This window comes from Klebsiella sp. JB_Kp031 (genome assembly GCF_040064295.1).
GTDB lineage: Bacteria > Pseudomonadota > Gammaproteobacteria > Enterobacterales > Enterobacteriaceae > Klebsiella > Klebsiella quasipneumoniae.
The window spans coordinates 54348-108629 of sequence record NZ_JBEAJW010000030.1; the positions used below are offsets into that span (position 1 = coordinate 54348).

The window sequence follows — 54282 nt, forward strand, 5'->3', positions numbered from 1 at the left end:
CGGGCAGGAGATCGAAATGCCCGTGATAACCAGCGAGGTGGAACGGGTAACCGTCCAGTTATGGGAATGACTCTGGATCGTATTAACGAATATTTTGCGTTTGCAACATCCGCCCTGGTGACCGGCGTGGGCGTCATGACCGTCAGCGAAAAGCTGGCGCTGGCTGGCCTTCTTCTGGGGATTGTTTCCGCCGTCCGGCTGGTGATTCACCGCCGCCGCATTGAGCAGGCCAGCCAGCGCCGTAACGATTTGATAGAGCAGATTCTCCGCCAGGCGGAAACCCGCAACCTGTCGGACCGCGAACGGCAGTTGCTGGAGCAACTGCACGGGGATAACCCGACATGAAGAACATCATCAAAAAATGTTCGATTGCGGTCATTGTGGCCCTGGGCATTTCACTGGCACCCGGAAGCGTCAGAACGACGAAAGAAGGGCAGCAGAAAATTGCCGGTTGGGAAGACTGCCGCAGCACGCCTTATTACTGCACGGCGGGTGCTCTGACTATTGGTATCGGCTCCACGGGCGGCGTGGAAAACCGCGAATACAGCAACCAGGAAATAGCGCGGCGCTGGATCAACGATCTGCAACGGGCAGAAAACTGCATCAATAACAATTTCCACGGCGCCGACATGCCCCAGTACACCTTTGAGGCCATGACGGATGCCGCTCTGAATCTGGGCTGCACCGGGCTGATGTGGTTCACCGATAAAAACGGACGCAAGCAGAGGACCACGATCTGGAAGCATGCTCAGGCCAGGCAATGGCCGCAGATGTGCAACAGGCTGACTGATTTTGTCAATGCGGGCGGTAAGCGCTCCCCCGGCTTGGTTAACCGGCGCAACGATTTTAAGGCCTGGTGCCTGCTGGGCCTGAGTACGCCGTCATGAGGGCGGGCAGCGCGATTGTGATGCTTATCCTTCTGGCTGCTGTCTGGTGGCAGACCGACCAGCTGAGCGAGGCCCGGACCCGCAACAAGCTGCTGACCGAAACGGCGACCGGTTACGACCAGGTTATTCAGGAAGTGAAGGCGACCGCCATACAGACCCACAAATTACTGGCAGAGGTGAAAGTCCGTGAGCAACAGCGTAATGCAGAAGGGGAGCGCCGACGTGAAGCCATGCAGGCCGCGATCAATGGTGACACGTGCGCTGCTGCTCCTGTGCCTGACGTTATCAGCCGCAGCCTGCAAAAACGCACCGCCCGCGACGGTCATTCAGCTGAACCGTGAACCCGTCCCGGAGAGCCTGACCGAAGAGACGCCGCGCCCGGCGCTGGATGAGCCGGTGACCTGGGGCGCGGTGGCAATATTCAGCGACAGGCTGATGGATGCACTTGATGCCTGCAATGCTGACAAAGCGGTGATCCGCCAGTGGGACAGCCTGCGCCAGAACACCCGAAAGGAGCCATAAATGCTGAAGATAAACACACTCCGCGCCGCCATTGAGAAAGCAAACACCTGGTGCCGGGCGAACCCGGAGGCCTGGACGGTGTTTGTTGAAGAGGGTGGCATTGAAACCACCGGTGAAACGCCGTCATTCATGTACCGCTATTCTCTGGTGCTGTTCGTCATGAACTACGCCGGGAGTATTGACGACTTCACGCTGCCGCTGATGGCCTGGCTCTGGTTTAATCAGCCCGATCTGCTGCTGAACCCCGATAAAAACCAGCAGATTAAATTCACCACGCTGATTAACAACGATGACACCGCCGATCTGATGTTTGAGCTGCCGGTGCGTCAGCGGGTACTGGTGCAGCTGGATGAAAACGGCGTGCCGTATGCTGAGCATTTGCCGGAGCCGCGCCCGCGCGTGCTGGCCCCTCACGCCTCTGGCTGGGGGCTGGTATTTGAAGGCATGCTTCAGGAGGGCGGAGCGTGAGCGATCGCATGTTCAGCGAGCTGGATCAGGTCTTTCAGGACATTCTCGACGGCGTCAGCCCGGCGGGGCGCACCCGTACCGCGCGCAAAATTGGCCTGGCAGTGCGCCGCAGCCAGCAGCGTCGCATCGCGTCACAGAAAAACCCGGACGGTAGCGGCTATGCCGTGCGCCGCCGCAAAGTTTACCGCACCCAGCAGGGGATCAAGTTCGTCTGGAATAACGAGGTGCGGGCGCTGAAAAACTGGCGCGGCGGGCGCGGGAGATATGGCCGGACAATCAAGGGTTTTGACGAGAAGCGCCGGGATATCCGCACCTTCTACCGGGCCGATATCGAGCGGTATCTGGAAATCAAAACGCAATCTGCGACGCATTCAGAGACAAAAAAAGCGCCGATGTTTACCCGCCTGCGCACCCTGCGTTTTATGAAAGTCAGGCCGGACGCGGGCGGCGTCACCGTAGGATTTGACGGCATCGCTGCGCGCATTGCCCGTATTCACCAGTATGGCCTCAAAGACGAAGTTGGCCCGGGCGCTTACGCGCAGTACCCGGCGCGCGAGCTGCTGGGCATGACTCCGGCAGACCTTATCGCTACGGAAAACGCTGTTATCAGCAGTCTGGGCGGTGCGTCATGAATGCCGAGCTGATGCGCCTGCTGGAAAACATTCTGCGCCAGGGTGTGGTGGAACAAATCAGCGCCGACAAGAAAGCGGTGCGCGTTCGCTCCGGCAGACTGCTGACCACCTGGATCCGCTGGAACGTGACCCGCGCCGGGGCATTCAGCATCTGGCTGCCGCCCTCGATAGGGGAGCAGGTCTGGATCGGTTGTCCGGGTGGCAACCCTGAAAACGCGTTTGTGATTGGCTCTGCATACAGCGCAGATAACCCGCCAACGGGCAGCAGCCTGCTGGAAATAAGCATCACCGCACCGGATGGCGCGCGCCTGCATTACGACGCCGCCGCCGATGCCGGAGCGCTGGCCGTGACCGGCATTAAAACCGCGCATATCCAGGCCGAGACCCGCGTCACGCTGGACACGCCGGAGGTGGAATGCACAAACCACCTCAAAACGCGCACTTTCGAGCTGACCCACGGTGGCACGATGGCCGGTGATGTGATCCACTCCGGCGGCGTGTTGCAGTCAAACGGGATCACCGTACACGAACATAAACACGGTGGCGTGCAGTCTGGCGGGAGTACCACGGGAGGTCCGCAATGACAGCCAGTTATACCGGGATGAACCCGGAAGGCACCGGCGCGCTGACCGATCACGATCAGCTCTGGCAGTCCGTGACAAAAATCCTCACCACGCCAACAGGCTCCCGTGTGATGCGCCGGGACTTTGGCAGTGTGGTACCTGATCTACTCGATGCGCCACAGAACACCGTCACCCGCATGCAACTGATGGGCGCCACCGCTATTGCGCTGGCGCAGTGGGAGCCGCGGATCAGTCTGACCACCGTCAATGTGGTGTTTTCAGAAACAGGCGCGGTGACTGCTGAACTGACCGGCACTATCACGGAAACCATGACAGAAACCAGTAACACCATCAGGCTAAGGAGCTAGTGTGCAAACGTCCGTCGATTTATCTCAGATCCCACAGCCTGATATCGTCGAGGTGCCCGATTTTGAAACGGTGCTGGCTGATATCCGGGCGCTTATCGTGGCGGCCATGCCTGCGGAACTTCAGGCTTCAGTGTCTGCTGCGCTGCTGCTGGAATCTGAACCGATGGCTGCACTGGCTCAGGCCTTCACCTATCGCGAGATCCATCTGCTGCAACGTATCAATGAAGCCGTGCGCGCGGTGCTGCTTTCCAGCGCCCTGGGGGCGGATCTCGATCAGGTCGCTGGGAATTTTGACACTGAACGCCTGCTGATTACCGAAGCCACCGACGAGGCGGACGCAGTATATGAAAACGACGAAGAGCTGCGCGGCCGCACGCTGCTCTCATGGGCTCGCCTGAGCACGGCGGGCGCCAGAAATGCCTATCACTATTTTGCGCGAGGTGCGGATGCGGATGTGCTCGATGTGCGCGCCTATGGCCCTGAAACCCATAACCAGGAAGGACGCGTTTTTCTCTACGTGCTGTCACGTACCGGAGATGGGACTGCCCCGCAGGCGCTGCTTGATAAAGTCCTGTCAGCGGTAAACCCGGAAGACGTGCGTCCGATTACGGATTATGTGGCTGATTATGTCCGCTCCGCTGTGATTGTGAGTTATCAGGTGGTTGCTGATATTTACGTCCCTTATGGCGTGGACACCGCCACGGTGCTGGAAAAAGCCACCGCAGCACTGAACGAATACACTGCCTCTGTGCATCTTATCAACGCAACCGCTGCACGGTCAGGCATAGACGGGGCGCTGCATCAGGACGGCGTTGTCACCGTCGATTTGCATTCACCCGTCGCCGACGTCGTTGCGACGATGGGCGAAGCCCCGCATTGCACCTCCGTTAAAATCAATCTTGTGGTGATGGACCATGACCGCTAATTATCCCGCCAGCATTCTGCCCCCCAACGCCACCGCCGTGGAGCGGGCCATCGACAGAGCCAGCGCCGCAGCGCTGGAAAGGTTGCCTGTATATCTGATTCGTTGGGTTAAAGATCCGGACAGTTGCCCGCTGGCGCTGCTGCCGTGGCTGGCGTGGGAATATCAGGTTGATACCTGGAATATTAACTGGTCAGAACAAAAGAAACGCGATGCGATCAAGCGCGCCCACTACATCCACCGCCATCGTGGTACGGTCGCCGCCGTCCGTCATGCCCTGGTGGACAGTCCTTTCGGGACGGATATTGTTGAATGGTTCAATCAGAACCCGAAAGGGGATCCGTATACCTTTCGCCTGAACGTGTATCAGAACGATTTGCCGGTGACGGAATACGACCAGCAGGATCTAAAACTGGCGGTGCTGCGCGCCAGGAATCTGCGCAGCTGGTTTTCCGTTCATGTATTTGGCCGACTTCAGGGAACCTCGTATGCGGCCGGTTACATTTACGCCACGGAGAAAATCACGCCGCGCTTTGTCCCGTTGCAGGTGGTTTTATCCCGCTACGAGCTGAATCTGGCCCCCGGTGACGCGGAAACGGTCACGGTGACAATTCTCCCCGAATACGCGGAAGATAAAACCTTTACGGTAACTACATCGGATCAAACAATCGCGACCGCCCGGATAGTAAACGGCGATATTCTGGTTACGGGCATGAAGCGAGGTACCTGTTCGGTCACCGTTACGACGACTAATGGCGTCAGTGCGGTGATCAGTGTGAAAGTGGTCGCGGTGATGAAGTTCATCACCCGCATCGACAGTGCAACCAGGCCAATATTCTTTGCTCATATAGACGAGGGTTTCACGGTTGACTATGGCGACGGCATTGACAGCCGGGACTACCGTTTCGATCCCGCCAGTGAAGCTTCAGGTTGGGTTATTCCTACACGTGAATTAGTACAGGGAAAGGAATACACCATCACGGTTAAGAACACGGAAACCGCCTGTCTGCGCAGCCGTTTATCTAACTATTCTTCGAAACTGAACTCTGTTGTGGAATTGATTAGTGTTACAGGGGAAAGAGGTCATCTTTCAGGGTTCGCTTTGGATACCACCGGATTAATGGCTATTCGTCCCGGAGCATTTGACGATTTGCCAAACGTGAATAACTGCAAAAATATTTTTACCAACTGCTCGTCGCTTACAGGTATTCCGGCATCGTTGTTTTCTCGCATGAAGATAGAGGATTTTTCAGACGCATTCAGAGGGTGTACATCGCTTACTGAGGTTCCATCGGGGCTATTTGCAAACCAGCCCGATGCGATCGACTTCTCATCGGTATTTGCAGGCTGCACCGGCCTGATCAGTATCGGCAATAATCTGTTCCACCGCTGTGTATCTGCGGTGAATTTCAGTTACGCGTTTGATGGTTGCTCAATGCTTGCAAATATCGGCACGGGAATATTTACAGGATGCGGTTCAGCAGGGACATTCTCTTATAGCTTCAGGGCGTGTAAAAATCTTCTTGTCTTGCCTGCTGATATGTTTGCGGATGTTCCGGGCGGCGCGTTCACCGGCGTATTCCAGAATTGTACGGCACTGACGGCAATTCCCGCCAACCTGTTTAAAACATGTTCTGAAGCGAATCATTTTGGCGGTGCATTCACTGGCTGTTCGCAGCTTCTTTCTGTTCCTGCCGGTCTGTTTGCTGGTCTGTCGAAAGTGACCTATTTCGGCACGGTCTTTTCTGGTTGCAGTTCGCTGAAAACGGTCGGCGCGGGTTTATTTGCCGGGTGCAGCCAGGCGCAGACATTCGCCTCTGCATTTTACAGCTGCCGCTCTCTTGAAACTGTAGCGAAAGATATTTTCAGCGGCTGTGTAGAGGTGACGACCTTTGCCAGTACGTTTTATGGGTGCAGCAGCCTGACGGAGCTCCCGTCTTTTACTGACTGCGCGAAAGTCACCACTTTCTCATACGCTTTTGCTAACTGTGGATCGCTCACGAAAATTGATGCTGACGCTTTTGCTGAGAAAGCGCTGATAACGACATTCACATACGCTTTTGTAAACTGTACTTCGCTGGTTTCTGTGGGGAACGGCGCATTTCGGGGATGTACCGCGTTAACCAGCCTGGGCTATACGTTTTCAGGTTGCCGCGCTCTGGTTTCTCTCGCGGGAGATATGTTTGCCGGTTGCGCTAAAGTGACAGCCGTCGATTTCTTGTTCGACAAGTGCTCTGCGTTGGTTGGACTGCCAAAAGAACTGTTCAGTGACATGGTATCTCTGAAAGGTATGGGATCGACATTCCGTGATTGCAGCGCACTGATCGCGCTACCGTCCGGCCTGCTTGATGGTTGCATCAATCTCACTTCGTTAACACTGACATTCTCGGGTTGTACCTCACTGGCTGCATTGCCCGGCGATTTGCTGAAAAACAACATTCTGCTGTCCGGCGCCGGATCGACGTTCTACGGTTGCACCTCACTGGTAAATATTCCGCCGACGCTGTTCGCGTCCTGCTCGCTTATTACCTCGTTTGGCGCCACGTTCCAGAATACCGGCGTGGAGGAAATACCGGAAAACCTGTTCAGCGGCAACCCGCTGGTGACCTCTTATGGCCAGACTTTCAGGGGCTGTAAAAACCTGCGCTCAGTGCCAGCCGGTCTTTTTGCCGCCAGCATAAGTGCCACGGTATTCACGAATGTCTTTTCGGAATGTAGTGCGCTGGAAGTCGTCGGGGCGGGATTTCTCAACACCACGGCGGTAACGACGGTGGGTTATCTCTTTGACGGCTGCGCGTCATTACGCAGCGACGTTAACACGATATTCAATCTTGCGAGTTACCCCGAGATTGTCACCACAACGGCAATATTCAGGAGCTGCGCATTACTGGCCGGCAAAGGCCAGGTATTTATGGACAAGGTGCCGAACGTCACCGCGCACTATTACGCGTTTTATGCCTGCGTGGGCCTGGACGATTACGACGATTTACCCGGCAACTGGATAACGAATAAATTATGAAAACATTCAATCAATTAAAAAGCCTGATCGACTTTTGCCAGACCGATGCGTTTTTCCTTGAGCACCTGAACCGGCTTCAGTTCGCCGGCGTGATTTATCTTGATGAAGGCGATATCGATGCTGACCGCAAGACCGTAAGTGATGATTTTTATGATCGCCTTGCCAGTGTGTACGGCATTGAGCCAGAAACAAAAAATGAGGAGGCATAATGGCCACGGGACTGACACTAACCACGGCGGGCGCCGCCGAAATCGAGGCCGCGTATCAGGCGGGGGAGGTGGTGGATATTACCTCCGTGCTGATCGGCGATGGCGGAGGCGTGACATTGCCGACCGATCCCGATGACCTGACGGCGGTGACGGCGCTTTTTGGACAGTTTGGCCGTGAAACCTTTGACTCTGATTCAAGCTATGAGGGGTTTATCAGCGGTCAGATCGTTATCAACTGCCAGGATTATCCAGGTAAAACGCTCAGAGAAGCGGGGCTGGTCAGCGCTAAGGGTACGCTCATCGCTTACGGCACATATCCGGCGACATACCTCCCGGCACAATCTGATTCCATCATCAAAGAGATCATTCTGACGCTGGTGTTGACGCTGACGCACAGCTCAAGCGTGCAGCTTGTTATCGATCCGGCGCTTGCCGCACTCACGCAGGAGACAGGTGATAAACGCTATCTGCGGCGAGCACAAAATCTTTCTGATTTAAACGATACCAAAAAGGCCAGGGAGAATCTGGGGCTGGGGAACTCAGCGACACGGAATGTAGGCACCGATGCGGAGACGGTAGCTGCGGGGGATGACTCGCGCATTACCGGCGCACTTCAGAAAGAAAATAATCTTTCCGATCTGAGCGACACATCCGAAGCCCTGAAGGTGCTGGGGCTCAACAGCGACGGAGCGGCCTACAGGGCAATTGTTGACGCCATTTTTTATGTCGGAATTGTTGTCTCTGGCGAGCAAAGTCCAGCGGAGCGGTTCCCCTGGCAGACATGGACTGACTTAAGCGAAACCTTTGCTGATAGGGTTGTCAGAATTGGTTCTCAGTATGGCGTGACTGGCGGCAGTAATAAGGTAAAACTCGAAGCTGATAATCTGCCTCCCCACTGGCACCGTTCAGGTGATAGATCTCCCGGCGCCACTTGGGATCCAACAACAACGCATGGAACAGATAATCAGAAAAGTGGCCCGCTGGCGCTTACTGAGGGAACTTACATTGATGCGGCCGGTCAGAAAGAGTCTCTTAACATAGCCGTAGACGTCACTAATGAATATTTCACTCTATGTGTCTGGAAACGAACGGCTTGATAACTTTGAATTATATTGTTTTCTCAAATTTTTTAAGGTCTTATGAGTTAGGGAATTTTCGGTACATAAGCCAAGGATAGGTTTATCTGCTTATATAATAAAAAACATATTGACTAAGACCTCTCTAATTGAATGGGGGTTAAGTCAATAGCTTCAAATGTTGACATATAATGTCTTGTCTTGGAGGGGAATTGCTGGCATGTTATGGAGGATGTGACTAAGCATGCGATAGAAAATGCAGTATTTATCTTGTTTTTTAAACATGCTTATGGTTTCTAATTAAAACTAATGGCGTCGGAGGATTTATGTCAAAAGTTCAACTCGAATATGGTGCTATTTCCATTGATAGTAATATTATGCACTCTTTAGGATATAGATTTGACGCTGGGATGTTAGATCAATTAAAGCAGTTTAAAAATAAGCACGTTGTGATTATTCAACCGAGAATTATACATAATGAAATGATTAAACATGTATCGGAACCATTTGTTAAGTTACATGGGGAAATCGAAAAAGTTCAAAAAGATGCTATCAGGAAATTAAACATTGCCGAAGATATTGCTACGCAGGCTGCTAACAATTTAAAAGGTGAACTAAGTCCAAAAAAACTTGCAGAAAACATCATTGAAAAATTTTATGGTGAAGTGAATGGGAAGGTTCTTGATGCTGAAAATTATGTGACTATTGATGATTTAGTTGATTTGTATTTTATATGTGAGCCTCCATTTGAAAACAACAAAGATAAGAAAAATGAATTTCCTGATGCGATTGCACTATTAACCCTTGATTCTTGGGCCGCTGAGCAGAAGTTCAAAGTAGTTGCAGTTAGTGAGGATAGAGGATGGAAAAATTTCGCAAAAGGGTCAGCTAATCTTGAGGTGGTTGATGATCTTCAAACCGCCTTGGCGATTTTTCAACCTCACCAGCGAGCAATGGAAATAATTGAATCATTATTAGGGAATGATTTTTTAGATGAAGGGAAAAGTATCTATGCTGAGATCAAAGATAAGGTCTCTGAACAGGTCTCAGACATTTATTACTTAAATATAGATGCTTCCTCTGCGTTTATGTTCGATTATGACGACATATCTGTAGAGTTTCATGATATGAAAATACTGAAAAAAACAAGCAAAGCTGAACCAATTGATATTATAAGAATTGATGAGAATGAAATCACTTTATCTATAAATGTTGAGATTACCTGTTCTGTTGAGGCTAATTTCTCATTTTATGTGGAAGACAGTATCGACAGAGATATGGTATCGTTAGGTTATTCAAATGAAAAAACAGATGAGTCCTTTAACACTGTATTATTAGTTCAAATAACTGGTGACTTTTCTGGAACCCTAGATGACATTGAACTGTTAAACGTAGAAATGCAATCCAATCTTACCTCTGCATCTTTCGGGAGCATCGAACCTTATTATAGGCCAGAGGAAGAAGGTGAATATGATTATTACAATCCAAACGACACCAGTAAAACGGAGTAGTATCTTATTCAGTGTCTTATCTTAACATGACAATGCATAATTAATTGTTGGGCTGCGAAGCCCAGCTATTTTATAATTTCAGCATTTATAAAATGCGAGGGGATGCAACTATATTGGTGCCCAAATTATTGTTCGATCTGATGTGATTATAATAAAATAGACTCCTCCCAGTCTCGGTTTATTCAGCCTATTAGTAAGTTTGCCAAGAAAACAATTGCAATTCATTTCTTTAAGCTTGCTTTAACTACCAAAATCATACAGCTAATAACTTCCATTATAATATTTAAAGATAATATTATCGAAAACAATTCTAGAGCGGTGAATAATCTCATCTTTGATGGTATAAGGTAGTGGTTGGGATAATTTAATATTGGAATGTCATAGTTTCTGAAATAAGGTAAAAAGATAGACATGCCTAGACATGCAATTAGTATTTTTAAATCAAACTCAAGATTTATTAGATATTTACTAAAGTGTGCATTGTTGTTATCTTTATTTATGATGGCTAAGATTCCAAAGATGACAGCAATGCCAGCAGTAATACCCCCTAATATTGAGCCGATAACACCCGCGGCTGATTGCTCCAAAAGAGTATAGAGACGTTTATCTTCTGTAGCAAAAAGAAGACATGCTAAAAATAAAAGTAAAAATCTAATCCATATGTTTAGTTTGTTCATTTTTAAATGTGTACCTATTTTGATATATGGAAATAATATCTTTTACATCCTGTGCGGAGTAACCATTAAGCTCTACCTCAGTTATATCTCCTTCCACTAAAATTACCTTTGCAGTTTTATTACTACTAACTGTAGTGGTTTTAGATTTTAACGTTTTCCTGCCCTTAATAAACCATGAGCCTCCACCATCCTTTACCCAGTCAACAAGGGTGGATGCCCAACTAGAATTTGCAAGCTTTAAATTTCCATCTTTATTTTCAAATGACGTGGTTATTGAATTTGCATTTGTATCACGTTCAATATCTCGTAACTCAGCAGTTAAGGCTTCTTTACTATTTCCAAAGATATTAGGAGTTACTAGAGTAAATGTTACATTATCAATAAACTCTAGATTATGATATTCTGACCAAAAGTCATCGATTTCTAAGCAAGGTTCTATGAAAACCCTTAGTCCTAATTCAGATAAGTATTCATTGTTTCCCAAGTCCTCAAATGCTTTAGCAGTTTGTAAAGCATCCCTAAATACTGAAGTTTTTTTCTCTACTAAGAGTATTTGTTCATCTTTATCCCAAATCCATATAACCGGTGGATAGTTGTCCACATCAAATTCATGAAAATCCTTATCGTGGCCGCGAATTTTTTGTTGCTTTGAGATTACTCCCGCCATAATCCCTTCCGAAGACTCAATGCTAATCTTGAGTGTATAGCGCCATTGTTTATGCACTGATGGTGTTGTGGAAATTTTACTCAAATTTTTAGAGACTTGAACCATTGCCTGTTCAAAATGCTGAATATCTTTGTCAACCATACCCTTCGCAAAAAGGTCAGGATCCTTTGGTTTAAGTAAGACTCGAAGAGCAAAGAAAAGCATTGAAATCTCCTAGTGAAAGTTTTTAATTCATTATCCCATAAATTGCATCCCCTTCAATCAAAAAACGTTAGTAAATATCACTGTTTATACATACAGTATCATATGTGCTGATAGTATAAAACTAAAATTTTTCTTCAGACATTCATACTCGCAAGTTGATGGGGCAGCTCAAACTATTTTAAAGTTATTTGTATATTGAAAGTATCCTTTGTACGGAGATAGTTGTCTGAGGTGGTTTTTTATCCAAGCGAAAAAAGCAAGTTAACTTGTATTAATAGATACTTATCCCATTTACCTATCGACTTATGTAAACTTGGGGCTGAGGTCGTTGTGTGCCTCTTGGGCAGTTTTCAATGCATTATCAGCAACATTTTTCAATGTTGTTCCAAGCTCACTAATAGAGTCACTTTTCAGCCTCTCTCTGATATCCTCATCAACCCGTTGCAACGAGAGCGTGAACTCTATTTTCTTTGCTTTACCGTAACGATCGAACTCCTGGTGCGTCTCCTGCAAACCCGTGATGACATACATCCCGTAAATGGACCCGACGCCATCGATCAGAGGCCAGGCTAGTCCGGTGTAGGCCATTGTCGAGACAGCACCCAGCGACAAGTTGCCGCCGGTAATTTCGGGATACAGCGACCCACCTAGCGTCAGCTGGTTCTCGCCGGCGCCAACGTACTGCCATTTTGCGCTCCGGCCCACACGGTCATTCTTAACGTGCCGCCAGTTACGGGACAGCTGCAATTGCTGATAGGGCAGTGTCCTGAGTTCAAATACAAAAAGTCCGAATACCATCATCATAGCTATAATTCCTGTTAATCATGATCCCGGAACGAACCCCGGGCAGCGTGTTGCTGTTTGTCAATTTCTGAGCGGACAGCTTCGCCAACAAGTCGCGCCAGTTCGCGCGGATTGCTGCTCTGAATACCATGTAGATGGACGTGAATATCACCGGAAAAACTATAACCTGAAGCCGCAGCCGCCGTGTGGGTGCTTTGATTTCGGCGTACCGGTTGCCATGCCTGCGTCTGTTTTATCAATGGTTCGCCAGCGGCAATAACCGGGCGAGCGCTGACAGACTGGCGGACAAGCTTCGACTCCTGCCATTCACCACGTACTGCAAGGGCTGGAGGGAGATTTTTAAATACAATGTCACCCGGCCCGATACGTTTGCGCTTTTCCTCATCTAAAAGGCCTTTGGTGTTATCCGCGATTTGCCCCAGCCGCCGCTCTGTTCCAGAATTGCCCCCGAGCACATTGGGCGGCGGGGCGCTGCCTTTGCTCGCAGGCTTTTCAGATGACCATTGCCACTCCCTTTTGACCATGCGCCCGGATTTTTCATCCCATTCCCACATAACCGGAATTGCCCTGAGTCTGGCTGCTTCCAGCCTGGCTCTTTCAATGCCATCGGGGATGAGATCGAGCTTCTCCAGTAACCAGCCGACGCCTTCCATTAACTTCTGAAGCGGCCAAAGCAGAACGCTAAGTGCGGTCCCCAGGACTTCGCCAAAAGTCTGCCCGGCGCTGGCGCATTTGTTTAGCGCCTCGCGACTCTCCTCAACGGGCGTTAATACTTTTTTAAACCAGTTCCAGACGTTTTTGACGCCATCCCCAATGACCCCGAAAACGGGCGCCAGCCGGGAAAATGCGTTATAAACTGGCGCTAACCCCTGGATGACGCCTGTAAAAAAACCGCTAAAGAAGGCCTTAATTGGTCCCCAGTATTTCCAGATCACTACCCCAGCCGCTACAAACGCAGCACCCATTAAACCGATTGGGCTCAAGAGCATTGATAATCCGCCGCCCAGTGCCGCAATACCGCCTTTTACAATGCCGAAGAGAGCAGGGATCCCGGTTAGCCGCAATGCCAGCCCGCCAATCCTTTTTGACAGGGCGCTGATAGCAGTCCCCGGAGAGGTAAAGGCGCCAAGTAACGCACCGCGCAGGGGTACCATCATTCTGGTTAATACGCCGAGGCGTCCGACCAGGCCGCTGAGTAAAGCACGCCATCCGCTAATTTTTACCAGTGAGCTACCGCCCGCAGCACTCAACATGCGGAACGCTGATACCGTACCTCCGATTCCTCTCCCGCCGGACAGCAGCGCAAACCCCAGTTTGAGCTTCGCCAGCGGACCTATCAGCAGACCAGCAGCTAATGACATACCGCCAATTACTGCGGTCAGTGCCAGTACAGTCCCGCCGGCGAGTAACAACATTTGTGAAAGTCTGGGGTTTTCTTCTACCCAGCTTTGAACAGTGCCAATAACCCGGCTAAGCCCCTGTGTCAGCCTGCGCAATGGGCCGTCCACTGTCTCAGCTACAGAAATGCGGAACGCCTCCCACGCGCTGTCCAGCTCCTTCAAATCGCCGCCCAGGTTGTCTTTCTTCTTGTTGGCGACGGCGAAGGCCTCCTGATTTTTATGTGCTTCTGCAATTTGTTCATAGAGTGACTGGAGGTAGCCATCACCTGCACCGTTGACCAAAGACTGGAGGCTCGTAAAACCCTCTTCTCCGGCGATATCTTTGAAAAATGAAACCTGATCCACCTCGCCAAAGCGGGAAACGCGTTTTTGTAGATCGAGAAGAATATCGAACGGACGTCGCATTTTTCCGCTCGCGTCGGCAGTTTCCACTCCCAGCTCTTTGAGTGCCTTTTTGGCTGCCGTAGTAGGGGAGGCCAGGCGGGAGAGGGAGCGACGCATTGCCGTACCGGCCTCGCTACCGCGAATACCCACGCGCGCCAGCGTGCCTGTCATCGCTGCTGCTTCTTCCAGGCTAATCCCAAGCCCCGCCGCTACCGGCCCGACAACTTTCATTGTCTCGCCGAGGCTGCTAAGCGTGGTATTGGTACGGGTAAATGTACCTGTCAGCACATCGCTGACGCGGTCCATTTCTCCGGCGTCGAGGGCAAACTGTGAAAGAATATTTGAGCCGATGTCTGCCGTTTCACCCAGTTCCATGCTGCCTGCCAGCGCCATATTGAGCACGCCGGGCAGTGCTGCACGGATAGCATCTGGTGTGAAGCCCGCCATTGCCAGAAAGGCCTGGCCGCTGGCGGCGTCACGAGTGGTGAAGGCGGTTTCAGCACCGAGTTTTTTTGCCTGAGTGCGCAAGGCGGCCAGCTGCGAATCGCTTTTATCGAGCCGCGTCAGCGCCTGGACGTTTGACATTTCCTCATCAAAACCAACCGCAGGCGACAGGAAGCGTCCGGCGCCATACCCGGCAGCGGTTGCTGTACCTAATGCTATGGCACCGCCAGAGCGCAACTTCCCGGCTATCTGCTGTGCACCCTCGTAACGTTTACGAGCCTGAGTGACCGCAGCAAGTTGCCGTTTTTCCCGTTCAAGGGATTGGTTGTATTGTTCTGTGCGGCGTATCGCGTTACCGATGGTGGCGCTACTACCGGAAAGCATGACGCCATGCTGGCGCAGGGCTGATGCACTCTCACGGAGGCGGGCCACTTCCGTCACGCGTTTTGCGGTCAACCGATCAAGCCGCTCACCCAATCGGGACATCAGTATTTGCTGTTTTTCCGTCAGCGTTCCGTTTTTACGTTGTGCTTCTGACAAGCCATCAAAGCGGGCACGGGCACGTGAGATGGAACGGTCGGTTTTGCCGACGGCCGCGGTCATTCGCTGAAAAGTGGCACTGCTCTTATCGAGCCCTTTCAGGGTGGATTGTGTTTTTCTGAGGGAGTTGGATAGGCCGCCCGCACTCTGGCGGGCAGCATTAACGGGGCGGGTAAATCTGTCGATAGCGCTGAAAGCAACGCGGATATCAAGACTCTTCATCAGTGGCACCACTTCGAAGCGCCGCCCGCTTGCGCCAGGCTATCACCTCGCCAAGATCCATGCCGAAAACTTCAGAGGGCGGCCAGTTAAAAATAACGGCAATATCAGCAACCAGATCGTCTATCTGGTCAAACGCAACGGTGATTACTCGCTCTCCGTCTCCGCCACGTTCGACGCTCCAGGCTCCGGCGGATTCAAGAAAGGGACCAGAAGCTCTGCCAGGCCGATAAAGTCCAGAGTGTGCATTCCGTTGATTTCTTTTTGTGTCAGCGCAGGTGCGGTGACTCGCGTCAACAGCGTGGCAATTGAGTCTGCATCCATATTGGCAACGCGGATAAGATTCAGGCCGCGCAACGATCCGGCCTGACTGATGGCGCCGGTGATTTCCACCTGACCGATTTCACTGTCTTTACGAACTACCGGCTGCATCAGTGTGAACAGGTTTTTAGTTTTTTTAGCCATGTTTAAAATCTCCGGGCGGCATCTTTGCCACCCTATGAAAGGTTATCAATTGCCCATACCAAGGGCGGAGGTGATGCGGTCCGGGAACATGTTCTGACCGTTCTTTTTGTAGATGAAATTCAGCAGATCGATTTCGATAATGGGCTGATCATCAATGGAGAATTTGTAGTAGGTGGATTTAAAGGTGTAGCTTTCCTCCGTGTCTTCTCCCTGTTTTGAGTCCCCACCGTCGAGTTCAGTAAATCGCCCGCGCAGCTCCACCTCGACAAGCTGGCTTTCGCCATCAGTGAAATATTCACCCGCAAAGCGCAGCCGCGTGCCGTCAATTTCTGCTCCGTATTCGAGAAACAGAGCCTTAATGACGCCGCCAAAAACAATGGTGGAATCCAGCGCGCCAGCCTCAAGGCCGAGATCAACACCGACCGCACCCAGCATGCCACCGCCCTGATAGTCCTCTACCTTTCGTGACAGTTTGGGGCGAGTGAAAGAGGTCACTTTTCCCAGATAGTTGTCGCCGTTAACAAAGCAGCTAAAAAGCCGCAGTTTGTGAGGAATAGCCATTATTCACCCCCGAGCGACGCGAACGCCGGTTCGTAAAAATCATCAGTAAAGGTCTGGTATAGCGTCAGATCTTCAAGCGGTGGGACCGGGCTGTAGCTATAGCGCACAATCAGTTTTCCCTGGCGCAAATCCGTGGTGCCGTTGTCCAGCGTGTCATACCAGCAGTCAGCGCCGATAAGCTGGCCGGCAGTGACTTTTTTGCTGAGAGCAGAGCGGATGCCGCTTACCACATCTTTCACGTTGGCCGGAGTGAGTGGGCTGTCAACAGAGGTAAATTGCGCCTCCGCAATACTGTCCGCCAGGATCTGCGCGGTACGGGTAAACACCTCGAAAGTGTAGGTTGTAGTGTCCGTAGTGCGGTTGCCCCAAAAGCGGAAACCGTCACGCTTGATAAGCGTCGTGATTTCGTTGTTGTTCAGCTCGTTAGCGTCGCTGTCTTCTGCCTGCAATGCCCAGAACACATCTTTCGAAATACCGAGAACGTTATTCACCACAACATTCGACAGCGATTTGTGCCAGCCCTGGCTGTTATCGATAGCGGCGCGCAGGCCGCAGGCGTAAGCCGGGGCAGGAAACGTTTCGTTGTCATCCGTCAGGGGGTTGTAAGCGATGAAGTCCGGCCAGATCAGCATCAGCTCGCGGTAAGCGAAGGTTTTGCGATAAGCAATAGCCTCCGCCATGGTCGCGCAGCCGTTACAACCGGCATAAACAAAAGCCCGAAGATTCTGGGCAATCACGCAAAGCTGTGACGTTACCTCTTCGGTATCGTAGTCCGGTACCGCCAGGATGCGCGGGCGATAGCCGGTTTTGGCTTCCGCCGTCAGCAGGGCATACATTCCCGTATAGCTGTCGCCATCTGTTCCGCCAATAACGGCCTGGGACTGGCTGGCGCCGTTACCGGAAGCCTCTTCCACCCGGACAATCACAACGCGCGGGCTGCACTGATCGGAAATGGCTTTGAGGGCTTTGTAAAGTGACCCGGTTTTACCTGCCTTGCCGAGGACGTTACGTACCCGTGTCAGCAGAACCGGCGTATTGAGCGGGAAGGTTTCCGGATCGGCGTCATCAGCAACCGCAACAATACCGATTACGCTGGAATCAATGTCATTGATTGCCTGCTGTAGGTCGGTATTTTCGCGAGAGCGGACGCCGTGAAAACGAGTTTCAGACATAAGTTCACCATCATGTTGCTCTTTGAGTTCAGGGCAATATTCAACGTTAAGTCTGCTGGCGTCGCCTGGTTGCCGGTCTGCCCGTTCGCTGACAACAAAAAGGGATTCAGCCCCGCGCGCGGGCATGGAATCATCAGCAAAAAACGGGGGAGTTATGTCGATTGCAGACACGCTGACAACAGCAGCCGAAGCGTATGTAGAAAAATTAAGTGAGGTCGTAAAGACACCGGATTTTAGCATCACGCTGGGTGGGGTTGCCTTGACCGAACTGGCCGACCGCATCACCTCGCTATCTGTTACAGATAACAACGGTTTTGATGCTGACCAGCTAACCCTGTCAGTAGATGACTCTGACGGGGTAACAGATTTACCCCCACGTGGTGCGGAGCTGGCGGTGTCCATCGGCTGGCTGGGTGAGGCGTTGATCTACAAAGGTCTCTACACCGTTGACGAGGTGGGGCATAGCGGGCCGCCGGATGTTATCGACATCACCGCGCACAGCGCTGATTTTCGCGAAGAGATGAACGTCAGGCGGGAGGTGTCCTGGCATGATGTGACGATAGAGCGGGTGGTATCGGCCATAGCCCGGCGCTATGACCTGAAGCCGATGATTAGCGAGGCCCTGATCGACATTGAGATCGACCATGCGGATCAGACCGAAGAGAGTGACATGTCGTTTTTAACGCGCATGGCGGAGATGTTGGGCGCCATTGCCACCGTGAAAAATGGCTGTCTGCTGTTTATCCTGCCTGGGGGCGGCGTCAGTGCATCTGGTAGGGCGCTGCCATCGGCTGAGATAACCCGTGCCAGCGGAGATCGTCACAGGTTCCGCATTGCCGATCGCGATGCTTACACCGGCGTGCGGGCGTACTGGCTGGATCTTAATTTCGGCAAGAAAAAACCGGTCAAGATCACTAAGCGCAAAACAAATACTGCCAGAAAAAAGGCTAAGGAGAAAAGCAGCCGCCCGGAAGGGGATTACATAGAGGGCGCTGAGGGTAATGTGTATGTTTTGCGTAAAACCTATCAGAACGAAACGGCGGCCAGGCGCGCAGCTGCGGCAAAATGGATACAGCTCCAGAAAGGCGCGGCACAGTTTTCGATAACCCTGGCGCGCGGCCGCGCCGATTTATACCCTGGTATGCATCTGAACGTGTCGGGCTTTAAGCCTGAAATCGATACTCAGGATTGGATCATTGCCAGAGCGGAACATGTAATCGGTGATAACGGATTTACCACGAAAATGGAGCTTGAGGCGAAAATAAGCGACTGGATTGCAGAAACTGAACAGTAGCGGCCATAATAGCCGTGAGTTCAACTCCCTATGGGAGATCATCATGTTTGTTTGTCCCTACTGCGGCGCAAACGCCCGCACCCGCACCAGCCGCCGGTTAAGCGAGTTCACAATCCGGCAATACCATCAATGCCAGAACCTTGAATGCAGTGAGTCATTCACGACACTTAACACAGTAGAGCGCAGAGTAACGAAGCGCTCAACCAGCGCAGATCCATTGCCGCCAGGATTCATCCCCGGCGACGCTTTCCCGGCTTCTCATTACGGGAACAGTCAACTTAGTCTTGCAGTATAAAAATAGCCCCCTGGAAAGGGGGCTATTCTTGTCAATGTGGTCGATATGTGGACATTTTTGAAATAAATCCTTTTATTTCAATTTATTAAATCCCGAAAAAAAGCCCCGTCGGGGGCGACGGGGAAAAACTCATTGATTATGGAATGATCTGTTCTCTGGTCAGTTCGAGAACAGGGGCTACTCTACGGGGGAAAAGTGCAGGCAAGATGGAGAAACCATGGAGATTCAGGCTAAAATCCCCGGGAATTGGAGAAAGGGAGAAAAGATGAAAAAGTTACTGGCTATTTTGCCCCTGGCGCTGGCCGGCTGTGCCCAGCCGCAGCCCACCGCGCCGACGAAAACCATCGGCATGCCCAATCCCGCGGCGGTCTACTGCCAGCAATCCGGCGGCACCCGGGTGCCGGTGCAAACGCCGCAGGGCGTCAGCACCCAGTGCAAGCTGCCCAGCGGCGAAACCCTCGATGAGTGGGCGCTATGGCGCCGGGACCATCCGGCTAAATCGTAACCGGCAGGGCCGCCAGCCAGGCGGCCAGCACCCGGGCATGATTCTGCTCGGTGTTCTTCGCGGCGTACAGCAGCGTCAGCGTCTGGCGCTGCGCCAGCGCCGCCAGCCGCAGGCCCGTGTCGCGATGGGCGTCGAGCTCCTGACGATAGTGCTGGCTGAAGTGGTCGAAATCGATCGCCTCGCCGTGAAAGGCTTTCCGCAGCTCAGCGGACGGCGTTAACTCTTTACACCACTCATCACAGGCCAGCGCCTCTTTTTTAATCCCCCGCGGCCAGAGACGGTCGACCAGCACCCGGTAGCCGTCGCTGCTTTCCTGCGGATCGTACACCCGTTTACATTGAATCATCATCCTGCTCCCTCTGTGCCATCCAGGCGAGCAACTGCGGGATCTGCCCGTCGGAAAACACCGTGATGCCGTGGGCGCGCAGCAGCTCGGCGGCCACGCCGGCGCCCGCTTTGCGCCGCCCGCGAAAGGAACCGTCATAGATAAACTGGCTGCCGCAGGTGGGGCTGCCGTCGGTGAGTAACGCCGCCTGACAGCCCGCTTCCCGGGCGGCGCTGAGCGCCAGCCAGGCAGCCAGCTGATAATGTCCCGTGACGTCGCGGCCGTCGCTTTCCACGATCCGCGCCCGCCCGGCAAGCACATCGCCGCCGGCGCCGTCGACGATCTCCGCCGGCAGGCGGGGCGTCGGCAGACCGGCCGCCAGCTCCGGGCAGTGGATCACCAGACGATCCGCCTGCTGCCAGCGGGACAGGGTCGCCGCCAGCTGCGCTTTCTCGCTACCGTTATATCGCACCTGGAATCCCATCAGGCAGGCGCTGACCAAAAGCTTACTTTTCATCCTCTCTCCCTTTTGCGCTTGCTCCAGTATACCTCACCCGCCGGCCACGCCGGTGGGGTGAAAATAAGGATTGTGTTCCACAGAGGGGATCGCTATCCTGACGTGCCTTGTGCTGCTCGTCTCGTCCAGACATAAGGAACCTGCTATGAAAACCCCTTTACGCCTCGCCCTTGTCGGCGATTATCACCCCGATATTGTTGCCCATCAGGCCATTCCCCTGGCAATAGACGATGCTGCCGCCGTGCTGGAGCAGCCGGTGAAATATGACTGGCTCGCCACCCCGTCGATCGCCTCCGGCGACGCGCTGGCGGAGTACGATGCCGTCTGGGTCGTTCCCGGCAGCCCGTATCGTCACCCGGAAGGCGCGTTTACCGCTATCCGCTATGCCCGTGAAAACAGCATTCCTTTCCTCGGCACCTGCGGCGGCTTTCAGCACGCGGTGATTGAATACGCCCGTAACGTGCTCGGCTGGCAGGATGCCGGTCATGCGGAAACCGACAGCGAAGGGCGGATGGTGATCGCGCCCCTCAGCTGCTCGCTGGTGGAGGCTTCTGCCGTCGTCGAGCTGCGGGCGAATACGCTGATTGCCCGCGCCTATGGTCGGGAGAGCATTGAAGAGGGCTACCACTGCCGCTACGGTGTGGACAGCGCGTTTGCCGCGGAGCTGGAGCAGGGCGATCTGCGCGTCACCGGCTGGGATGAAGAGGGTGAGATCCGCGCCGTCGAGCTGGTGACGCACCCGTTTTTTGTCGCCACCTTGTTCCAGCATGAGCGCCACGCGCTGGACGGGCGTCCTGCGCCGCTGGTGCAGACGTTGCTGCGCGCCGCGGCACAATAACCCTACCGGCAGCGCCCGCTGCCGGTCATCTTCAGGGATGAATCTCCCGGTCGCGCCCGGCGAGGGCGCCGCAGATCGCCATCACCAGCGAAATCAGCGCCACCGCCAGCAGCGGAATATGCCAGTCGCCATTGGCATCGTGGATCCTGCCCATCAGCGGCGGCCCGCAGGCGGCCAGCAGATAGCCGACGCTCTGCGCCATCCCCGACAGCGCCGCGGCCTGGTGCGCCGAGCTGGCGCGCAGGCCGATAAACGTCAGGCCGAGGATCATCGTGGCTCCGGAGCCAAAGCCGAACAGCAGCGTCCAGCCGATCGCCAGCCCTGGCAGTAGCCACAGTCCGGCGGCGCTGATGGCGCACATCAGGGCGACCAGCACCGCGATCCCGCGCTGGTCGCGCAGCCGATGCAGGATCAGCGGTATCGCCAGGCCGGGCGCAGCGGTCGCCAGCTGCAGCAGGCCATGCAGCGAGCCGGCCTGCGCTTCGCTATAGCCCATACTCTGCAGAATCGACGGCAGCCAGCCGATAATCACGTAATAGACCAGCGAGTTGATGCCGAGGAACAGCGTCACCTGCCAGGCCAGCGCCGACCGCCAGATCCCCCGGTTATGCATGGCGCCTGAGCCGGTCAGCGGGGCCTCCGCTTGACGCCGGGACTGCGGCAGCCAGCTGAGGAGCGCCAGCAGCGGAAAGATCATCAGCAGTAGCAGCGCCCCGCGCCAGCCGAATCCGGCCATCGCCACGGGGACCACCAGCGCCGAGCCTAGCGCCGCTGCACCGCCCATCGTCAGGGAATAGGCGCCGGTCATCCGCGCGACATGCTGCGAGAAATCCCGTTTAATCAGCCCGGGCAGCAGCACATTACCCAGCGCAATGCCGCAACCGATCACCGCCGTGCCGATAAACAGCCATGCAGCGGAGGGCAGGGAGCGCAGGGCAATGCCGGCGCAGATCAGCAGCATCGCCAGCAACAGGCTGCGCTCCATGCCGAACCGGCGGGCAACCCCTGCCGCCAGCGGCGAGACAAGGCCAAAGGCCAGCAGCGGCAGGGTGGTGAGCAGCCCGGTCTGCGCGGTGGTCAGGCCATAGTCGCTACGAATCGCGTCCAGCAGCGGCGCCGCGCCGGTAAAGACCACGCGCAGGGTGGTGGCGATGAGCAGGATACCGGCAATCAGCAGCGCGGAGCGGCGGCCGGTGGAGGAGGTCACAGAAGACATATCATTCTCAAGGTAACTAAAGAGGGGGGTTACGATAGCGACTTTGTCCTCTGTTTAAATCAAGCTAAAATGACAGATTATCGCTAATATCGGACAACATGATGATCGGACTGGGTCTGGATGGTTATGAACCGGACAGTGGCCACGAATCGGCCATTGCCTTTCGTATTCGGGTGGTGGAGGCGGAGCAGTATATTCCGGCGCATTCCCACCGTAAGGGGCAGCTGATCCTCGCCCTGCACGGCGCCTTAACCTGCGAGGTGGAGAACGCGATGTGGATGGTGCCGCCGCAGTATGCGGTGTGGGTCCCGGGGCAGCTTTCCCACAGTAACCGCGCCACCCCCGGCGCCCAGGTGTGCTTCCTGTTCATCGAGCCGGGCGCCGCGCCGATGCCGGACCGCTGCTGTACGTTAAAGATTTCCCCGCTGGTGCGGGAGCTGATCCTCGCCCTGGCGGAACGCGGCGGGGAGTCGCTGGCCGCCCCCGCCACGGCCCGGCTGGTGCAAGTTCTGTTTGATGAGCTGCCCCGTCAGCCGCAGGAGCACCTGCAGCTGCCGGTATCGAACCACCCGAAAATTCGCCAGATGGTGACGATGATGGCTGAGGATCCGGCGCGCTGGCAGACCCTGAACCAGTGGGCGGCGGAGTTCGCGATGAGCGAGCGCAATCTGGCGCGGCTGGTGGTGCGTGAAACGGGGCTGAGCTTTCGCCGCTGGCGCCATCAGCTGCAGCTGATCCTTGCACTGCAGCAGCTGATCCGCGGGCAGACGGTACAGCAGACGGCCCAGGCGCTGGGCTACGATTCCACCACCGCCTTCATCACCATGTTTAAGAAAGGGCTTGGGCAGACGCCGGGCCGCTATCACGGCAGCCTGGCTACGACTTCCCAATAAACAGCGAGATGATCCCGGCGGCAATCAGCGGCCCGACCGGGACGCCGCGAAACAGGGCGACGCCGAGCACCGTACCGACCAACAGCCCGGCCACCAGATGCGGCTGGGAGCCCATCAGCGAGACGCCGCGTCCGCCAAGCCACGAGACAAACACCCCGACCGCAATCGCCAGCAGCGATTTCCAGTTCATAAAGGAGTGGATCAGCGTCGATGGCGGCAGCGTGCCGCTGGCGATGGGCGCCATCACGCCGATAGTCAGAATGATGATCCCGACGGTCAGGCCCTGCTTCTCAATCCAGGGAAAGAAGGCGTTCAGCGGCGTGACGCGCACGATAATCAGCACGAGGATGGAGATTGCTACGGTGGTGTTATGACTGATAAAGCCGAGCGCCGCCAGACCCAGCAGGATCAACAGGGTGGTATCAAACATGTACAGAGGTCCTTGCCAAAAAAAGAATGCCAAAAAATATCCTGCTGACTCTACGCATCGTGGCGTGAATAAACAGGATTTTTACGCCATGCGGCGGAAATCAGGGCCGATGCCCGGTTAGCTAAGACGGCGAAAGGTCGCGATCTCCGGTCGGGCGATATGTAAATAGTCTTCGGTATCGAGAATGATCGATCGGTCCAGGCGCCCGGCGTTAAAGGCGATTTGTGGGAAGCGCTCAAACAGCAGCGGGTCGGCCACCAGCCGCAGCGCCGGATGGAAACTGAAGGGGGGAATGGCGCCGAACGCGCAGGCGGTGAGCGCTTCCACTTCCGCCGGGCTGGCCAGCGAGGCTTTGCTGCCGCCGATATGCCGGGCCAGGCTGGTGAGGTCGGCCTGCCGATCGGCGGCGAGGATCGCCAGCACATGCTGGTTGACGCCGTTTCCTTTGACTTTACAGACTAACGCTTTCGCGCCCTGGCCAAGCGCGGTGCCGCGGATCGCCGAGACGGCTTCGCACTGGCCGACCGCCTCGTGCGCCATCACCCGATAGCGCGCCTGATGTTCGTCGAGCAGCGCGCACAGCCGCTGATGGATATTACCTTCTACTGCTTCAAGCATAGCGTCCTCCTGACTTCATAAAGCAGCCAGCTTAGCGCTGTTGCGCCGGCCTGCCAACGGTGGGCCGGCAAATTCACTATTCACTCATTATTGCTTCACAGTGCTGTGGTGCAATCCCGCAGGGCTGGATGAGTTTTGTAAATAAAAAAAAGAATGATTTTCATTTTCAATCGAACTTTTTTTATTTCGCTCAGTCTCTATCGGACGACACAGAATATTAATGATTGCCGTAATGAGGTTAGGATGATGCACGATGCAACCATGCAGGGCTCCCCACGCAAGAAGTTTAATAAAATAAGGGAGCTCAACAGACGGCGAAATTACTTTACTAAGAAAGTACGTAATGCCCTGCGGGTGGGCGTGGCGAAAGCGCTCTGGGATCGCCGACGCCGTCAGCCGGTGGATTTGTCGTCCGCGAAAACCGTCTTACTGATGCGCAATGAGGGGGCGGTCGGCGATGTGGTGGTGGATTCCGCGCTGGTGAAATGCCTGCATCAGTCAGGCTATATCGTTGATTTCCTGCTGACGACCTCTAATAGCCAGGTGATGCGTTATAACCCGCGGATCCGCTATATTTATGAAGCTGAACCGGTTACGTCCGCCGATTTTTTGCGAAAATTTAATCATAACGTTCCCCGCGATGTTATTAATGAACTGGCTAATAATAAGTACGATATTATTATTGACCCTTCGCTGTTCGATATTCCCGTGCATCGCCTGCGGCTTTTCCGACAAATAAAAGCGAAATCGGTGCTCGGGTTTAATAAATGGCCGTCGATTAAGCATTATTCCCACTCTTTTGATTTTGATTGCCAGCGCTGGCACGTGACGAAAACGTTCGAGCTGATCGCCGATTATCTCAAACTGGACACCCGCGGGCTGGACGCTTACGACCTGGCGGTGCCCGGGCCGATTATGCAGGAGGTGGCGCAGTATCTGGCGTCGCTGAGCAGAAAAGCGGTAGTGATTAATATTTTTGCCGGCCATGGCGACCGCAGTCTCTCGCAGACGCAGTTGGCCGAACTGCTCGACAAGCTGCTGGCTCGCCATCCGGGGATCGCGGTTATTCTGCTCGATCACCGGCGTGAGATCCGCATCCCGCTGCCGCCGGAGGTGGTGATTAACCCATTTAACACGTTACACCATGCGATGGCGCTGATCGCCCTGGCGGAGCTGATTATCTCCCCGGACACCTCGGTGGTGCACATGGCGGCGGCGTGGAACAAACCGCTGATCGCGGTCTACAAGGACGTTCTGCTTAATAATCGGCTGTGGGCGCCGGGCTATGACAACGCCAGACAGATTATTGTTAAATGCGGGAAGGTGCATGAGCATCGCGAACTGGTGGATAAAATTATAGCGGCGCTACCGGAGACGCTGTGAGGGCGATGAGGAAAGGCCGGCAGGCATGCCCGGGAAGCTCACCTGCTGGCCGTATGCAAGAGCCAGCAGGTGAGCGAAGGTTGCATTGCCAGTCTGCAACCGCCGCTATTGTACTGTTGCCCGTGGCTCTGCCACATCCGGGAAAGCTCTTAAAGAGGGGGGCGCCGCGACTAACGGGCGGCATTACTCTTCAGTGAGCCACATGTCCGCCTCTTCAAACATCTCCTGCACCGTGCGGCTGATCAGCTCTTTTTCATGCTTGCTGGCGTCGGTGTTGATCGCCGGCAGCGTCATCATCGGCTTCACGCGCACTTCCGCCTCCGGGAAAATGCGCTGCATGCGTTTGGTCAGCTCGTTAAGAATGGTCTCTCTGGCGCCCGGCAGCCCGGCAAAATTGCGCTTGTCATAAATCAGTTCCACAAACATCTTCTGTCCTCTGTATGCTGATCGCGGGCGTTAGTTTTACTGTATTAATGTACAGTGTCAAGCGAATGCCGCGGCGCGGCGCATCTACCACCTTGCGCGGCGGGCGGGCTGCGCGCAAAAGCAGCAAACGGTTCGTGGGCGCTGAAGAGGAGCCCCATTGACATCAAGGAGTTATTTCAGTGCTGGCGATTGATAGCTGGAGCCGATATTGACCGGCAAAACAGGCAAAACTACTGTATATATATTCAGTATTATGTGGTGGGTTAAAAAATGAACTTTTACACGCCGGTTGAGCTACGTCAGATTGTCTCCTTTCCCTTTTTTGCCGACCTGGTGCAGTGCGGCTTTCCCAGCCCGGCCCAGGACTATGTCGAGAAGCGAATCGACCTCAACGAGCTGCTGGTGCAGCATCCCAGCGCGACCTATTTTGTCAAAGCCGCAGGCGACAGCATGATCAATGCCGGCATTGACGAAGGCGATCTGCTGGTGGTGGACAGCGCGCGTAAAGCGGAGCATGGCGATATCGTCATTGCCGCCGTCGGCGGCGAATTTACGGTAAAAAAGCTGCAACTTCTGCCCCGGGTGCAGCTTAACCCGATGAACCCGGCCTATTCGCCCATCGTGGTCGGCCGCGAGGAGACGCTCGATATTTTCGGCGTGGTGACCTACATCATCAAGGCAGCGGGTTGATCATGTTCGCGCACTGTGATGTGAACGCCTTTTATGCGAGCTGCCAGACCGCCTTCCGGCCAGACCTGAAGGGGCGGCCGGTGGTGGTGCTGTCGAACAACGATGGCTGTGTGATCGCCCGCTCGGCGGAGGCGAAGCCGTTTGTGAAAATGGGCGAACCCTACTTTAAGCAGAAGGCGGCGTTTCTTCGCCACGGCGTCGTGGCGTTCAGCAGCAACTATGAGCTGTACGCCGACATGTCCAACCGGGTAATGACCACCCTGGAAGAGCTCGCCCCGCGCTGCGAAATTTACAGTATCGATGAAGCCTTTTGCGATGTCAGCGGCGTGCGCCACTGCAAAGATCTGACCGACTTTGGCCGGGAAATCCGCGCCACGGTGCAGCAGCGCACCCATCTGACGCTGGGCGTCGGGATCGCCCCGACCAAAACCCTGGCGAAGCTGGCCAACCACGCGGCGAAGCAGTGGCAGCGGCAGACGGGCGGGGTGGTGGATTTATCCTGCCCGCAGCGGCAGCGGAAGCTGATGGCGCTGTTGCCGGTGAGTGAGGTCTGGGGCATCGGGCGGCGGATCGGTAAAAAGCTCGAGGCAATGGGGATCGGCACGGTACTCCAGCTGGCGGAGAGCGATATCCGCTTTATCCGCAAGCACTTCACGGTGGTGCTTGAGCGAACGGTACGGGAGCTGCGCGGCGAGCCTTGCCTGGCGCTGGAGGAGTTTGCTCCCGCTAAGCAGGAAATTATCTGCAGCCGCTCGTTCGGGGATCGCATTACGGCCTATGAGGATATGCGCCAGGCGATCTGCAGCTATGCCGCGCGGGCAGCAGAAAAGCTGCGCGGTGAGCATCAGTACTGCCGGTTCGTCTCCGCCTTTGTCAAAACCAGCCCCTTCGCGCTGAATGAACCCTATTATGGCAACAGCGCCTCACTGAAGCTGCTGACGCCGACGCAGGATTCCCGGGATATTATCGCCGCGGCGACAAACTGCCTGGACGCCATCTGGAAAGCGGGGCATCGCTATCAGAAGGCCGGGGTGATGCTCGGCGATTTCTACAGCCAGGGCGTCGCCCAGCTGAACCTGTTCGACGAGCTTGCCCCGCGGCAGAACAGCGCCAGGCTGATGCAGGTGCTCGACCAGCTGAATGCGAAAAACGGCAGGGGGGCGCTCTATTTTGCCGGCCAGGGGGTCCAGCAGCAGTGGCAGATGAAGCGAGAGATGCTATCGCCGCGCTACACCACGCGATACGGCGACCTGCTCCGCGTCAGATAACGCGCGCTATCCCTGCACCGCAGACGGAAAAACCGCCGCCAGCCAGTCAATAAAGACGCGGAGCCGGGGCGGGACGTGCCGGTGCCGGGCATAGACAACGTGAAAAGGATAGGGGGCCGGGCGCCAGGCGCTGAGGATCTCCACCAGCTCGCCGCTCGCCAGCGCCGGTTTCAGCGAATAGGTAAAGGTCTGCACAATGCCTAAGCCTGCCTCGCCGGCGGCAATATGCGCGTTGCTCTCATTGATGCCGAGATGGTGCTCCGTCTTCAGCTCGGTGCTGACGCCGTGACGGGCAAAACGAAACGGAAACGCTCTGCCGCTGGTCGGCGACAGGTAGCTGATGAGCCGGTGGCCATGGTTCAGTTCATCCGGTGAGGCGGGCGTACCATAGCGCTGAAGATAGCCCGGGGTGGCGCAGGTAACCAGCGCCGCCTCGCCGATTTTACGGGCGATCAGCGTCGAGTCTTCCATCGGTCCGCCGCGGATGGCGCAGTCAATATTGCCGCCGATCAGGTCCGAGGGCTTATCGGCCACTTGCAAATCGATACGGATATCCGGCCAGGTGGTCATAAAGTCCGCCAGCAGCGGGATCAGCACATCGCGCGCGGTCGACCCGCCGATGGCGATCCGCAGATGGCCCTTTGGCTTATTGCGGGCGGTATTGAAGGCGGCGTCGATCTCTTCCAGGTCTTCCAGCAGGCGCCGGGCCTTTTCATAGTATTCCCGTCCTTCCGGCGTCACGGTGATACGCCGCGTAGTGCGCTGCAGGAGAGAAACCCCAAGATGCGCCTCCAGTTGCTGAATGGTTTTGCTGAGGGTGGCGTTGGGCATATTCAGCGAGTCCGCGGCGCGGGTAAAGCTGCCGGCTTCGACAACGCGGGTGAAGGCTTTAAGAGCTGAAAACCGGTCCATTATTCGCTTTATCCTGGTTACTGGAGGTGATTATCCACCGAGGGGAAGAGTGTTTTTCAGATTAGGCCATTTTTCCGCCTCGCCGGGACGATTACAGTGCTTTCCATACCCGGCGGAGCGCTTTCGCGAGCCTGGCCTGTTTATACTCTAACCAAGGAAATGCACCATGAGCAAAAAACTTGCGGATAAAGTGGCGTTAGTCACCGGCGGCAGCGCCGGGATTGGCCTGGCGTCGGCGAAAGCGCTGGCGGAGCAGGGCGCGAAGGTGTACATCACCGGCCGCCGTCAGGAGGAGCTGGATGCGGCGGTAAGATTCATCGGACCCGCCGCCCGCGGGATCCGCGCTGATGCCGGCGTGTTAAGCGACCTTGACGCGGTATTCGCGACCATTGCCGACGAGTCCGGCCGGCTGGATGTACTGTTCGCCAATGCCGGCGGCGGAGACATGCTGCCGCTCAGCGCCGTTACCGAAGCGCACGTTGAGCGGATTTTTGCCACTAATGTGCGCGGGGTGGTGTTCACCGTGCAGAAAGCGCTGCCGCTGCTCACCGACGGCGCCTCGGTGATTTTGACCGGCTCTACGGCGGCGGTAAAAGGGACGGCTAACTTCAGCATCTATAGCGCCAGTAAGGCCGCAGTACGCAGCCTGGCGCGCTCCTGGGCGCTGGAGGTTAGCGACCGCGGGATCCGCATCAATGTGGTCAGCCCGGGGCCGGTACGTACCCCGGGTCTGGGAGGGCTGGTGGCGGAGGCGGATCGCCAGGGCTTGTTCGATGCTCTGGCCGCCGGCGTACCGCTCGGGCGGCTGGGCGAGCCGGAGGAGATTGGCCGGACGGTGGTGTTTTTAGCGTCGGATGAGTCGAGCTTTATTAACGCCGCAGAGATCTATGTCGACGGCGGGCTGGCGCAAATCTAAGCGCCGGCTGACGCCAGGCGAGTCGTCCCAGCGGAGACCGGGGCGGCTCGCCGTGTTGGCGATCGCTGACGCACCGTCCGGAGGCAGCTTATTGCGCGCCCAGCTGTTTCATCAGCGTCAGGTTATCTTCAATATGCCAGTTGGCGGTAATTTTACCGCCGCGGATCTGATAGATATCGGTGGCGATAAAATCGATATTTTGTCCCTTACCCTGCCGGGTGCCGAAGGTCCCGGTAAAGTGGCCATGAAAATGTAAGTGTGAGACCACCCGGTCACCGGCCACGATCATTTGTTCGACATCACAGCGTAAATCCGGCACCGCCTGGCGAAACGCTCTGGAGGCGAGGATCGCTCCTTCCGGCCCCTGTCGGCGGCCTTCCGGGGGCGTTTTATCGATAAAATTCTTCGCCAGCGCCGCCCGGGCCAGCGCGGCATCACCGGTATTCCAGAACGTGGCATACTGCCTGGCGACATATTCATTGGCGGCGCGAGTGGCCGCGGGAAGGCTGCCGTCAGCGATGAGTTGCGCCGGCTTCAGCAGATCCTGTTGGGCTGCATACGCGGAGCCGGACATTGCGACAAGCAGCAGCGCGGTGGCGCAGCGACGGCGAATGAGGCCGCGTCTGGCCAGCGTGCGGGCAACCGCGACACCACGGCCGGCAGGTAACATTTTGCGGGTCATTTTCACTCTTTATGCTCCGTATAGAAGGGATAGTCGGTATAGCCCGCCGCCGTGCCGCCAAACAGCGTACCGGGATCGCTGACGGTCGCCAGCGGCCAGCGGTGCAGAAGCCGCTGCGGCAGGTCGGGATTGGCAATAAACGGCCGGCCGAAAGCCACGAGGTCGGCGAGACCGGCGTCAAGAATGCGCTCCGCCTTCTGCTGATCGTAATTCCCGGCCACGATCAGCGTGCCGCTGAAGGTCGCGCGCAGCGCGTCGCGGAAGCGTCGGGGAACGGCTGGGGCATCGTCCCAGTCCGCCTCCGCCAGATGGATAAAGGCGATGCCCTGCTGTTCGCACCAGGCCGCCAGGGCAAGGATGGCATCGATCACCTGCGGGTCATTCATCCCGCGCTGGGTAATGAAGGGGGAAAGGCGGATGCCCGTCCGCTCGCGGCCGATTGCGTCGCCGATGGCGGTCAGCACCTCCTGGGCAAAACGGATCCGGTTGTTCAGGCTGCCGCCGTACTCATCGGTACGCTGGTTGGCGGTCCGCCGCAGGAACTGGTCGATCAGATAGCCATTGCCGCCGTGTACTTCCACGCCGTCAAACCCCGCCGCGATCGCATTGCGCGCCGCCTGACGGTAATCGGCGACAATACGCTGGATATCCGACCGGGAGAGCGCCCGCGGCGGTGAACAGTCCACCATCTGGCCCCGGCCCTGCTCATCCACCACCCAGACCTGGGCGTCCGGCGCCAGCGCCGAGGGGGCCACGGGTTGACCATCCGCATGAAAACGGGCGTGCGACATGCGTCCCACGTGCCATAGCTGAGAAAAAATAACGCCGCCGGCCTGATGTACGGCTCGGGTCGTCAACTGCCAGCCGGCAATCTGGTCTGCGGAATGCAGGCCGGGCGTCCAGGAATATCCCTGTCCCTCGGGAGATATTTGCGTCGCTTCCGTAACGATCAATCCCGCGCTGGCGCGCTGGCGGTAATACTCCGCCATCAGCGCGGAGGGGATATTTCCCGGCTGCAGCGCGCGCGCCCGGGTCATGGGAGCCATGACGATACGGTTTTTCAGCGGCAGCGTACCGATGCGATGACGATCAAAAAGTGAGAGCGTGTTCATAGTGGTGTCCCTTGCGAAGTGGAATGGAAATCACTTTACAGTCGGGAGCTGATTTTGATAATTAGACGAAAAATAGATTCACTTTTCGGGATATACGAAAAATGGGCAAGCTGGAAGATATGGCGCTGCTGGTGGCAGTCGCCGAAGCGGGGGGACTCTCCGCCGCCGGCAGACGGTTGTCACTTTCGCCGGCCACCATGACGGCCCGCCTGAAGGCGATGGAAGAGCGTTACCAGACCCGCCTGTTCCATCGCTCCACGCGCGCTATCACCCTGACCAACGCGGGGGAAGATTTTTATCATGCCGCGCGGCGCGTACTGGAGGAGGCGCGCCACGCCGAGTCGTTGCTGACGCAAAAAGAGGGCGTCCTGAGTGGCGATATTCGCCTTTCCGCCCCCTCCGACTTTGGCCGACAATACCTTAGCCCGGCCATCGTCGACTTTACCCGCCGTCACCCGGAAGTGACCTTTTCCGTCTACTTAGGCGAGCGCGTGGAGGATCTGGTCGCCAACCGGCTGGATATGAGCATTCGCGTCGGTAATCTGCCGGACAGCAGCCTGGCCATCCGCCACATCCGTCCTAACCACCGGGTGCTGGTGGCCTCGACGGCTTACCTTGCCGCCCGTGGAACGCCGGCTTCGCCCGAGGCGCTGCATCATCACCGCTGCCTGGCGCTGGAGCGGCATGGTGTGGTGATGAACGAGTGGCGCTTTGAGGAGGCGGGAAAAGAGCAGATCATCCGGGTGACGCCGGCGATGGTCTGCGACGATGGGGCGCTGCTGCGGCAGTGGGCGCTCAGCGGGTCGGGGATCGCCGGTAAATCATGGTGGGATGTGAAGAGGGATGTCGAGGAGGGGCGGCTTCAGGTGCTGTTTGCCGATCGCTTCACCGGATTTAGCCCTTTAGACCGCAAGGAGGTTGGGCTGCAGTTTGTCTTTCCCCAGCGAAAGCTGCAACCGCCGCAGGTGTCGGCGTTTATGGCGTTTTTTATCGACTGGCTGGAGAAGTGACGGGCAGGCGGTTCGCCATGCTCAGGAGCGCAAAGGATGGCCCCCGGGTGTTAGACCAGCCTATAGAGTCTTGATCTCAAATATGATTAGATAGCTTTCACTTAAAACCAGTCAGTGGCTGCCATGAATCTCAGGGAAAAAATCATTAATGAATTCGGCGGGTTGTCGCCCGAGCTGCAACGCGCCGCCGAGTTCTCACTGCAAAATGCCAGTCAGCTGGTGGTGTTATCAATGCGTGCCTTCGCGGCGGAAGCCGGGGTAAAACCGGCGACGCTGCTGCGTCTGGCGCAGCGGCTGGGCTACCGCGGCTGGAGCGAGCTGAAAAGTGATTTCATTGACGATCTGGGGCTGCGCAATGATACATACGTATCAAAAGCGGAAAAAATGATGGCCCGCGGGACGCAAACGCAGCTGTATAAAGAGGTTTTTCAGGCGCATCAGGCGAATCTGACCTTTACGCAAAATGAAAATGCCCAGGAGATGGAGCAGGCGGTGACCTTGCTCGATAGCGCGGAGAATGTCTATATCTGCGGATTCCGCGCCAGCTTTCCGATCGCGTGGTCGCTGTTCTATGTCTATCGACTGTTTAACCGCCAGGTGTCATTGATCGATGGCCTGGCCAGCAATATCGAAGTTTTTACCCGCGAACTAACCGCCCGGGACTGCGTCTTACTCACCAGCTTTGCTCCCTATTCACGCGAATCACTGGATGTTTTACAGGCAGCCCGGCAGGCCGGGGCGAAGATCCTCGCCATTACCGACTCGCCGGTTTCCCCCTTAGCGCAGGCGGCAGACTGCACGCTGCTGTTCTCCATCGACAGTCCGTCATTTTTCCCTTCCGTGGTCTCCGGCATGGGCCTGGCGGAGTGCCTGCTGGCGATGCTGGTGGTGCGCCACGGTCGGGAGGCGGTGAGTAAAATTGAAAATGCCGAACGCTATCTTATTGAGTCTGGCGCCTACGTGATCCCCGGTAAGTCCTGATAAATGATTCAAATGTATCAATTATAAGAATAACGGATGCATTTATATCTTTAATTCGTTGACGTGATCCAAATGGATCCTGCAAGATACGCTCAATTCATGTAGCGGATTCAGGAGCAGAACCCAGTATGAGTCATGTCATTCACCGCAGCCTGCGTAGCACGCCGATGGTGGCTTCACGTGCGCAAGGGGCCTATATCTTTGATGCCCAGGGAAAACCGTATCTTGATGCCTGCGGCGGGGCGGCGGTTTCCTGCCTCGGACACGCGCATCCTGATGTGCTGGCGGCGATGCACCGCCAGATCGATCGGCTGGCCTATGCGCATACCAGCTTTTTCACCAGCGATGCCGTCGAGCAGCTTGCCGAACATCTCACCCGCACGGCGCCCGGCGAGCTTAACTACGCCTACTTTGTCTCGGGCGGTTCTGAGGCGGTAGAGACAGCGCTGAAGATGGCGCGGCAGTACTTTGTGGAGATCGGCCAGCCATCGCGCACCCGCTTTATCGCCCGTAAACAGAGCTATCACGGCAATACGCTGGGCGCGCTGGCGGTGGGGGGGAACGAATGGCGCCGTCGTCAGTTTGCTCCCTTATTAATGGATGTTATCCGCGTCTCCGCCTGCAATGAGTACCGCGATCGCCGGGCTGACGAGACCCAACAGCAATATACCGAGCGCCTGCTTAATGAGCTGGAGCAAGCCATCCTTGAGGCCGGCCCGGAAACGATCATCGGTTTCTGTGCCGAAACCGTGGTGGGGGCGACGACGGGAGCCACGCCGCCGACGCCGGGCTATCTGCAAGGGGTCCGCCGCCTGTGCGACAAATACGGCATCCTGTACATCGCGGATGAGGTGATGTGCGGTATGGGGCGGACCGGGACGCTGCATGCGTTTGAACAGGATGACGTGGTGCCCGATTTAGTGACCATCGCCAAAGGACTCGGCGGAGGCTATCAGCCGATTGGGGCGGTGCTGGCGAGTGAGACTATCGTCTCCGCGCTAAAGGCGGGCAGCGGGTTGTTCCAGCATGGTCACACTTACATTTGTCATGCCACCGCCGCGTCGGCAGCCCTGGCGGTGCAGCAAGTGATCGCGCGGGATAATTTGCTGGACGCCGTCAAACAGCAGGGCGCCTATCTGCACAAGGCGCTGCGCGAGGTGCTGGGGGAGTTACCGCATGTCGGTGATACGCGCGGACGCGGCCTGTTTGCGGGGGTCGAGCTGGTGCGTGATAAAGACGACAAAACGCCGTTCGATCCTTCCCTGAAGCTGCACGCTGCGATCAAAGCAAACTGCATGGCGCGTGGACTGATGGTCTATCCCATGGGCGGCACCATCGATGGCCAGTCTGGCGACCACATTCTGATTGCACCGCCGTTTATCATCACCCCGGCGCAGCTCGATTTTGTGGTCGATACCCTGAACTGCGTGATCCGTGAAGAGACGGGGAAATTATGAGCAATCGTTTACCGCCCCTGGCGGAACAGGAATGGGACGTTCAGCAGCGTCAGTTAGCGGAAGAGATTATCAACGGACCGCGCGGCGCCTTGCTGCCGCCCTTTGAACCGCTGCTGAGGAGCCCCGAGCTGATGGCCCATGCCCAGCGTATGGGGGAGTACCTGCGCTATCGCAGCGCGCTGGGCCAGCGTCTTTCTGAACTGGCGATTTTGCTGACCGCGCGGCACTGGTCGCAGCCGGTTGAGTGGGCGATCCATGCGCCGATAGCACGCGAGAAGGGGATTGCTGCCGCGGCGGTGCAGGCGATTAAGGAAAGGCGCCGGCCCGTGGATCTCCGGCCCGATGAGCAGACGGTCTATGACTTCTGTCAGCAGCTGCATCAACAGCAAAAGGTCAGCGATGAGACCTGGCAGCAAGCCATTGAGTTATGGGGCGAGAAGGGCGTGGTGGATCTGATTGGAATAAACGGTTATTACAGTTTTCTCTCCATGGTGATGAACAGCGCCCAGACGCCAGCACCGGCTACCTCTGACTCTCTGTTTTCTGCATAAGTTATCGTTTTTATTCGGGCGCATAAAACTGCGCCCGGTATATCAGCTCTTGTTATTGGTTCTTCCGGCGAGATATTTCGCAGGGTGACGTTCGTTGTAGGCTATTTCACTGACGCTGAGGGTAATTATGAGTGGATTATTTAAGAAATTAAAGCTGACGCTGGCATTAGTTATTTGTTCAGCCAGTTTTGTTACAGCAGCAGAAGATAAAATAACGGTGGGTGTCGATACTGCCTTTGTTCCATTTGAATTTAAACAAGGCGATAAATATGTCGGCTTTGATATCGATCTGTGGGACGCGATTGCGAAGAAAATGCATATCAGCTACGAATTAAGGCCGATGGATTTCGGCGGCCTGATCCCCGGTCTGCAGTCGCGTAATCTGGACGTGGCGATGGCGGGAATAACGATTACCGATGCGCGCAAGCAGGTCGTGGACTTCAGTGAAGGATATTATAATGCTGACCTGTTAATAGCCGTGAAAAGTACCGACAATTCCATTGTTAAATTCAGTGATTTGACCGGGAAAAAAGTCGGCCTTAAGCAGGGGACGGCGGCAGCCAGCTTTATGAAAAGCAAATATAAAGCGAATTACATCGAGTTCCCGAATATCGATAACGCTTACCTTGACCTGCAGGCCGGTAATCTCGATGCCGTCGTTCATGATTCGCCGAATGTCCTTTACTACGTGAAGACGGCGGGTAATGGCAAGGTCAAATCCACTGGTGAGACGGACAGCATTCTGCCACAGCAGTATGGCTTTGCGATGCAGAAAAACAGCAGCCTGACGCCAAAAGTCAACCAGGCCCTGCAGGCCCTGCGCGCCGATGGTACCTACGACAAGATTTACGTAAAGTGGTTTGCTAAACAGCCGAAATAACCCTGCCAGGTCGGAGCGATCCGACCTCATATTTTCTTTACGGGTAGAAGCATGAACTTTGACAGTCGCTATATTTGGGATGCATTGCCGCTGCTGATGCAAGGCTTGCAGCTGACGCTAATTATTTCGTTATCAGGTTTGTTAGGTGGATTAATCATTGGTTTGCTGGCCGGGACCTGCCGCGCATTAGGTGGGACAATATCCAAAACGGTATCGCTGGTGTTTGTGGAATTAATCCGCGGGACGCCAATTATGGTGCAGGTGATGTTTATTTACTTCGCCCTGCCGATGGTGTTGCCGGTGCGTATTGACCCGGTTCCTGCCGCCATTATCACCATTGTGATTAACTCCGGGGCTTATATAGCGGAGATCACCCGGGGCGCGATTCTGTCGATCAATAAAGGATTTAAAGAAGCCAGCCTGGCGATGGGATTATCGCCGCGCAGCACCCTGTGGCATGTCATTATGCCGCTGGCTTTTCGGCGGATGATCCCGGCATTAGGCAATCAATGGATTATCAGTATTAAAGATACGTCGCTGTTTATTGTGATTGGCGTGGCAGAATTAACCCGTCAGGGACAAGAGATTATTGCCGGCAACTTTCGGGCGCTGGAGGTGTGGACGGCGGTGGCGATGATTTATCTGTTTTTGACATTGTGCCTGAGCTTCCTGCTAAAACAAGTTGAGAAAAGGATCCATATTTTATGAGCATGGTTGAATTTAGCGCGGTGGCGAAAAACTTCGGCGCCACTCAGGTGCTGCACGATATCAATTTAAAGATTGAAGCGGGCGAGGTGGTGGTGATCATCGGTCCTTCCGGCTCGGGAAAATCGACCCTGCTGCGTTGTATTAACAAGCTGGAAGAGATCTCCTCGGGCACGCTGCTGGTGGCGGGCATGCATATTACGGATCCGCACGCGAATGAGTGTGATATTCGCCGCGAAGCCGGTATGGTGTTTCAACAGTTTCATTTGTTCCCGCATCTGACCGCCCTGGAGAATGTCATGTTCGGTCCGCTTCGCGTGCGCAAGCAGAGCAAGGCCACAGCGCGGGAGCAGGCGCTGGCGTTGCTGGATCGCGTGGGGCTGCGTGAACGCGCTAACCACTATCCTGCCGAGCTCTCGGGCGGTCAGCAGCAGCGTGTGGCGATAGCTCGCGCCCTGGCGGTGAAACCCAAAATGATGTTATTTGATGAGCCAACATCCGCCCTCGATCCTGAACTGCGGCATGAGGTGTTAAAGGTCATGCGCTCGCTGGCCGAAGAGGGCATGACGATGGTGATTGTGACCCATGAGATTGGCTTTGCCAGAGAGGTGGCTTCCCGGTTGATTTTTATTGATGGCGGCACTATTGCCGAAGATGGTTCACCTGAGGCGCTGCTCACGGCCAGCAGCAATCCGCGTCTGCAAGAGTTTTTGCAACACGTATCCTGAACATAAGTGAATAATGACAATATGAAAACAATCGCAATCCGAGGTTCCGCTTTTGCGGTCGGTCAGCAGCTTGGCGCGTTTGGTCGTGAGGCCTGGCAGACAAAAATCAGGCAAACGGCGCTGTGGCAAACGGTGGCCGCCCTGAAAACGACGGAACAGACCCAGCGCATGCGCGCAGCCGTGCAGGCTCAGTTCCCGCTGATCTGGCAGGAGCTGGAGGGCATGGCGGAGGGGCTGCAGGCGCCGGTGGATGAGGTGTTCGCCTGGAACTGTCGCGGCGATCTGGTGCGTTCGACGTCGGATGGCTGCACCACTCTGGCGGGGAGAAGCGCAGAGGGCGAGTTGATCATTGCGCACAATGAAGACGGCTTCCCGCAGCTGCGTGAAGACTGCGCCATCGTCAGCATAACCCCGGACGTGGGCCTCGCCTTTACCAGCTTCGCCTATCCCGGCTCCCTGTGCGGACATACCTTCGCAGTGAATGAGAAGGGGATAGTCAATACGGTCAACAATATTCGCGCCGTGCATCGTCCGGACGGGATGCCGCGCCAGATTCTGGCCCGCGCCTCGCTGAACGCCACCACCTTAGAGGAAGCCGTCACTCTGCTGAGCGCCACGCCTCGCGCGGGCGCGTTTCACCACATCCTGGGCCAGATGGGCGATAGCCGTCTGTTTAGCGTGGAAGCCACCGGCTCCGGCAGCTCGGTGCTCGCGTTGTCCGCCACCAGCGGGCATGCCAACCATCTGATCCATCCCCAGCTTGCGGCTATTGAACAGATCGTGACCTGCAGCTCCGGCTCGCGCCAGCGGCGCCTGGACGCGTGGCTGGCGACGAACCCGCCGCTGGATGGCGTGACAGCGAAAGCGATGCTCTCCGACCAGCAGGATCCGTTGTTACCGATTTACCGGCTGTCTCCCGACGATCCGGATGAGGAAAATACGCTGGCGACGGCCATTTTTACCTTGAGCGCGACCCGCGTCGTGTGGCAGGTCTTCACGCTGGACCGTGAAAACGCGGTTTTACAGGGCAGCGTTTAGCGGCCTGAGGGCGCTTTCAGCAGAGCGATCAGCAGCGTACTGCCCACCATGATCCCCGCCGCCAGCCACACCATTCCCGACAGGCCAGCTGAGGCGATCAGCTGGCCGCCGACAAGCGCCCCGGTGCCGATGGCGGCATTAAAAATGGCCACGTAAATGGCTGACGCCGGCTGGGCGACCGCGCCCGCGCTGCGCAGTAGCCAGGTCTGTAAGCCGACGAACACAATCGCGATGCCGGCGCCCCACAGGGCTAACAGTAGCCCGCTAAAACAGAATGGCAGTGGCGCAAAACGGGCGGTGCCAAGGATCGCCAGCGCGCCCCCGCTCAGCAGCAGCGCAGCGAAAATCAGCCCCTTCAGATGACGATCGATGAGCTTCCCCGCGATAACGTTACCCAGCAGCCCGGAAACCCCTGACAGCAGCAGCAGGCCGGAGAGGGCGGTCGTCGGGACTCCCTGCAGATTTATCAGCAGCGGTTCAATGTAGGTGAAGGCGGCAAAGTGAGCGGTAATGATGCAGGCCGTGGCGCCATACAGGCCACCGAGCAGCGGATTGCGGAAAATATCACGATAAACGCGCAGCCTGACGGGGGCTGGGGCGGCCAGCGCGGGCAGCGTCGAGCACAGCACCGCAGCGGCGGCCAGTGACAGCAAGGCCATCGCCATAAACGCGTATCGCCAGCCCGCCAGGGTGGCGATAAAGCTCGCCAGCGGCACCCCCACTACGCTTGCCGCCGACACGCCGCCAAAAATGATCGCCGTGGCCAGCCCCAGCCGGTGCGGCGGCACCAGCTGCGCGGCGACGATGCCAATTAAGGCCCAGAAGGCGCCATGCGCCAGGGCGCCAATCATGCGGGCGCTCATCAGGGCGAACATCGAATAAGACCGGGTTGCGGCGAGGCAGGAAAGCGCGAGGATCAGCATCAGCCCGACCAGCAGCGCCTTGCGGGAAATACGCGCCGGCATCGCGCCGGAAAGCAGAGCCGCCAGGGCGCCCACCCAGCCATAGGCGGTGACGGCGAGACCCATGCCAGATTCAGTCTGGTGAAAATCCGCCGCCAGGGCGCTGAGCATGCCCACCGGCGCCAGTTCGCTGGTGACGATTGAAAAGGCGCAGATCCCGAGCGCAACGACGGCTATCCAGACGCGCGCCGGCGCCGGGTGGAGGGGTAAAGCAATCTCTTTCATATCAGGCGTATCCTTAGGAAAGGAGCGTTCCGCGCGGTACACGGACGTTCAGGTGAGGAGAGAGCAGGCGACCGGATGGCCTGGTTGTCTCCGCGAGTGGCGTGCAGTATCATCCCTGCGAAACTGATAAAAAAGAGTGGAAAACGGATAGCCGTTTTCCATAAATGGAAAATAGATGACTGCAGAATTTAACTGGGATGATGCGCGCATATTCCTCGCCATCGCCCGGGCGGGAACGCTGAGCGGCGCCGCCGACAAGCTTAACATGGGCATTGCCACGGTCTCCCGTCGGCTGGATCGGCTGGAGCAAGCGTTGAACGTTCCGCTCTTCAGCCGCCATCAGAGCGGCTATCGCCTGACCGATGATGGCGAAGCCCTGCTCGCGCGGGCCGAGGCGCTGGAATACGCAGGCCTGGCGTTTGGCGAAGCGGCGCAACTGCAGGGGCATGTCGCCGGGGTTGTCCGCCTGGCCACCTCGGATAACCTGGCCACGCATTTTATTCTGCCCTCCCTGAAAGGGCTCCTGGACCATTATCCCGAGCTGCGGGTGGAGGTGCTGAGCGGCGTGCAGCCGGTGAACCTGCACCGTCGGGATGCCGATCTGGCGATCCGCATGGTCAAGCCTGAGGCCGGGCATTTGACGTTAAAGCGACTGGGGACGGTGGGGTTTGGCGTCTATGGCGCCGCCGGCTATCTGGCCGGTGCGGACGGCCTGTCGCTGAGCGAGGCGGACTTTGTGGGGTGGCCGGAAACTCACCAGCACCTGCCGGCCGCCCAATGGATCGCGCGCACCCTGCGCGGCCGGCCGTGTAAAGTCGAAGCCAATACGCTCGTGGCCCAGGTTTCCGCGGTATCCGCGGGCCTCGGACTGGGCGTTCTGCCGCACTTTATGGCGCGGGCCAGCGGCCTGGAGTGCCTGCAGCCGGAGATCGGCGCGGATCAGACTCTCTGGCTGGTGATGCATTCCGACCTGGCCGGGTCCAGACGCGTGCGGGTTATCGCCGACCATCTCATCACCCTCTTTGCGGCCCATCAAGATCGGCTGGCGATGCCCTGAAGGGGCGCGGCTTGGGCGTGTAGCGATACGACTGCCCGAGGCTGACGAGCCACGATTTTTTTCCGCGCCAGCTAACAGCGATACTCGCCGCGCAATATTCGGCCCAATGCTGCTCCGCAGTCAAAAATAGTGCAGAGTGAGAGGATATCCCCGTCCGGCAAAATAATTTTGTGTTGTGGCCAGCGCCGCATTGTTGCGCTCCCCCAGAAATGCCTGTCGATGTTAGGGTGAGATGTTTATCACCACAGGAGAATGCAAATGATTGTCAGGACCTGGCACGGCTGTGTGCCATTGCAGCATGCTGAGGGGTTTGCCCGCCACCTCGAGCGGACCGGCGTGGAACACGCTCAGAGCATCGCCGGCAACAGAGGCGCCCTGGTGCGCCGGGAAAACCAGGGCGAATGGGCGCATTTCTTTCTCGCCACCTACTGGCAGGATCTCGCGGCGGTCAAAGCCTTCGCAGGCGAAGACTATCACGTCGCGGTCACCTATCCGGACGATGAAGTATTCGAACTCCTCTCCGACCCCTACGTGTTTCAGCATGAAGTTGAGGCCGTGTCGCCGCTGTAGACTGATGACCGGGCAGGTGGAAGATCGGCCAGCAACAGACGGTTGCTGGCCGCGTGAGATCGACTGACGTCACCGGTTAATTAACCCTGGACCGGTCAACTGCGCCAGCGTTTAACAGGTCGGGCTATGTCGAAACCGCCGATGCTCAGACGGCAAAACGGCGTCAGGCGCATCAGAGGAAATCGTTTATTGTTACGTTAAGAGGTATCCTGCCTGTTCTGGGAAACGGCAAAGAGGATGTCATAAGATGCTGGCTTATATCACGATAGGTACCAATGATTTTCAGCGCTCAGTAGATTTTTATGACGCTATTTTTAATGTTCTTGGCTACTCACGTCTGCCTGCCTGGACAGACAGCTGGGCAATGTGGGGAGATAAAAATAATCCGGATAAGGCGTTCAGCTTTTGTATTTGCCCTCCTTTTGACGGACATTCCGCAACGGCGGGAAACGGGACAATGTTTGCATTCCAGGCTGATAACGCAGAGATTGTCAGACAGTTCCATGCCGCAGGCCTTCTTGCAGGAGGGCAAAATGAAGGCGCACCGGGCACACGCCCCGCCTATGGCCCCGACTTTTATGTGGCCTACCTGCGCGATCCTGACGGGAATAAGCTGGCATGCGTTTGTCAGCATTATTCTCCCGCAACTGATAAGTTCGTCAACCAGAAACAGGCGCTTCGCATATAGCATCTTACGGTTTTGCGCGTTTACAGCCCCTGACGTGAAATAGGGCGTTCCGGCGACAGCTGGCGCGGTCGGCTACAGGCCAGGAACCAACATCTACCTTGTATGGGCAGCCAGCCACCGTTGGGTAAACGTGGAATGACTGCACACTCAGCGCTTGAGGGCGGCAACAATGGAGGCCTCCATTTTCTCCGGCGTCGTGAACGGCGCAAAACGCGTGAGGGGTGTGCCGTCGCGACCGATGAGGAACTTGGTGAAATTCCACTTGATCCGTCCGCCGAGCACGCCGGGCAACGCTTGTTTCAGATAACGAAACAGCGGGTGTGCAGCGGGGCCGTTGACGTCCACTTTCGCAAACATTGGGAAGCTCACGCCGTAGTTAACGTGACAGGTCTGCTCGATTTCATCCGCACCGCCGGGTTCCTGCTTGCCAAACTGGTTGCACGGAAAACCAAGCACCACCAGCCCCTGAGCCGCGTACTTTTTGTAGAGCGCTTCCAGGCCAGCATACTGTGACGTGAAGCCACAATGGCTGGCCGTATTCACCACCAGAACCACCTTGCCAGCATAGTCAGCCATGGAGAGAGGTTGGCCGCGCAGGCGGGTGGCGGTCAATTGATAAAAAGGGGTCATAGCAGGCTCCTGAGAGTGGAAACAGTGCAACGCTGACGATCGCGTGAATGTTTGAAGCAGATTAGGCAGTTATAATACACAGGGTTAGGGATTTGTACCTGGAATGTACAACATGGGGGAAAGAAGCATTTTGCGATGAGGCAGTTGCATCTATTCTGCACAAAAAATGAGCGTATTGATTAATAGAGAAATAAAAGCATTTAAAAAATAAATCAGCCAGCAGGTGACGCTAACTGGCTGATTTTATTTAACTACGCTTCACTTTTAGAGGACTGCTTGTGAAACAGTTCGCGGAATACCGGGTAGATATCCTCCTGGTCGCGAATATGCTGCATGGCGAAATTATCAAAGGTCGCCTGCAAGTGTTCATACTCGCGCCACAGGGTCTGGTGCGCCCGGCGGGTAATTTCGATATAGCTGTAATAACGCACCACCGGCAGAATTTTCTTCGCCAGCAGTTCGTGGCACAGTGGGGAGTCATCGGCCCAGTTGTCGCCATCCGACGCCTGGGCGGCGTAGATGTTCCACTGCGCCGGGTCATAACGCGCCTGCACCACCTCATCCATCAGCTTGAGGGCGCTGGAAACGATGGTGCCGCCGGTTTCCTGAGAATAGAAGAATTCGTGTTCATCCACCTCTTTCGCCTGGGTATGGTGGCGGATATAGACCACATCGACGTTTTTATAGGTCCGGCTGAGGAACAGATACAGCAGGATATAAAAGCGCTTGGCCATGTCTTTGGTGGCCTGGTCCATCGAGCCTGAGACGTCCATCAGGCAGAACATTACCGCCTGGCTGGAGGGCTCCGGCCGTTTTTCGTAATTTTTGTAGCGTAAGTCAAAGGTGTCGATAAACGGCACCCGTTCAATTTTAGCCCGCAGCTCGGCAATCTCTTTGCGCAGGCGCTCCTCCTCCAGCAGCTGCACCGGCTCGCTGCGGCTGATGGTCTCCAGATCCTCCTCCAGAGCGCGCAGTTCACGGCGCTTGCCTGCGGTCATCGCCGTCCGACGGGCCAGCGAGTTCTGCAGCGAACGCACCACGCTGATGTTGGCCGGCACCCCGTTAGAGGTAAAACCCGCGCGATGGGTTTTAAACTCGTTTAGCTGCCGGTGCTGATTTTTCTTCAGGTTCGGCAGGGCGAGATCTTCAAACAGCAGATCCAGGTACTCATCTTTTGAAATCTGGAAGACAAACTCATCCTTCCCTTCGCCATCGGCGCTGGCTTGCCCCTGACCGCCGCCACCGCCGCCGCCGCCGCCCCCTTGCGGGCGTTCGATCCGATCGTTTTGCACGAAATGGTCATTACCCGGGTGGACGCGGTTGCGTAGTCCGCCGCGACCCTGATGAAACATCGGCTCGTTAATATCGTCCGTCGGGATCGAGACGGATTCTCCGCTCTCAATATCGGTCACCGAGCGCTTGTTGATGGCCTCGGAGATTGATTGTTTAATCTGCGCCTTATAACGGCGCAAAAAGCGCTGACGATTGACGGCGCTTTTGTTTTTCCCGTTCAGGCGTCGGTCTATGAACCAGGTCATATGCCCTCCTGTACTGCATTAGCCAACTTTACTTATCATCATTCAGCTGCAGTTGACCCGGCGGCGCACCGCCGGGCTGGACGCATCAGGACGATTTACGAACCCGCAGGTACCACTCGCACAGCAGGCGAACCTGTTTGCGGGTGTAGCCTTTCTCCATCATGCGGTCGACAAAGTCGTCGTGTTTTTTCTGCTCATCGGTTGAGGTTTTGGCGTTAAACGAAATGACCGGCAACAGCTCTTCGGTATTGGAGAACATTTTCTTCTCAATAACCGTGCGCAGTTTCTCATAGCTGGTCCAGTTCGGATTACGTCCGCTGTTGTTGGCTCTGGCGCGCAGCACAAAGTTGACGATTTCATTACGGAAGTCTTTCGGGTTGCTGATCCCGGCCGGCTTCTCAATTTTCTCCAGCTCGGCATTCAACGATTCACGGTCAAACAGCTGCCCGGTGTCCGGATCGCGATATTCCTGATCCTGGATCCAGAAGTCAGCGTAGGTGACATAGCGATCGAAAATGTTCTGCCCATACTCGGAGTAGGATTCCAGATAGGCAGTCTGGATCTCTTTGCCGATAAACTCGGCGTATTTCGGGATCAGATAGCCTTTGAGGAACTCCAGATAACGCTCGGCCTGCTCCTGCGGGAACTGTTCGCGCTCAATCTGCTGCTCCAGGACATAGAACAGATGCACCGGGTTGGCCGCCACTTCAACATGGTCGAAGTTAAACACCCTTGAGAGGATCTTAAAGGCGAAGCGGGTGGAGAGCCCGTTCATCCCTTCATCCACCCCGGCGTAGTCGCGATACTCCTGATAGGATTTCGCTTTCGGGTCGGTATCTTTCAGGCTCTCGCCGTCATAGACCCGCATTTTCGAGTAGATACTCGAGTTTTCCGGCTCTTTCAGGCGCGACAGAATCGAGAAGCGCGCCAGCGTTTCCAGAGTGCCCGGGGCGCATGGCGCATGAGTCAACTCGCTGCTGTTGAGCAGTTTTTCATAGATACGGATCTCTTCGGAGATCCGCAGGCAATAAGGCACTTTGACGATATAGACGCGGTCGAGGAAGGCCTCATTGTTTTTGTTATTACGGAAGGTCACCCATTCCGATTCGTTAGAGTGGGCAAGGATGATCCCGTTAAACGGCAGGGCGGAGATCCCTTCGGTCCCGTTGTAGTTACCCTCCTGGGTCGCGGTCAGCAGCGGATGCAGCACCTTGATCGGCGCTTTAAACATCTCGACGAACTCCATGATCCCCTGGTTGGCGCGGCACAGCGCACCGGAGTAGCCGTAGGCGTCCGGGTCGTTCTGCGCATAGTGTTCCAGCTTGCGGATATCCACTTTACCCACCAGCGCCGAAATATCCTGGTTGTTTTCATCGCCCGGTTCGGTTTTGGCGATGGCGACCTGTTCGAGAATCGATGGCCAGACTTTGACCACGCGGAATTTCGTGATATCGCCGCCAAACTCATGCAGGCGTTTGGCCGCCCATGGCGACATAATAGTGCCGAGATAGCGGGTAGGGACGCCATACTCTTTCTGAAGGATCTGCGCATCCTCCTGCGGATTGAACAGGCACAGCGGGTGATCGTTAACCGGGCTGCGCTCGCCGTTGGCGCTCAGCACATAGATAGGCACGCGCTGCATCAGGGCTTTCAGCCGTTCAGCCAGCGATGATTTACCCCCGCCCACCGGTCCCAGCAGATAGAGGATCTGTTTCTTCTCTTCCAGCCCCTGGGCGGCATGCTTGAGGTAGGAAACGATCTGCTCAATGGCGTCTTCCATACCGTAAAACTCTTCAAACGCCGGATAGCGTGCGATAACCCGGTTTGAAAAGAGACGGGATAGCCGCGGCTCGAGAGCCGTATCAACCATGACGGGTTCACCAATGGCCATCAACAGACGTTCTGCCGCATTGGCATAGGCACTGCGATCTTGCCGGCAGATGGTAAGAAACTCCTGCAGTGTGAACTCTTCGTCCTTGGCAGCTTCATAGCGCTGGCGATAGTGATCGAATATATTCATGGCATGCCGTCCTTTCGTTTTTTAGCACAGGTTGAGAGCCGTTCATATGAATAGTGGGGGCCCCCGGAAGACATAAGCTGAACATCGCTCTCCTGGTATCCAGCAACCCTTATGCCAGGTTGCGGGTGGGGTAGCGTGAATGTGCCCTGCAATTACACCTTCTAAATTTAAGCGTAGATGCATTTAGAAATCTTGCATGACGCAGAAAATCAATTTCAATGACATATCAATAACTCATCCTGAAAAAGACGCTTTTTGCTTCGCCGGGACGTGAAGCTGTCATCGGGCTGTCACCAGATGGTAAGAGAAGGGTGGGAAAGTGAACGATTTGTGTCATATCGGGTAAAGAATTTGAGGCATGAGACCTACGACGGTAAACTGCACGGGCTGATTATTTGACAACGGGAATATGGATTGTGACTAAAATCAAACTTCTGGCACTCGGCGTGCTGATTGCGACCTCCGCCAGCGCGGCGCATGCCGATGGGAAGTTCACGCTTGGCGCTGGCGTCGGCATCGTTGAGCATCCGTACAAGCAGTATGATGCGGATGTGTATCCGGTGCCGGTCATTAGTTATGAGAGCGATAACTTCTGGTTCCACGGTCTGGGTGGGGGTTACTACCTGTGGAATGACACCAATGATAAGCTGTCGATAACGGCTTACTGGTCGCCGATGTACTTCAAGCCGGGCGACAGCGATAGCGAACAAATGCGTCGCCTGGATAAACGTAAATCAACCGTGATGGCCGGTCTTTCTTATGTCCACAACACGCCCTATGGTTTCCTGCGCACGACGATTGCCGGCGATACGCTGGATAACAGCAACGGCATCAACTGGGATCTCGCCTGGCTGTACCGCTACACCAACGGGAACCTGACGCTGACGCCGGGCATCGGCGTGGAGTGGAACAGCGACAATCAGAACGAATACTATTATGGCGTCTCGCAGCACGAGTCCCGTCGTAGCGGCATGCGCAGCTACGACCCGGACAGCAGCTGGAACCCGTATCTGGAGCTGTCGGCCAACTATCGCTTCCTCGGCGACTGGAGCGTATACGGTATTGCGCGCTACACCCGTCTGTCGGATGAAATTACCGATAGCCCGATGGTGGACAAATCCTGGAGCGGACTGATCTCAACCGGGATCACTTACACCTTCTGATTGTGCATTATTACAGTGCGCTTTATGCATCAAAACAGGGCTTCGTGCCCTGTTTTGCTTTATGGTGGTGCAGGGCGCTAAGGAGGAGACGATGGTGAAAAAAACAGTATGCTTTGGCGAGCAGGCGGCAGTTCCGGCCATCGGGCTGGGGACCTGGTATATGGGCGAGAACGCGGCGCAGCGTCAGCAGGAGGTGGCTGCACTGCGCGCGGGCATCGACCATGGCCTGACGGTAATCGATACCGCTGAGATGTATGCCGACGGCGGGGCGGAGGAGGTGGTGGGCCAGGCGGTCCGCGGCCTGCGCGACCGGGTGGTGCTGGTCTCCAAAGTCTATCCCTGGCACGCCGGCGGCGCGGCGATGCGCCGCGCCTGTGAAAACAGTCTGCGCCGGCTGCAGACCGACTATCTGGATATGTATCTCCTGCACTGGCGGGGCGATATCCCGCTAGAGGAGACGGTCGAGGCGATGGAAAGGCTGGTGGCCGAGGGTAAAATCCGCCGCTGGGGCGTCTCCAATCTGGACACCGACGATATGCAGGCGCTGTGGCGCACGGCGGGTGGCGAACGCTGCGCCACCAATCAGGTGCTCTATCATCTCGCGTCGCGGGGCATTGAATACGATCTCCTGCCCTGGTGCCAGCAGCACACCCTGCCGGTGATGGCCTATTGTCCGCTGGCGCAGGCGGGGCGTTTACGCGATGGACTTTTTCAGCATACCGATATCATCAAAATGGCTAACGAGCGGGGCGTGACGGTGGCGCAGCTGCTGCTGGCCTGGGTGATTCGTCATCCGGGAATGCTGGCGATCCCGAAAGCGGCCAGTATTGAACATGTGGTGCAGAATGCCGCCGCGCTTGATCTCGTTCTCAGCCCGCAAGAGCTTGCGCAGCTGGACCGCCTCTATCCACCGCCGCCGCGGAAAACCCGGTTGGATATGGTTTAACCCACAGCGCATCCTGGTGGAGAAGAGAAAAAGCCCCGTGATAAACGGGGCTTTTTGCGCTTAGCGTTTTTTCACGCTGATGGTTTGCGCCAGGCGAGACGGGGTCTCTTCACTGGCTTTCTGCGGCTGGGTCACGCAGCAGGTTTCGACGCACACGAAGGTTTTGTAGCCATCGTCCGGCATGTCGCCCATGCTGACGGACAGCGCCGGGCCCGGGTTCCAGGCCACCACGTTGTGCTGATGATGATGCACCACGTCGATAGTGCGGCTGAGCGCGTCGTCGTGGATCACGCTGCAGCCTTCGGCGTCGAGATAGACGCGGTCGGTACGATCCGGGAAGGTCTGCACGCCGTTGCTCAGAACGCCTTCTTCGGCATTTTTCACTTTATCGATATAGCGCTCGCCAAGACCGCTCACTTTCACCGCCGCGATATCGCCGACGTTGAAGTAGCTGTGCAGGGCAGAGGTGGTCTCAAATTCGCCGTGGGCTTCCAGTTCGATTTCGCAGGTCTTGCCCAGCTTGAAGCGGGCATAGAGGGTGAACTCATGCGGCCACAGCTTCATGGTTTCGGCGCTGTTCTGCAGCGCAAAGGTCAACATCACGCCGCCGTCGTCTTCATCATGGCCTTCCAGGGTCCACGGCAGGTTGCGGGCAAAGCCGTGCGACGGCAGGCCCTGCTGCGCCGATGGGCCAAACCAGGGCCAGCAAATCGGCACGCCGCCGCGCAGGGCGACGCCCTGTTTAAACGGGGTGTTGTTGCTCAGCCACAGGACTTCTTCTTCACCGGCGGGTTTCCAGGAGAGCAGATGCGCCCCCTGCAGCGCCACAGAGGCTTTCACCTGCGGATGGTCGATGACAATCAGCTCCAGGTCGTCCAGCTGGCGACGGGAGATAACGGGCGAAATGGTTTCATTCACCGGGAGAGCAAAAATTTTATTTATCATTGTGCAATCCTATCTCTGCAGACAAAAAAAAGAGCGACCGAAGTCGCTCTTACAGATTACTTTTTCATCTCAACTTATTTGGAGATGTGGGCAATCAGATCCAGAACTTTGTTGGAGTAGCCAGTTTCGTTGTCGTACCAGGAAACCAGTTTAACGAAGTTGTCGTTCAGTGCGATACCCGCTTTAGCATCGAACACGGAAGTGCAAACTTCGCCGTTGAAGTCGGTAGAAACAACGTCGTCTTCGGTGTAACCCAGAACGCCTTTCATTGCGCCTTCAGAAGCGGCTTTGATAGCTTTCTTGATTTCTTCGTAGGACGCTGCTTTTTCCAGACGAACGGTCAGGTCAACAACGGATACGTTCGGAGTCGGAACGCGGAACGCCATACCGGTCAGTTTGCCGTTCAGTTCTGGCAGTACTTTACCTACTGCTTTAGCAGCGCCGGTAGAGGACGGGATGATGTTCTGAGCTGCGCCGCGGCCGCCGCGCCAGTCTTTGTGAGACGGGCCATCAACGGTTTTCTGGGTAGCGGTGGTAGCGTGGACGGTGGTCATCAGGCCTTCAACGATACCGAAGTTGTCGTTGATGACTTTAGCCAGCGGCGCCAGGCAGTTGGTGGTGCAGGATGCGTTGGAAACGATGTCCTGGCCAGCGTAAGTGTCGAAGTTAGCGCCGCGAACGAACATCGGGGTGTTGTCTTTGGACGGGCCAGTCAGAACGACTTTTTTCGCGCCAGCGGTGATGTGTTTACGAGCGGTTTCGTCGGTCAGGAAGATACCGGTTGCTTCAGCAACAACGTCAACACCAACTTCGTCCCACTTCAGGTTAGCCGGGTCACGTTCAGCGGTAACACGGATTTTTTTACCGTTAACGACCAGATGACCGTCTTTCACTTCAACGGTGCCGTCGAAACGACCGTGAGTGGAGTCATACTTCAGCATGTAAGCCATGTACTCTGCGTCTAACAGGTCGTTGATTGCAACGATCTCGATGTCAGAACGTTTCTGAGCAGCACGGAAAACAATGCGACCGATACGGCCAAAACCGTTGATACCTACTTTGATAGTCATATATTCCACCAGCTATTTGTTAGTGAATAAAAGGTTGCCTGTAAAATTACAAAAACCTTACGCAGCGTCAAGCGGAATCGTGTCAATCATTGCGACAAATCAATCCTGAGCAGACCTTTGCGCGATTGATTTGCCTCACTCTCCCTTTGAGCCCAATTCCATATGGGGGCTGCGCGCGGAATTTTAAAGGGCATTTAAGATAAAAACGTGATTTAAGTCACAATTATCTGGCTGCCTGTGGGCACCGGATAAGTTTAGAACAAAAGTGTACGCTTCATTGTTAATGTTTTGTTAGAATTGGGGCGAAAGTTGTCCATTGCAAAGCGAGATGTAAGCCCATGGCAAATAAACCCTCCCCGGAAGAGCTGAAAAACGGCTTGAGCGAAATGCAGTTTTACGTGACCCAACATCATGGTACCGAACCGCCTTTCACCGGACGGCTGCTGCACAACAAGAAAAATGGCGTGTATCACTGCCTGGTGTGCGATGCGCCGCTGTTCAACTCCCAGACCAAGTACGACTCTGGCTGCGGCTGGCCGAGCTTCTACGAGCCGGTAAGCGAAGAGGCCATTCGCTATCTGGACGACAGCTCCCACGGCATGCAGCGCATAGAGATCCGCTGCGGAAATTGTGATGCCCACCTCGGTCACGTGTTTCCGGATGGCCCGCAGCCGACCGGCGAGCGCTATTGTGTGAATTCGGCGTCGCTCAGCTTCACCGATGAGCAGAACGGCGAGCAGATCAAGGGTTGAAGAAACGATTCAGCAAATTATTCCAGGTGGAGATGAGCGGAAGATGGATATTGAGCAAATTATCGACAGCATGACCCCGGAAGTGTATCAGCGTCTGGCGACGGCGGTGGAGCTGGGAAAATGGCCGGATGGCGTGGCGCTGACGCCGGAGCAGAAGGAAAATAGCCTGCAGCTGGTGATGCTGTGGCAGGCCCGGTATAACACCGACGCCCAGCATATGACCATCGATACTCGCGGGCAGATGGTGATGAAGAGCAAACAGCAGCTGAAGGAAGATTTCGGTATCGTGCCGAAGCCGATCGCAACCGTGAAGCTGCAATAAACTGCCGGCCGGCGGGGAGAGGTTCCGGCGTCGGGTGATCCGGCGCCGGAAGGGTTAGCGTCTACGACCGAGCCCGGCGGTCAGCCGCTTCGCTTACTTTTTGTTCATCATCGCTTTCAGGTCGGCAAACGGATTGTAGGTGGCCTCGCCGACGCTCTTTTGCGCATCTTCGCCGGCCACCACCGTGGAGCCATACTGATCGGCTTCGGTGTACTTGGAGTGTTCGTGATCGTGACAGTAGAGGCACAACATCTCCCAGTTGCTGCCATCTTCCGGGTTATTGGAGTGGTCGTGATCGATATGGTGCACCGTCAGCTCGCGCAGATTGGAGTAGACAAACTCCCGCGAGCAGCGTCCGCATACCCAGGGAAAGAGCTTGAGCGCCTTTTCGCGATAACCCACTTCCAGACGTGCGTAATTTTTGGGGATATAGGCCATGGCCCCCTGCCTCCTGTCAAACGGTTAAGCTGCGCCAGCCCCTGGCGCAGCGGATAACAGGCATCATAACCTATCCCGGGCGGCGCGATATACCTGCATTGCAGGCGATGCTGCCTGCGTCACGCCGCCCGGCGGAGACGATGCGGCGGAGGAACAGCCGCGATTAGTGTTTGATCCCCAGGGATTCCGCCAGCTGGCGGGCCAACTGGTTCTGGTCATCGGCGCCATACTCCCAGAACATCGCCCCGGCGAGGCCCTTCGCCTTGATGTAGTCCGCCTTAATGGCTACCGAGCGCGGGTTCTCATAGGAGAGGGCGAACAGCGGCTTGCCCTCTGCGGACTGCACCGACAGCCACGGGACTTTCGCCTCATCGTCCCAGTGCTCGGTAAAGCGTTTCTGCGGATCGTTGAGCAATTTGCCCACGATATCATTGTATTTCACGTAGGTGTCTTTGCTCAGGTCATAGCCCAGCGAGGCAAACAGCTCGATCTGCTGTGGACCAAAATAGGGCTGGGTGACCGGGTTCTTTTGCGCATCCGCTTTACTCCAGTCAATCCCCGGCTCGACCGCCCGTTTCGGTACCCGGCCATAAAAACCAATCCCGAGGTTCATCTGGCTGGGTTTAAGCCCGGCGGCCAGGTAATTGTTGACCACAAAATCGGCGCTGTATTTATCCGCCGCGGCGACCGTCGGCCAGTGGCTGGAGTCATACAGGTTCGAGTTGAAGTACTGCGTGCCGTAGGCCATGTCGTAGGTCATCAGGTTGATGTAGTTCAGCACCGGGGCCACCGCTTTGACATCCACCCAGCTTTTCGGGCTCTCGGCGTTGGCGCCCACGGCAATAGTAACCAGTTTCTTCGTACCAAACGCTGCGCGCAGCTCTTTTAACAGCGCGGTGAAGTTATCGCGATCGGTCGGTTGACTGGCAACCAGCCCCCACGCGCCGTTGACCGGAAACTCCCAGTCGAGGTCAATCCCATCCAGACCATATTTTTCAACAATTTCCTGCGCAGACTGAATAAACACCTTACGGGTTTCTTTGCTTGCCGCCGCGCCGGAGAAACCGCGCGCCCCCCAGCCGCCGACCGACAGCAGGACCTTGAGGTCCGGGTTCTGTTTACGCAGGGCAGGGAGCTTTTGCAGATCCGCCTGCACCTTTGGCGACAGCCAGATCTCGTGCAGATGGTCAGGATCCTTCAGGGCCGCATTGGTCTCGTCTTTTTCATCGTTATAGATAAGGCCAAACGAGTAGTTGAGATGGGTGATCTGCCGGACGTCCAGCTTGTCGATATCCCCGCCCGGCCCGGCAGTGACGTCGCCGCCGCCGTTGAAATAGCCGACGGACATCAGCGGTTGGGCAGAGAGCGCGGAAGCGCAAAGCAGGGGCAAGGCTGCCAGCAAGGGCAAACGTTTCATAGTGGTTCCTCTTTGACATAAAAAAATAACCGCGCCACGGAAATGGCGTGGCGAAAAAACAGCCTTGCCAGACTACCAGCAATAACTTGTTGAAACTGCGAGAGAGTTCAATTTATGGACGATAACGAAGCGGCAGAAGAAGACCCGGCGCGGAA

63 protein-coding genes and 1 pseudogene (1 of these 64 cut by a window edge) are annotated in these 54282 nt (G+C 56.0%); 37 read left to right on the forward strand and 27 right to left on the reverse strand.

The genetic code is table 11. The features are described from left to right. From ABLV64_RS14165 to ABLV64_RS14225, 13 genes are all read left to right on the forward strand, one after another. Positions 1 to 70 carry the end of a tail protein X gene (locus ABLV64_RS14165; RefSeq protein ID WP_004131559.1) on the forward strand. It extends 131 nt beyond the left edge of the window, so 70 of the gene's 201 nt are visible here — the last part of the coding sequence; its start codon lies off the left edge, out of view; it ends in the stop codon at positions 68 to 70. Continuing rightward, positions 61 to 345, forward strand: a complete 285-nt coding sequence (locus tag ABLV64_RS14170; RefSeq protein ID WP_196520118.1) for a phage tail protein — start codon at positions 61 to 63, stop codon at positions 343 to 345. The genes ABLV64_RS14165 and ABLV64_RS14170 overlap by 10 nt, the downstream gene beginning before the upstream one ends. Further along, positions 342 to 887: a glycoside hydrolase family protein gene (locus tag ABLV64_RS14175; protein ID WP_196520116.1), complete on the forward strand. Its 546-nt coding sequence runs from the start codon at positions 342 to 344 to the stop codon at positions 885 to 887. The genes ABLV64_RS14170 and ABLV64_RS14175 overlap by 4 nt, the downstream gene beginning before the upstream one ends. Before the next feature lie 246 nt (positions 888 to 1133). Continuing rightward, entirely contained in the window at positions 1134 to 1409 is a 276-nt protein-coding gene (locus ABLV64_RS14180) for a peptidase (RefSeq protein ID WP_196520114.1), read from the forward strand. Then, a complete protein-coding gene (locus ABLV64_RS14185) occupies positions 1410 to 1877 on the forward strand; it encodes a phage tail protein (RefSeq protein ID WP_196520112.1) in 468 nt (155 codons plus the stop codon). Further along, on the forward strand, positions 1874 to 2509 hold the full coding sequence (locus ABLV64_RS14190; protein WP_196520110.1) for a phage virion morphogenesis protein: 636 nt from the start codon (positions 1874 to 1876) through the stop codon (positions 2507 to 2509). The genes ABLV64_RS14185 and ABLV64_RS14190 overlap by 4 nt, the downstream gene beginning before the upstream one ends. After that, on the forward strand, positions 2506 to 3093 hold the full coding sequence (locus tag ABLV64_RS14195) for a phage baseplate assembly protein V (protein ID WP_049097285.1): 588 nt from the start codon (positions 2506 to 2508) through the stop codon (positions 3091 to 3093). The genes ABLV64_RS14190 and ABLV64_RS14195 overlap by 4 nt, the downstream gene beginning before the upstream one ends. Continuing rightward, positions 3090 to 3440 carry a GPW/gp25 family protein gene (locus tag ABLV64_RS14200; RefSeq protein WP_004131573.1) on the forward strand — a complete coding sequence of 117 codons (351 nt, stop codon included), beginning with the start codon at positions 3090 to 3092 and terminating at the stop codon, positions 3438 to 3440. Before ABLV64_RS14195 ends, ABLV64_RS14200 begins: the two co-directional genes overlap by 4 nt. 1 nt (position 3441) lies before the next feature. After that, the gene (locus tag ABLV64_RS14205; RefSeq protein ID WP_196520108.1) at positions 3442 to 4365 is read left to right on the forward strand and encodes a baseplate J/gp47 family protein; all 924 of its coding nucleotides are present in this window, start codon (positions 3442 to 3444) and stop codon (positions 4363 to 4365) included. Beyond that, positions 4355 to 7381: a phage tail protein I gene (locus ABLV64_RS14210; RefSeq protein WP_196520106.1), complete on the forward strand. Its 3027-nt coding sequence runs from the start codon at positions 4355 to 4357 to the stop codon at positions 7379 to 7381. The genes ABLV64_RS14205 and ABLV64_RS14210 overlap by 11 nt, the downstream gene beginning before the upstream one ends. Then, positions 7378 to 7590, forward strand: a complete 213-nt coding sequence (locus tag ABLV64_RS14215) for a hypothetical protein (protein WP_196520104.1) — start codon at positions 7378 to 7380, stop codon at positions 7588 to 7590. Before ABLV64_RS14210 ends, ABLV64_RS14215 begins: the two co-directional genes overlap by 4 nt. Then, the gene (locus ABLV64_RS14220) at positions 7590 to 8687 is read left to right on the forward strand and encodes a phage tail protein (RefSeq protein ID WP_196520102.1); all 1098 of its coding nucleotides are present in this window, start codon (positions 7590 to 7592) and stop codon (positions 8685 to 8687) included. The genes ABLV64_RS14215 and ABLV64_RS14220 overlap by 1 nt, the downstream gene beginning before the upstream one ends. Positions 8688 to 8992: 305 nt before the next feature. Continuing rightward, positions 8993 to 10177 carry a PIN domain-containing protein gene (locus ABLV64_RS14225; protein WP_196520100.1) on the forward strand — a complete coding sequence of 395 codons (1185 nt, stop codon included), beginning with the start codon at positions 8993 to 8995 and terminating at the stop codon, positions 10175 to 10177. Positions 10178 to 10398: 221 nt separating this feature from the next. On the opposite strand, the gene ABLV64_RS14230 is transcribed toward ABLV64_RS14225, so the two are convergent. From ABLV64_RS14230 to ABLV64_RS14265, 8 genes are all read right to left on the reverse strand, one after another. Next, positions 10399 to 10854, reverse strand: a complete 456-nt coding sequence (locus ABLV64_RS14230) for a hypothetical protein (protein WP_196520098.1) — start codon at positions 10852 to 10854, stop codon at positions 10399 to 10401. Beyond that, on the reverse strand, positions 10829 to 11725 hold the full coding sequence (locus tag ABLV64_RS14235; protein ID WP_196520096.1) for a hypothetical protein: 897 nt from the start codon (positions 11723 to 11725) through the stop codon (positions 10829 to 10831). The genes ABLV64_RS14230 and ABLV64_RS14235 overlap by 26 nt, the downstream gene beginning before the upstream one ends. Before the next feature lie 303 nt (positions 11726 to 12028). Next, a complete protein-coding gene (locus ABLV64_RS14240) occupies positions 12029 to 12529 on the reverse strand; it encodes a phage tail protein (RefSeq protein WP_196520094.1) in 501 nt (166 codons plus the stop codon). A gap of 14 nt (positions 12530 to 12543) precedes the next feature. Continuing rightward, a complete protein-coding gene (locus ABLV64_RS14245; RefSeq protein WP_348843063.1) occupies positions 12544 to 15519 on the reverse strand; it encodes a phage tail tape measure protein in 2976 nt (991 codons plus the stop codon). Next, a complete protein-coding gene (locus ABLV64_RS14250) occupies positions 15506 to 15664 on the reverse strand; it encodes a GpE family phage tail protein (protein ID WP_065811336.1) in 159 nt (52 codons plus the stop codon). The genes ABLV64_RS14245 and ABLV64_RS14250 overlap by 14 nt, the downstream gene beginning before the upstream one ends. Next, positions 15664 to 15981 (reverse strand): phage tail assembly protein, encoded by a 318-nt coding sequence (locus ABLV64_RS14255; RefSeq protein ID WP_196520090.1) that lies wholly within the window; start codon positions 15979 to 15981, stop codon positions 15664 to 15666. The genes ABLV64_RS14250 and ABLV64_RS14255 overlap by 1 nt, the downstream gene beginning before the upstream one ends. 45 nt (positions 15982 to 16026) lie before the next feature. Next, positions 16027 to 16542, reverse strand: coding sequence for a phage major tail tube protein (locus ABLV64_RS14260; RefSeq protein WP_004216461.1), 516 nt, complete (start codon positions 16540 to 16542; stop codon positions 16027 to 16029). After that, the gene (locus tag ABLV64_RS14265) at positions 16542 to 17714 is read right to left on the reverse strand and encodes a phage tail sheath family protein (protein ID WP_348843062.1); all 1173 of its coding nucleotides are present in this window, start codon (positions 17712 to 17714) and stop codon (positions 16542 to 16544) included. Before ABLV64_RS14265 ends, ABLV64_RS14260 begins: the two co-directional genes overlap by 1 nt. Positions 17715 to 17868: 154 nt before the next feature. On the opposite strand from ABLV64_RS14265, the gene ABLV64_RS14270 reads away from it, so the two are divergent. From ABLV64_RS14270 to ABLV64_RS14280, 3 genes are all read left to right on the forward strand, one after another. Next, positions 17869 to 19008: a phage late control D family protein gene (locus ABLV64_RS14270; RefSeq protein WP_348843061.1), complete on the forward strand. Its 1140-nt coding sequence runs from the start codon at positions 17869 to 17871 to the stop codon at positions 19006 to 19008. Between the two features lie 43 nt (positions 19009 to 19051). After that, positions 19052 to 19303 (forward strand): ogr/Delta-like zinc finger family protein, encoded by a 252-nt coding sequence (locus ABLV64_RS14275; protein ID WP_004213128.1) that lies wholly within the window; start codon positions 19052 to 19054, stop codon positions 19301 to 19303. A 265-nt stretch (positions 19304 to 19568) separates the two neighbouring features. Next, entirely contained in the window at positions 19569 to 19808 is a 240-nt protein-coding gene (locus ABLV64_RS14280; RefSeq protein WP_004203736.1) for a DUF333 domain-containing protein, read from the forward strand. Here the strand turns inward: ABLV64_RS14280 and ABLV64_RS14285 are convergent. Together ABLV64_RS14285 and ABLV64_RS14290 are read right to left on the reverse strand one after the other, a co-directional pair. After that, the gene (locus ABLV64_RS14285) at positions 19798 to 20136 is read right to left on the reverse strand and encodes a DUF488 family protein (protein WP_074186551.1); all 339 of its coding nucleotides are present in this window, start codon (positions 20134 to 20136) and stop codon (positions 19798 to 19800) included. The genes ABLV64_RS14280 and ABLV64_RS14285 overlap by 11 nt on opposite strands. Positions 20137 to 20140: 4 nt before the next feature. After that, on the reverse strand, positions 20141 to 20650 hold the full coding sequence (locus ABLV64_RS14290; RefSeq protein WP_004203740.1) for a DUF523 domain-containing protein: 510 nt from the start codon (positions 20648 to 20650) through the stop codon (positions 20141 to 20143). Between the two features lie 145 nt (positions 20651 to 20795). On the opposite strand from ABLV64_RS14290, the gene ABLV64_RS14295 reads away from it, so the two are divergent. Beyond that, positions 20796 to 21488, forward strand: a complete 693-nt coding sequence (locus tag ABLV64_RS14295; protein ID WP_048323837.1) for a CTP synthase — start codon at positions 20796 to 20798, stop codon at positions 21486 to 21488. Between the two features lie 31 nt (positions 21489 to 21519). Here the strand turns inward: ABLV64_RS14295 and ABLV64_RS14300 are convergent, their stop codons facing one another. Continuing rightward, complete coding sequence (locus ABLV64_RS14300; RefSeq protein WP_072140547.1) at positions 21520 to 22695, reverse strand: CynX/NimT family MFS transporter; 1176 nt, start codon at positions 22693 to 22695, stop codon at positions 21520 to 21522. Positions 22696 to 22802: 107 nt separating this feature from the next. Between ABLV64_RS14300 and ABLV64_RS14305 the strand changes: the two genes are divergently transcribed. Then, positions 22803 to 23597, forward strand: coding sequence for a helix-turn-helix transcriptional regulator (locus ABLV64_RS14305; RefSeq protein ID WP_072500731.1), 795 nt, complete (start codon positions 22803 to 22805; stop codon positions 23595 to 23597). Here ABLV64_RS14305 and ABLV64_RS14310 read toward each other — a convergent pair. The 3 genes and pseudogenes from ABLV64_RS14310 to ABLV64_RS14320 all read right to left on the reverse strand — a co-directional run bounded on the left by ABLV64_RS14310 (position 23581) and on the right by ABLV64_RS14320 (position 24897). Continuing rightward, positions 23581 to 24027: a DUF441 domain-containing protein gene (locus tag ABLV64_RS14310; RefSeq protein ID WP_004203746.1), complete on the reverse strand. Its 447-nt coding sequence runs from the start codon at positions 24025 to 24027 to the stop codon at positions 23581 to 23583. The genes ABLV64_RS14305 and ABLV64_RS14310 overlap by 17 nt on opposite strands. 117 nt (positions 24028 to 24144) lie before the next feature. Further along, the gene (locus ABLV64_RS14315) at positions 24145 to 24645 is read right to left on the reverse strand and encodes a YbaK/prolyl-tRNA synthetase associated domain-containing protein (protein WP_048294505.1); all 501 of its coding nucleotides are present in this window, start codon (positions 24643 to 24645) and stop codon (positions 24145 to 24147) included. Between the two features lie 95 nt (positions 24646 to 24740). Further along, positions 24741 to 24897 (reverse strand): annotated as a pseudogene (locus ABLV64_RS14320) (hypothetical protein). Here ABLV64_RS14320 and ABLV64_RS14325 point away from each other — a divergent pair. Then, positions 24892 to 26028, forward strand: a complete 1137-nt coding sequence (locus ABLV64_RS14325; RefSeq protein ID WP_165455567.1) for a glycosyltransferase family 9 protein — start codon at positions 24892 to 24894, stop codon at positions 26026 to 26028. The pseudogene ABLV64_RS14320 and the gene ABLV64_RS14325 sit on opposite strands and share 6 nt — an antisense overlap. A 183-nt stretch (positions 26029 to 26211) precedes the next feature. Here ABLV64_RS14325 and ABLV64_RS14330 read toward each other — a convergent pair whose 3' ends face one another. Beyond that, positions 26212 to 26454, reverse strand: coding sequence for a DinI family protein (locus ABLV64_RS14330; protein WP_004203750.1), 243 nt, complete (start codon positions 26452 to 26454; stop codon positions 26212 to 26214). Between the two features lie 270 nt (positions 26455 to 26724). On the opposite strand from ABLV64_RS14330, the gene ABLV64_RS14335 reads away from it, so the two are divergent. Both ABLV64_RS14335 and ABLV64_RS14340 read left to right on the forward strand, forming a co-directional pair. Next, a complete protein-coding gene (locus tag ABLV64_RS14335; RefSeq protein ID WP_004203751.1) occupies positions 26725 to 27144 on the forward strand; it encodes a translesion error-prone DNA polymerase V autoproteolytic subunit in 420 nt (139 codons plus the stop codon). A 2-nt stretch (positions 27145 to 27146) separates the two neighbouring features. Beyond that, positions 27147 to 28412 (forward strand): Y-family DNA polymerase, encoded by a 1266-nt coding sequence (locus tag ABLV64_RS14340; protein ID WP_004203752.1) that lies wholly within the window; start codon positions 27147 to 27149, stop codon positions 28410 to 28412. A 6-nt stretch (positions 28413 to 28418) separates the two neighbouring features. On the opposite strand, the gene ABLV64_RS14345 is transcribed toward ABLV64_RS14340, so the two are convergent. After that, positions 28419 to 29324, reverse strand: a complete 906-nt coding sequence (locus ABLV64_RS14345) for a LysR family transcriptional regulator (protein WP_264923550.1) — start codon at positions 29322 to 29324, stop codon at positions 28419 to 28421. 166 nt (positions 29325 to 29490) lie between these two features. Here ABLV64_RS14345 and ABLV64_RS14350 point away from each other — a divergent pair, with 166 nt between their 5' ends. Beyond that, a complete protein-coding gene (locus ABLV64_RS14350; protein WP_048323842.1) occupies positions 29491 to 30240 on the forward strand; it encodes an SDR family oxidoreductase in 750 nt (249 codons plus the stop codon). Between the two features lie 88 nt (positions 30241 to 30328). Here the strand turns inward: ABLV64_RS14350 and ABLV64_RS14355 are convergent, their stop codons facing one another. Further along, positions 30329 to 30922, reverse strand: a complete 594-nt coding sequence (locus ABLV64_RS14355) for an ester cyclase (protein ID WP_043522480.1) — start codon at positions 30920 to 30922, stop codon at positions 30329 to 30331. A gap of 2 nt (positions 30923 to 30924) precedes the next feature. Further along, a complete protein-coding gene (locus tag ABLV64_RS14360) occupies positions 30925 to 32034 on the reverse strand; it encodes an alkene reductase (RefSeq protein WP_080935840.1) in 1110 nt (369 codons plus the stop codon). 101 nt (positions 32035 to 32135) lie between these two features. Here ABLV64_RS14360 and ABLV64_RS14365 point away from each other — a divergent pair, with 101 nt between their 5' ends. The 8 genes from ABLV64_RS14365 to ABLV64_RS14400 all read left to right on the forward strand — a co-directional run bounded on the left by ABLV64_RS14365 (position 32136) and on the right by ABLV64_RS14400 (position 39384). After that, positions 32136 to 33044, forward strand: coding sequence for a LysR family transcriptional regulator (locus tag ABLV64_RS14365; protein ID WP_004203758.1), 909 nt, complete (start codon positions 32136 to 32138; stop codon positions 33042 to 33044). 123 nt (positions 33045 to 33167) lie between these two features. After that, on the forward strand, positions 33168 to 34025 hold the full coding sequence (locus ABLV64_RS14370) for a MurR/RpiR family transcriptional regulator (RefSeq protein ID WP_004203760.1): 858 nt from the start codon (positions 33168 to 33170) through the stop codon (positions 34023 to 34025). 128 nt (positions 34026 to 34153) lie between these two features. Next, entirely contained in the window at positions 34154 to 35482 is a 1329-nt protein-coding gene (locus tag ABLV64_RS14375) for an aspartate aminotransferase family protein (RefSeq protein ID WP_017898604.1), read from the forward strand. Then, complete coding sequence (locus ABLV64_RS14380) at positions 35479 to 36033, forward strand: hypothetical protein (protein WP_023317981.1); 555 nt, start codon at positions 35479 to 35481, stop codon at positions 36031 to 36033. The genes ABLV64_RS14375 and ABLV64_RS14380 overlap by 4 nt, the downstream gene beginning before the upstream one ends. Positions 36034 to 36160: 127 nt before the next feature. Next, on the forward strand, positions 36161 to 36913 hold the full coding sequence (gene glnH, locus ABLV64_RS14385) for a glutamine ABC transporter substrate-binding protein GlnH (RefSeq protein ID WP_017898602.1): 753 nt from the start codon (positions 36161 to 36163) through the stop codon (positions 36911 to 36913). A gap of 51 nt (positions 36914 to 36964) precedes the next feature. Further along, complete coding sequence (gene glnP, locus ABLV64_RS14390; RefSeq protein WP_004203767.1) at positions 36965 to 37621, forward strand: glutamine ABC transporter permease GlnP; 657 nt, start codon at positions 36965 to 36967, stop codon at positions 37619 to 37621. Positions 37622 to 37623: 2 nt separating this feature from the next. Then, on the forward strand, positions 37624 to 38346 hold the full coding sequence (gene glnQ / locus ABLV64_RS14395) for a glutamine ABC transporter ATP-binding protein GlnQ (RefSeq protein ID WP_004203768.1): 723 nt from the start codon (positions 37624 to 37626) through the stop codon (positions 38344 to 38346). 21 nt (positions 38347 to 38367) lie between these two features. Beyond that, positions 38368 to 39384, forward strand: a complete 1017-nt coding sequence (locus ABLV64_RS14400; RefSeq protein WP_080846966.1) for a C45 family peptidase — start codon at positions 38368 to 38370, stop codon at positions 39382 to 39384. Here the strand turns inward: ABLV64_RS14400 and ABLV64_RS14405 are convergent. Continuing rightward, entirely contained in the window at positions 39381 to 40571 is a 1191-nt protein-coding gene (locus tag ABLV64_RS14405) for an MFS transporter (RefSeq protein WP_108433035.1), read from the reverse strand. The two genes, ABLV64_RS14400 and ABLV64_RS14405, sit on opposite strands and share 4 nt — an antisense overlap. A gap of 175 nt (positions 40572 to 40746) precedes the next feature. Between ABLV64_RS14405 and ABLV64_RS14410 the strand changes: the two genes are divergently transcribed. Continuing rightward, positions 40747 to 41628 (forward strand): LysR family transcriptional regulator, encoded by an 882-nt coding sequence (locus tag ABLV64_RS14410; protein WP_211773575.1) that lies wholly within the window; start codon positions 40747 to 40749, stop codon positions 41626 to 41628. 71 nt (positions 41629 to 41699) lie between these two features. Here ABLV64_RS14410 and ABLV64_RS14415 read toward each other — a convergent pair whose 3' ends face one another. Then, positions 41700 to 41819, reverse strand: coding sequence for a hypothetical protein (locus ABLV64_RS14415; protein WP_032425956.1), 120 nt, complete (start codon positions 41817 to 41819; stop codon positions 41700 to 41702). A 67-nt stretch (positions 41820 to 41886) separates the two neighbouring features. On the opposite strand from ABLV64_RS14415, the gene ABLV64_RS14420 reads away from it, so the two are divergent. Next, positions 41887 to 42198, forward strand: a complete 312-nt coding sequence (locus ABLV64_RS14420) for a hypothetical protein (RefSeq protein ID WP_004203773.1) — start codon at positions 41887 to 41889, stop codon at positions 42196 to 42198. A gap of 247 nt (positions 42199 to 42445) precedes the next feature. Next, the gene (locus ABLV64_RS14425; RefSeq protein ID WP_004203774.1) at positions 42446 to 42886 is read left to right on the forward strand and encodes a VOC family protein; all 441 of its coding nucleotides are present in this window, start codon (positions 42446 to 42448) and stop codon (positions 42884 to 42886) included. 147 nt (positions 42887 to 43033) lie between these two features. On the opposite strand, the gene ABLV64_RS14430 is transcribed toward ABLV64_RS14425, so the two are convergent. The 3 genes from ABLV64_RS14430 to yeaG form a co-directional block, all read right to left on the reverse strand. Beyond that, positions 43034 to 43516: a glutathione peroxidase gene (locus tag ABLV64_RS14430; protein ID WP_004203776.1), complete on the reverse strand. Its 483-nt coding sequence runs from the start codon at positions 43514 to 43516 to the stop codon at positions 43034 to 43036. A gap of 251 nt (positions 43517 to 43767) precedes the next feature. Continuing rightward, positions 43768 to 45054 carry a YeaH/YhbH family protein gene (locus ABLV64_RS14435; RefSeq protein WP_004203777.1) on the reverse strand — a complete coding sequence of 429 codons (1287 nt, stop codon included), beginning with the start codon at positions 45052 to 45054 and terminating at the stop codon, positions 43768 to 43770. 85 nt (positions 45055 to 45139) lie between these two features. Further along, a complete protein-coding gene (gene yeaG, locus ABLV64_RS14440; protein WP_004203779.1) occupies positions 45140 to 47074 on the reverse strand; it encodes a protein kinase YeaG in 1935 nt (644 codons plus the stop codon). Between the two features lie 416 nt (positions 47075 to 47490). Between yeaG and ABLV64_RS14445 the strand changes: the two genes are divergently transcribed. Then, a complete protein-coding gene (locus ABLV64_RS14445; protein WP_004203780.1) occupies positions 47491 to 48237 on the forward strand; it encodes a MipA/OmpV family protein in 747 nt (248 codons plus the stop codon). Between the two features lie 91 nt (positions 48238 to 48328). Then, positions 48329 to 49183 (forward strand): aldo/keto reductase, encoded by an 855-nt coding sequence (locus tag ABLV64_RS14450; protein ID WP_023317989.1) that lies wholly within the window; start codon positions 48329 to 48331, stop codon positions 49181 to 49183. A gap of 60 nt (positions 49184 to 49243) precedes the next feature. Here ABLV64_RS14450 and ABLV64_RS14455 read toward each other — a convergent pair whose 3' ends face one another. Together ABLV64_RS14455 and gapA are read right to left on the reverse strand one after the other, a co-directional pair. After that, positions 49244 to 50128 carry a D-hexose-6-phosphate mutarotase gene (locus ABLV64_RS14455; RefSeq protein ID WP_004203783.1) on the reverse strand — a complete coding sequence of 295 codons (885 nt, stop codon included), beginning with the start codon at positions 50126 to 50128 and terminating at the stop codon, positions 49244 to 49246. A gap of 74 nt (positions 50129 to 50202) precedes the next feature. Beyond that, positions 50203 to 51198 carry a glyceraldehyde-3-phosphate dehydrogenase gene (gapA, locus tag ABLV64_RS14460; protein WP_004203784.1) on the reverse strand — a complete coding sequence of 332 codons (996 nt, stop codon included), beginning with the start codon at positions 51196 to 51198 and terminating at the stop codon, positions 50203 to 50205. Between the two features lie 338 nt (positions 51199 to 51536). On the opposite strand from gapA, the gene msrB reads away from it, so the two are divergent. Continuing rightward, positions 51537 to 51950 carry a peptide-methionine (R)-S-oxide reductase MsrB gene (gene msrB / locus ABLV64_RS14465; RefSeq protein WP_004203786.1) on the forward strand — a complete coding sequence of 138 codons (414 nt, stop codon included), beginning with the start codon at positions 51537 to 51539 and terminating at the stop codon, positions 51948 to 51950. 43 nt (positions 51951 to 51993) lie between these two features. Continuing rightward, positions 51994 to 52272 carry a YeaC family protein gene (locus ABLV64_RS14470; protein ID WP_004203787.1) on the forward strand — a complete coding sequence of 93 codons (279 nt, stop codon included), beginning with the start codon at positions 51994 to 51996 and terminating at the stop codon, positions 52270 to 52272. Positions 52273 to 52365: 93 nt separating this feature from the next. Here ABLV64_RS14470 and yajD read toward each other — a convergent pair whose 3' ends face one another. Together yajD and ABLV64_RS14480 are read right to left on the reverse strand one after the other, a co-directional pair. After that, on the reverse strand, positions 52366 to 52710 hold the full coding sequence (gene yajD, locus ABLV64_RS14475) for an HNH nuclease YajD (protein ID WP_002901254.1): 345 nt from the start codon (positions 52708 to 52710) through the stop codon (positions 52366 to 52368). 163 nt (positions 52711 to 52873) lie between these two features. Beyond that, the gene (locus ABLV64_RS14480; RefSeq protein WP_348843060.1) at positions 52874 to 54127 is read right to left on the reverse strand and encodes a glycoside hydrolase family 18 protein; all 1254 of its coding nucleotides are present in this window, start codon (positions 54125 to 54127) and stop codon (positions 52874 to 52876) included. Positions 54128 to 54282: the final 155 nt, after the last annotated feature.

Bases quoted from the DNA above. Each gene is read 5' to 3' on its own strand.
- ABLV64_RS14170 (WP_196520118.1), top strand. From the start codon at position 61: ATGGGAATGACTCTGGATCGTATTAACGAATATTTTGCGTTTGCAACA.
- ABLV64_RS14175 (WP_196520116.1), top strand. From the start codon at position 342: ATGAAGAACATCATCAAAAAATGTTCGATTGCGGTCATTGTGGCCCTG.
- ABLV64_RS14180 (WP_196520114.1), top strand. From the start codon at position 1,134: ATGGTGACACGTGCGCTGCTGCTCCTGTGCCTGACGTTATCAGCCGCA.
- ABLV64_RS14185 (WP_196520112.1), top strand. From the start codon at position 1,410: ATGCTGAAGATAAACACACTCCGCGCCGCCATTGAGAAAGCAAACACC.
- ABLV64_RS14195 (WP_049097285.1), top strand. From the start codon at position 2,506: ATGAATGCCGAGCTGATGCGCCTGCTGGAAAACATTCTGCGCCAGGGT.
- ABLV64_RS14200 (WP_004131573.1), top strand. From the start codon at position 3,090: ATGACAGCCAGTTATACCGGGATGAACCCGGAAGGCACCGGCGCGCTG.
- ABLV64_RS14210 (WP_196520106.1), top strand. From the start codon at position 4,355: ATGACCGCTAATTATCCCGCCAGCATTCTGCCCCCCAACGCCACCGCC.
- ABLV64_RS14215 (WP_196520104.1), top strand. From the start codon at position 7,378: ATGAAAACATTCAATCAATTAAAAAGCCTGATCGACTTTTGCCAGACC.
- ABLV64_RS14220 (WP_196520102.1), top strand. From the start codon at position 7,590: ATGGCCACGGGACTGACACTAACCACGGCGGGCGCCGCCGAAATCGAG.
- ABLV64_RS14225 (WP_196520100.1), top strand. From the start codon at position 8,993: ATGTCAAAAGTTCAACTCGAATATGGTGCTATTTCCATTGATAGTAAT.
- ABLV64_RS14230 (WP_196520098.1), bottom strand. From the start codon at position 10,854: ATGAACAAACTAAACATATGGATTAGATTTTTACTTTTATTTTTAGCA.
- ABLV64_RS14235 (WP_196520096.1), bottom strand. From the start codon at position 11,725: ATGCTTTTCTTTGCTCTTCGAGTCTTACTTAAACCAAAGGATCCTGAC.
- ABLV64_RS14240 (WP_196520094.1), bottom strand. From the start codon at position 12,529: ATGATGATGGTATTCGGACTTTTTGTATTTGAACTCAGGACACTGCCC.
- ABLV64_RS14245 (WP_348843063.1), bottom strand. From the start codon at position 15,519: ATGAAGAGTCTTGATATCCGCGTTGCTTTCAGCGCTATCGACAGATTT.
- ABLV64_RS14255 (WP_196520090.1), bottom strand. From the start codon at position 15,981: ATGGCTAAAAAAACTAAAAACCTGTTCACACTGATGCAGCCGGTAGTT.
- ABLV64_RS14260 (WP_004216461.1), bottom strand. From the start codon at position 16,542: ATGGCTATTCCTCACAAACTGCGGCTTTTTAGCTGCTTTGTTAACGGC.
- ABLV64_RS14265 (WP_348843062.1), bottom strand. From the start codon at position 17,714: ATGTCTGAAACTCGTTTTCACGGCGTCCGCTCTCGCGAAAATACCGAC.
- ABLV64_RS14270 (WP_348843061.1), top strand. From the start codon at position 17,869: ATGTCGATTGCAGACACGCTGACAACAGCAGCCGAAGCGTATGTAGAA.
- ABLV64_RS14275 (WP_004213128.1), top strand. From the start codon at position 19,052: ATGTTTGTTTGTCCCTACTGCGGCGCAAACGCCCGCACCCGCACCAGC.
- ABLV64_RS14280 (WP_004203736.1), top strand. From the start codon at position 19,569: ATGAAAAAGTTACTGGCTATTTTGCCCCTGGCGCTGGCCGGCTGTGCC.
- ABLV64_RS14290 (WP_004203740.1), bottom strand. From the start codon at position 20,650: ATGAAAAGTAAGCTTTTGGTCAGCGCCTGCCTGATGGGATTCCAGGTG.
- ABLV64_RS14295 (WP_048323837.1), top strand. From the start codon at position 20,796: ATGAAAACCCCTTTACGCCTCGCCCTTGTCGGCGATTATCACCCCGAT.
- ABLV64_RS14305 (WP_072500731.1), top strand. From the start codon at position 22,803: ATGATGATCGGACTGGGTCTGGATGGTTATGAACCGGACAGTGGCCAC.
- ABLV64_RS14310 (WP_004203746.1), bottom strand. From the start codon at position 24,027: ATGTTTGATACCACCCTGTTGATCCTGCTGGGTCTGGCGGCGCTCGGC.
- ABLV64_RS14315 (WP_048294505.1), bottom strand. From the start codon at position 24,645: ATGCTTGAAGCAGTAGAAGGTAATATCCATCAGCGGCTGTGCGCGCTG.
- ABLV64_RS14325 (WP_165455567.1), top strand. From the start codon at position 24,892: ATGCACGATGCAACCATGCAGGGCTCCCCACGCAAGAAGTTTAATAAA.
- ABLV64_RS14330 (WP_004203750.1), bottom strand. From the start codon at position 26,454: ATGTTTGTGGAACTGATTTATGACAAGCGCAATTTTGCCGGGCTGCCG.
- ABLV64_RS14335 (WP_004203751.1), top strand. From the start codon at position 26,725: ATGAACTTTTACACGCCGGTTGAGCTACGTCAGATTGTCTCCTTTCCC.
- ABLV64_RS14340 (WP_004203752.1), top strand. From the start codon at position 27,147: ATGTTCGCGCACTGTGATGTGAACGCCTTTTATGCGAGCTGCCAGACC.
- ABLV64_RS14345 (WP_264923550.1), bottom strand. From the start codon at position 29,324: ATGGACCGGTTTTCAGCTCTTAAAGCCTTCACCCGCGTTGTCGAAGCC.
- ABLV64_RS14350 (WP_048323842.1), top strand. From the start codon at position 29,491: ATGAGCAAAAAACTTGCGGATAAAGTGGCGTTAGTCACCGGCGGCAGC.
- ABLV64_RS14355 (WP_043522480.1), bottom strand. From the start codon at position 30,922: ATGACCCGCAAAATGTTACCTGCCGGCCGTGGTGTCGCGGTTGCCCGC.
- ABLV64_RS14360 (WP_080935840.1), bottom strand. From the start codon at position 32,034: ATGAACACGCTCTCACTTTTTGATCGTCATCGCATCGGTACGCTGCCG.
- ABLV64_RS14365 (WP_004203758.1), top strand. From the start codon at position 32,136: ATGGGCAAGCTGGAAGATATGGCGCTGCTGGTGGCAGTCGCCGAAGCG.
- ABLV64_RS14370 (WP_004203760.1), top strand. From the start codon at position 33,168: ATGAATCTCAGGGAAAAAATCATTAATGAATTCGGCGGGTTGTCGCCC.
- ABLV64_RS14375 (WP_017898604.1), top strand. From the start codon at position 34,154: ATGAGTCATGTCATTCACCGCAGCCTGCGTAGCACGCCGATGGTGGCT.
- ABLV64_RS14380 (WP_023317981.1), top strand. From the start codon at position 35,479: ATGAGCAATCGTTTACCGCCCCTGGCGGAACAGGAATGGGACGTTCAG.
- glnH (WP_017898602.1), top strand. From the start codon at position 36,161: ATGAGTGGATTATTTAAGAAATTAAAGCTGACGCTGGCATTAGTTATT.
- glnP (WP_004203767.1), top strand. From the start codon at position 36,965: ATGAACTTTGACAGTCGCTATATTTGGGATGCATTGCCGCTGCTGATG.
- glnQ (WP_004203768.1), top strand. From the start codon at position 37,624: ATGGTTGAATTTAGCGCGGTGGCGAAAAACTTCGGCGCCACTCAGGTG.
- ABLV64_RS14400 (WP_080846966.1), top strand. From the start codon at position 38,368: ATGAAAACAATCGCAATCCGAGGTTCCGCTTTTGCGGTCGGTCAGCAG.
- ABLV64_RS14405 (WP_108433035.1), bottom strand. From the start codon at position 40,571: ATGAAAGAGATTGCTTTACCCCTCCACCCGGCGCCGGCGCGCGTCTGG.
- ABLV64_RS14410 (WP_211773575.1), top strand. From the start codon at position 40,747: ATGACTGCAGAATTTAACTGGGATGATGCGCGCATATTCCTCGCCATC.
- ABLV64_RS14415 (WP_032425956.1), bottom strand. From the start codon at position 41,819: ATGCGGCGCTGGCCACAACACAAAATTATTTTGCCGGACGGGGATATC.
- ABLV64_RS14420 (WP_004203773.1), top strand. From the start codon at position 41,887: ATGATTGTCAGGACCTGGCACGGCTGTGTGCCATTGCAGCATGCTGAG.
- ABLV64_RS14425 (WP_004203774.1), top strand. From the start codon at position 42,446: ATGCTGGCTTATATCACGATAGGTACCAATGATTTTCAGCGCTCAGTA.
- ABLV64_RS14430 (WP_004203776.1), bottom strand. From the start codon at position 43,516: ATGACCCCTTTTTATCAATTGACCGCCACCCGCCTGCGCGGCCAACCT.
- ABLV64_RS14435 (WP_004203777.1), bottom strand. From the start codon at position 45,054: ATGACCTGGTTCATAGACCGACGCCTGAACGGGAAAAACAAAAGCGCC.
- yeaG (WP_004203779.1), bottom strand. From the start codon at position 47,074: ATGAATATATTCGATCACTATCGCCAGCGCTATGAAGCTGCCAAGGAC.
- ABLV64_RS14450 (WP_023317989.1), top strand. From the start codon at position 48,329: ATGGTGAAAAAAACAGTATGCTTTGGCGAGCAGGCGGCAGTTCCGGCC.
- ABLV64_RS14455 (WP_004203783.1), bottom strand. From the start codon at position 50,128: ATGATAAATAAAATTTTTGCTCTCCCGGTGAATGAAACCATTTCGCCC.
- gapA (WP_004203784.1), bottom strand. From the start codon at position 51,198: ATGACTATCAAAGTAGGTATCAACGGTTTTGGCCGTATCGGTCGCATT.
- msrB (WP_004203786.1), top strand. From the start codon at position 51,537: ATGGCAAATAAACCCTCCCCGGAAGAGCTGAAAAACGGCTTGAGCGAA.
- ABLV64_RS14470 (WP_004203787.1), top strand. From the start codon at position 51,994: ATGGATATTGAGCAAATTATCGACAGCATGACCCCGGAAGTGTATCAG.
- yajD (WP_002901254.1), bottom strand. From the start codon at position 52,710: ATGGCCTATATCCCCAAAAATTACGCACGTCTGGAAGTGGGTTATCGC.
- ABLV64_RS14480 (WP_348843060.1), bottom strand. From the start codon at position 54,127: ATGAAACGTTTGCCCTTGCTGGCAGCCTTGCCCCTGCTTTGCGCTTCC.